Genomic DNA, 57,671 nt, shown 5'->3' with positions numbered 1-57,671 from the left:
CCCCCTGGCTGACGCAGTACACCGGACGGGCGACGGGATGGCTCTACGGGCTACTGCCGGCCGCCATCACGGGAACGCTGGCGACCCTCGTAGGGCGGGTGGCGGCGGGAGAGACGCTTCGGGTGTCCTACGCCTGGGTGCCGGGCCTGAACGTCAACCTATCGTTCTATGTTGACGGACTCAGCCTCTTTTTTGCCCTCCTGATCACCGGCATCGGCACGCTGATCTACGTCTACGCCGGGGGCTACCTGAAGGGACACCACCATCTGGGGCGTTTCTTCAGCTACCTGTCGATGTTCATGGCCGCCATGGTGGGTCTCGTTCTGGCGGACAACCTGATCACGTTTTACATCTTCTTCGAGCTGACGAGCTTTGCCTCGTTCGTCCTGATCGGGTTCAACCACGACGAGGCGCCCTCGCGGCGGGCGGCCTGGCAGGCGCTGCTGGTGACCAAGGCGGGCGGCCTGGCGCTGCTCGTCGGGTTCATCCTGATGCAGCAGGCGACGGGGACCTTTCAGATCTCCGCCATTCTGGAGTCCGGCGACGTGATCCGGCAGCACAGCTTCTACCTGCCCATCGTCCTGCTGGTGCTCGCCGGGGCGTTCACGAAGTCGGCCCAGTTTCCCTTCTACTTCTGGCTCCCCAACGCGATGGAGGCGCCCACGCCGGTGAGCGCCTACCTCCACTCCGCCACCATGGTGAAGGCCGGCATCTACGTGATGGCCCGCTTTCACCCCGTGCTGTCGGGGACGGACCTCTGGATGTGGATCGTGGGGGGCGTCGGGGCGCTCACGATGGTGCTGAGCGCCTGGCTCGCCCTGCAGTACACCGACATGAAGGCGATCCTGGCCTACACCACGATCATGGCCCTCGGGCTCCTGACGATGCTGCTGGGGCTGGGGACCGAGGTCGCCGTGGAGGCCTGTATGGTGTTCATCCTGGTGCACGCCTTCTACAAGGCGGCCCTCTTCATGGTGGCGGGGGCGATCGACCACGAGGTACACGTCCGCGACATTACGAAGCTGGGCGGCCTGCGGCATCGGATGCCCGTAACGGGCGTGGCGGCGGGCCTGGCGGCCCTCTCGATGGCGGGCATCCCGCCGTTCTTCGGATTTGTGGGAAAGGAGCTGATCTATGAGGCCGCCACCCACTTCGACCCGGCCACGGTGGCGGTCACCACCGTTTCGGTGCTGGCGAATGTGGCGCTGGTCGCGTCCGCCGGCCTGTTGGTGATCCGGCCCTTCTTTGGGGAGCTGAACGACGTGACGGAACACGCCCATCGTCCCGAGGCCGGCCTCTGGTTTGGCCCGGTCGTCTTGAGCGTCTTTAGCGTGGGGCTTGGCCTCGCGCCGTGGCTGCTCGATGCCGCGTTCCTCGGCCCGTCGGCCGGGGCGGTCTTGGGCGCGTCGATCGAGCCGCACCTGGCCCTCTGGCACGGGTTCACGTTGGAGCTGGGGCTCAGTGCCGTGACCGTGGCGGCGGGCGTGGGGACCTACCTCGCCTGGACCGTCCTCCGCACCAACGCGGGCTTCCAACAGCTCGAACGCTGGCTCGGCACGGGGCTCGACCACGGATACGACCACGTCGTCGATGGGCTCTTGGGAATGGGACGGTGGCAGACAAATGTGCTTCAGAGCGGGGTGCTGCGTCGCTACCTCTCGACCGTTCTGGTGACGACCATCGGCCTCGTGGGGGCTGCCTTCTACCACTACGGGTTCTTTGGGGGGGCCATTTCGGTGGCCGATGTGAGGTCCCACGAGTGGGTGCTGGCGGCCTTGTCAGTGGTCGGGGCGTTCGGAACGCTGTTCTTCCGGTCCCGCATCGCCCTCATCACCTCGCTCGGGGTTTCCGGCTTCAGCATTGCGCTGCTCTTTCTCGCCTTCGGCGCGCCGGACCTCGCCAAGACGCAGTTCCTCATCGAGACGCTGACGGTCATCCTCGTCGTGCTCATCCTGACCGCGGTTTCGGACGTCCAGGGGACGCTCACGGCAGGGCAAAAGGTGACGAACGGGGCCGTGGCGGTTGGGATGGGGGCTGTGGTGTCGGGGCTGATCCTGGCCGTGCTCAAGCTGCCTTTCGAGAATCCGATGGGCGACTACTACGCGCAGAATACGTACGTGGAGGGGGAGGGGCACAACATTGTCAATACCATCCTGGTCGATTTCCGGGCGCTTGACACCCTCGGAGAGATCACCGTGTTGTTGGTCGCAGGCTTCGGCATCTACGCGCTGCTGCGCACGGGCACCGCCCCCAATCCCAATGCCGAAAATGACCCCCCGCCCGAAGACGCATCCGCGCCCGTTGAACAGGCCGAACAGACCCAACAGCTATCGTGAGGTTTTCTGTTATTCTGCGTACCGCGGCGCGCCTCCTCGTGCCGCTAACATTGTTGTTTTCGGTGTTCCTGCTCCTTCGCGGGCACAACGAGACCGGGGGCGGCTTCATTGGGGGGCTCGTGGCCGGCATTTCGTTTGCCCTCTATGCGATCGCGTACGGAACGGCATCCTCCCGGGAGGCGCTGCGGGCCACGCCCCAGCAGCTGATGGCCGTGGGGCTGGGCATCGCGGTGCTGAGCGGAGTGCTCCCTCTGTTCGGGGGCGGGACCCTGCTCGAAGGGCTTTGGGTCAAGTGGGGCGCGCTGAAGGTGGGGACCCCGGTCTTGTTCGACGTGGGGGTGTACCTCCTGGTCATTGGCCTGGCCCTCGTGATCGTCTACGAACTGGAGGAGCACAACCCGGGCCTGTTTCCACAGTCGGCTGCCTCTGAGTAGGCGCTCCGTTCGACTGGTCGTCTCACGAATCGTACACGGTGTAATGGAAACCCTCCTTGCCCTTGTCACCGGCGCGATGGTCGCCATCAGCGTCTATCTGCTGCTGCAGCGCGACCTGGTGCGAAAGATCATTGGCGTGGTCATCTTGTCGAACGGGATTCACCTCCTGATCTTTGCGATGGGCCGGATGACGCGGGGCGCATCGCCCCTCATTCCCTCGGGGGAGAAGTATCCGCCCGAGGTCATTGCAAATCCGCTCTCCCAGGCCCTCATCCTGACGGCCATCGTGATTGGGTTTGGGCTGCTGGCGTTCTCGCTGGTGCTGGTCTATCGGCTGCACGAGTCCTACCAGTCGGCCGATGCCGACGCGCTCATTGAGGCGACGCTCGGCGACGAGTAGCCCCCCGACCATCCCGGCCTGTTGAACTGACCGCCCTGGTTCATGTCCGCCCATCTCCTGATCATCCTGCCGCTCCTCATCCCGTTCGTGGCGGCGGTGGCGGCGCTCTTGTTTGCCCGATGGCCCACGGTGCAGAAGGGCATCAACATCGTCAGCATGGGGGGCATCCTGGCGGCGTCGCTGGGGCTCTTGGCCCGCATCACGGAGCAGGGCATCCAGGTGACCACGATCGGGGACTGGCCCGTTCCGTTCGGGATCGTGTTCGTGGTGGATTACCTGAGTGTCCTCATGCTCATTGTGTCCGCCATCATCGGGGTGGCCGTGGCCGTATACGCCGTGCCGGACGTGGACGACGCGCGGGTGCGGTTCGGGTTCTACCCGTTCTTCAACCTGCTCATGATCGGCATCAACGGGGCGTTTTTGACGGGGGACCTCTTCAACCTCTACGTGTGGTTTGAGGTGATGCTGATCTCCTCGTTCGTGCTGATCGTGCTGGGCAACACGGACGAGCAGCTTGCCGGGGCGGTCAAGTATGTCGTCATCAACCTGGTGTCGTCGCTGCTCTTCCTGGCGGGCGTCGGGCTGGTGTACGGGATGACGGGCACGCTCAACATGGCCGAGCTCTCGCTGGCCCTCTCCGAGGTCGGCCAGCCGGGCCTGGTGACGGTGGTGGCGATGCTGTTTCTCATTTCCTTCGGCATCAAGGCGGCCCTGTTTCCGCTCTTTTTCTGGCTGCCGGCGTCCTACCACACCCCGCCGGCCTCCGTCTCTGCCTTCTTTGCGGGCCTGCTGACCAAGGTGGGGGTCTACGCCCTCTTTCGCGTCTTCACGCTGCTGTTTACCCAGGACGTGGGCTACACCCACACGCTTCTGCTGTGGGGCGCCGGGCTCACCATGGTGACGGGCGTCCTCGGCGCCGCCGTCCAAAACGACTTTCGGCGCGTGCTGTCCTTCCACATCATCAGCCAGATCGGCTACATGATCATGGGGCTCGCGCTGTATACGCCGCTGGCCATTTTGGGAGGTGTGTTCTACATCGTCCACCACATCATCGTGAAGGCGAACCTGTTTCTCGTGAGCGGGGTGGCGAAGCGGCTGCGGGGCTCCTTTAGCCTGAAGTCGCTCGACGGGCTTTACGCGTATCACCCCTGGCTCGCGGCGCTCTTCATCATTCCGGCGTTCTCGCTGGCCGGCTTTCCGCCGCTCTCTGGCTTCTGGGCGAAGCTCATTTTGACGATTGCCGGCATCGAGGCGGGCGCGTACTGGATTGTGGCCGTGGCCGTGGCCGTGGGGCTCTTCACCATGTTCTCGATGACGAAGATTTGGGTGAAGGCCTTTCTCCCAGGGGGCGGGGGCGACCTGCCGGACGCGGTGTCGTCGATGGGCCTGGGCACGCGCGTCATGTACGTGCCGATCGCCGGGCTGGCGGCCCTCACCATCCTGATTAGTGTCTTTGCCGGGCCGGTATACGACCTCGCCGAGCGGTCGGCGGATGAGCTCTACAATTCCTCTCAATACGTCGAAGCGGTGCTCAACCATGAAAAATCTGCTGCTGACGCTGGTCCTCGCCCTGGTGTGGACGGCCGTGCAGGGCGCGTTCACGCTCGCTAACTTTGCCGTCGGCTTTGTGCTGGGATACCTGGTGCTGCGCCTGCTTCGGCCCCTGCTGGGCGAGGCCAGCTACGACCGGCGCATTTGGTACAAGGTGTCCCTGGTGGGCTTCTTTCTGAAGGAGCTCATCAGTTCGAGCGTCCGGGTGGCCATAGAGGTCATCACGCCGGGCTATCGCATGCGGGCGGGCATCCTTGCCGTCCCGCTCTCCGTGCGGTCGGACCTGGGCATCACGCTCTTTGCAAACCTCATCTCGCTGACGCCGGGCACGCTGAGCCTTGACGTGTCGGAGGACCGCGAGTACCTCTACATCCACGCGATGTACATCGATCAGGGGGAGGAGGAGGACATCCTGCACCTGAAACGCACGCTGGAGCGGCGCATCATCCTCGCACTGGGGGCGGAATCGACCGAGACGCCGCCCGTCTCTGACGCGGCGCCTGCCTCGTAGTCCTGGAGCGATCCGGGCGCCCGCAGGGGGAGCGCCTGAAGAGGCTACGAGGTCCACCATCGGCGGAGGAGCCAAGCCCCTAGGGCCGTGCCGCCCAGTCCCACCAGCAGGGGCGTGAGGGTGGGCGTGGAGACGGCGTCCGGGTCGACGAGTCCACTTGTGCGCCCCATGTCCTCGATCTGAGGCACGGTGAGAATGCCGTCCATCGTGGAGGTGACGGCGGCCTGCACGGCGGCGGCCGCGACAAACTCGACGGGCAGCGGACGCCCCTCGGTCGACGCGTACGGGTGGAGACGGAGCTCTTGACCCTGGTTGAAGACGGCGGCGAGCGTTGGGGTCCCCGTCTTGCGGTCTCCGTAGACGAGATTGGGACGGAGCGTCACGGTTCGAAGAGATGGGTAGTCCTCCCGAAGGCCACGTTCGGCCCGGCGCTTGGCCGACAGGAAGGCGTAGGGGACGAGGGGGGGCTTGTCGCGCACCGAGAGAAACACGAAGGCGTCAACATCGGCCGCGACTGCCGCCTCAGCCGCGAGAAGCGCCGACTCCGCATTCACGCGATCGAACGTGACATCGTCTCTGGGGCGCTCGCGGAGGGTAGCGATGGTATGCACCACCGCGTCGGCGCCGTCGAGCAGGTCGCGCCAGGTGTCGGGGGCGAACACGTCGGCCGCGCGCCACTCCACGTCCTGAGTCCAGGGATGCCGGGCGGGCGTGAGGGCGGGGCGGCCGGTGCGCCCGAAGGCGGCCACCTCGTGCCCGTTCTGGACGGCGACGCGGCAAATCTCGGTGCCGATGAACCCATTGCCACCGAGAACGACGAGTTTGGCCATGGGACGGAGATACGGCTGGTCGAAAGAGCGGGTGTACGAGGCCGGCCCTGCCTCCGGCGACTCGTTGCACGGACGGTACAGGAGGCGAAGGGGTTCCCGAAGACGAAGGGACGGGCCCCCGCACGATTGGCCTCCGTGTCCCGGAATGGGGGCTGCGGATAAGAGTCCGGCGGGCATTTTATGCAACGTGTCTGCACAGTGCCCGTAAATCTTTACGGAAGCGCTTTCTGTTCTCCGTCCACGCACCTTTCTCATAACTCTTTTGCTCCCATGGACGTCGACCGCTATCAGCCCGCCCACCCGGTCCGGTTTGTGACCGCCACGAGCCTGTTCGACGGGCACGACGCGGCGATCAACATCATGCGTCGCATCCTGCAGCAGACGGGGGCGGAGGTGATTCACCTTGGCCATAACCGCTCGGTCCAGGAGATCGTGGACACGGCCATCGAGGAAGACGCCCAGGGCATCGCCGTGTCGAGCTATCAGGGCGGCCACATGGAATACTTCAAGTACATGCACGACCTGCTGGAGGAACGAGGGGCGGGGCACATTCGCGTCTACGGCGGGGGCGGGGGCGTCATTGTGGCGGAGGAGAAGGCGGAACTGGAGGCCTACGGCATCGCGCACATCTACTCGCCGGACGAGGGGATGGACCTGGGGCTCCAGGGCATGATCAACGACATGGTGGAAGAGTGTGACTTCCCGGTCGTGGACGCCGACTTCCACGTGCCGGACGACGTTCCCCGGCAGGACCCTCGAGTCGTGGCCCGCAACCTGACCCGCGTGGAGGCGCCGGAGCCGGAGCCCGCGGCGGTGGTCGTGGGGGCGGCTGGTGAGGTGGATGAGGCCGAGCCCTCACCGACCGATGGGGAGCCGAGGGGAGATGGGAGTCCAGAGGAGTTAAATGTTGAAAGGTTGAAGGGGGAAGGTTCTCAGGGACCGATACTTGGGATTACTGGGACTGGGGGGGCTGGAAAGTCGACGCTGACGGACGAACTCGTGCGGCGCTTCCTGAACGACCACGACGACCTGGAGCTGGCGGTGCTGTCGGTCGACCCCACGCGGCGACGCACCGGGGGCGCGCTGCTGGGCGACCGCATCCGGATGAACGCGATCTACGGGGCCCACGCCGATCGGGTCTACATGCGCTCCTTCGCTACGCGGGCGGCGAACCGCACCACCACGGAGGCCTTGAAGGAGGCGATCGGGGTGTGCCAGGCCGCGGACTACGACCTGATTCTCGTGGAGACGGCGGGCATCGGGCAGAGCGACACGGAGATCGTGGACCTCACGGACCTGACGCTCTACGTGATGACCCACGACTTCGGCGCGCCAACGCAGCTGGAGAAGATTGGAATGCTGGACCTCGCTGACTTCGTGGCCATCAACAAGTACGAAAAGCGGGGCTCGAAGGACGCCCTCCGCGATGTGCGCAAGCAGGTGCAGCGCAACCGCCTGCGGTTCGACGAGGCCCCCGAGGACATGCCGGTCTACCCGACGATGGCCTCCCACTTCGGCGACCCGGGTGTGACACGCCTCTACAAGGCCGTGCTCGGTCGCCTGAACGAGGACTTTGCGTTCGACCGCGAGACGCAGACCTACGACGACGAGATCCCGGAGCCCGATCCCTCGGAGGTCGCCATCATCCCGCCGGACCGGCAGCGCTACCTTGGTGAAATTGTGGAGACCTGCGACGAGTACCACGACTGGGTCGAGCAACAGGTGGAGGTCGCCCGGAAGTGGGGCGAGGCGAGGGGCGCGCGCCAGCAGGTGGAGGACTGGGCGCCGGAGGACCAGGACCAGATCGCCGGGCGGCTCGACGAGATGGAGGCGCACTGGTGGGACAAGCTCGACAAGCGCTGCAAGGACATCCTCGACAACTGGGACGACCTGGCCGACGAGTACCGGCAGGAGGAGTTCACCTACACGGTCCGCGGGCGCGACTTTACGGTCCCCCTCTACCGCGAGAGCCTCAGCGGCACGGAGATTCCACGGGTGGCCCTGCCCACGACCGAGGACCCGGGCGAGCGCCTGGCGTTTGCCCTCACCGAGAACCTGCCGGGCTACTTCCCCTACACGGCGGGCGTCTTTCCGTTTAAGCGGGAGGGGGAGATGCCGACGCGGCAGTTTGCGGGGGAGGGCTCCCCCGAGCGCACCAACCGGCGCTTCCACCTCGTCTCGCAGGGGGACGAGGCGAACCGCCTCTCCACGGCCTTCGACAGCGTCACGCTCTACGGCCGCGACCCCGCCGAGCGACCCGACATTTACGGCAAGGTCGGTAACGCGGGCGTCTCCATCTGCACGCTCGACGACATGAAGAAGCTCTTCTCGGGCTTCGACCTCTGCGCCCGGAAGACGAGCGTGTCGATGACGATCAACGGGCCGGCGCCGATGCTGATGGCCATGTTCTTCAACGCGGCCATCGACCAGCAGGTCGAGAAGCACCTGCGCGAGGAGGGCCGCTGGGACGAGGCGGAGGCGGTGATCGACGAGAAGCTGGGCGACGATCGCCCTGAGTATGTGCCGTACGGGCCGGACGGTCAGGAGGAGGAGCTGCCGGAGACCCACGATGGCAGCGGCCTCGGCCTGCTTGGGACGAGCGGCGAAGAGCTCGTGGAGTGGGGCGTGCTCGACCGCGAGACGTACGAGGAGATCAAGGCCGAGACGCTCCACACGGTCCGGGGCACGGTGCAGGCCGACATCCTGAAGGAGGACCAGGCCCAAAACACCTGCATCTTCTCCACGGACTTCGCCCTGCGGCTGATGGGCGACATCCAGCAGTACTTCATCGACCACGACGTCCGCAACTACTACTCGGTCTCGATCAGCGGCTACCACATCGCCGAGGCCGGCGCCAACCCGATCACGCAGCTGGCCTTTACCCTGGCCAACGGCTTCACGTACGTGGAGTACTACCTGAGCCGGGGCATGGACATCGACGACTTCGCCCAAAACCTCTCGTTCTTCTTCTCGAACGGGATGGACCCGGAGTACAGCGTCATCGGGCGGGTGGCGCGGCGCATCTGGGCGGTGGCGATGAAAGAGCTCTACGGCGCCAACGAGCGGAGCCAGAAGCTCAAGTACCACATCCAGACCTCCGGCCGCAGCCTGCACGCGGAGGAGATTCAGTTCAACGACATCCGCACCACGCTGCAGGCGCTTATGGCCGTCTACGACAACTGCAACTCCCTCCACACCAACGCCTACGACGAGGCCATCACCACGCCGACGGAGGAGAGCGTGCGGCGGGCCATCGCCATCCAGCTCATCATCAACAAGGAGCTGGGCATGACGAAGAACGAAAACCCGCTCCAGGGCTCGTACATCATCGAGGAGCTGACGGACCTGGTGGAGGAGGCCGTGCTGCACGAGTTTGAGCGCCTCAACAACCGCGGCGGCGTGCTCGGGGCGATGGAGTCGATGTACCAGCGGGGCAAGATTCAGCAGGAGTCGATGAAGCTGGAGGAGTCGAAGCACTCCGGCGACCGCCCGGTCGTGGGCGTCAACACCTTCCTGCGCGACGAGGAGGACGACGGCTCGGGCACGGAGGAGGTGGACCTCATGCGCTCGTCCAACGACGAGAAGCAGCACCAGCTCCACAACATGAAGGCGTTTCAGGAGCGCTACGCTGGCAAGAACGAGGCTGCCCTCGTGGAGCTCAAGGAGGCGGCCCGCGAGGACGAAAACACGTTCGGGGTGCTCATGGAGGCGGTCAAGTACTGCTCCCTCGGCCAGATCACCGAGGCGCTCTTCGAGGTCGGCGGCGAGTACCGACGGAATATGTAGGGCTCCGTTGCTGTTTTGCTTCCCGGCCCCCTGAGAGGCACTCCACGGCCTGGCGAGAGGCGCACCCGCTGCTCGAGCCATTCAGACGCGGCCCATCGAGATGGACGATCCCGTCGTCTTCGCGTGCATGAACGTCCTCGGCTGCGTGCTCCTGTACTTCGGGGGCGACTACTTCCGGCGTGGGATCGCGGGACGGTCACACACGAACGAGGAAGGGGTCTGGATGACCCACGTGCCGGACCTGGTGTCGGGGGCCATGTTGCTGTTCGCGGGCGCCTGCGTCTGGCTTGGGTCCTTCCACTGGCTCTGATGCGCGTCTCCCGCACTCCCGTGACGAGCAGGGCCCGAAGGCACGTGGTGTAGGGCCCCTCTGGGGTCCGCTGGAGTCCGGGACGGGCGTTTGCGTTCGGTGAGCGCCCTGCGGTCGCGGGGCACTTTCTGGGCGAAAGGCGGGCTCAGGGCCCCTAGCTTACGTCCAGAGGAGGGGCACGTCCATGCCCAGATCGAAGAGGAGCGCTTCGGTTTCCGCGCTGAAGTCAAAGGTTAACGTCCCGGTGTCGGTGATGCCGGCGCCGTCGCCGCTCTGTAGAGTGACGCCCGCCACGTCCACCTCGCCCTTGACGACCTGGATCCACGCCCCCCGCCCGTCGGCCAGCGCGTGCTCCGTCCGATCGCCCGCGCCGAACAGCCCGGCGTAGATGTAGGCGTCGGTGTCCACGGGCATCGGGCCGTCGGGGCCGGCCTCCTCGGCGGTGTAGGGGGCCACGTAGCACCGAAACTGTCCCTCTCGCGCCTCGGGCGAGAACCCGCGCTCGTGGTAGGCAAAGTCGGTCCCGGCCCGGTCGGGGATGAGCCACATCTGGTAGTTGTGCTCCACCACGTCGTGGTGGTTCTCCTCGGAGTGCACCATTCCCTCGCTCCCCGCGCTGATGAGCTGCATCTCTCCGGCCGAGATGCCGGCCTCGTGCCCCTGGTTGTCCCCGTGGGTGAGCGTGCCCGAGGCAACGTACGTGACGATTTCCGCGTCGCGGTGCGGGTGTGCGGAGAACCCCTCATGGGGCTGGATGTGGTTCTCCACCATCACGCGGAGCGGCCCGAAGTGCATCCAGTCCGGGTCGTGGTAGTCCGCAAACGAGAAGGTCATCCAGTTGTCGGTCCAGCCCATATTCTCGTAGCCGCGCTCGTCTCTGCGGCGGAGGCGGACGGTGGGCGTGTCGGAGTCGGCTAGGGATGTGGGCATTGCAGAACCGGGTCGGGGGTGTGGGCAGGGAAGACGCTATCCGCGGGCTTCGAGTTCGGCGAGGGAGTCGAGCGTGTCGAAGGCCGTGCCATTTTGCAGCTCCTCCCACGTCGGGTAGTCCGTGTAGCCGTGCTCGTCGCCGTTGTAGAAGGTGTCCTCGTCCGGCACGTTGATCGGCAGCCCTTCCTTGAGTCGGCGGGGCAGGTCGGGGTTGGCCAGGAAGGCACGTCCGAAGGCAACCAGCTGGGCGTATCCCCGCTCAATGGCGTCGGTGGCCGTCTCCGTGTCGTAGTTTCCATTGGCGACCAGCGCGCCGTCGAACGCTTCCCGGATGCCGGAGAAGACCGCGGCCGTCTCGCCGTCCCCGGCCACGGGCGGCTTTGGCTCCGCCGGCTCCACGAGGTGGACGTACGAAAGCTCAAAATCGTCGGCGGTTGACGCAGCCGCGCGAAAGGTCTCCGCCGGCGTAGCATCCTCCATGTCGTTGAATGGGCTCAGCGGCGAGAGGCGAACGCCGACCCGCCCGGACTCCCATTCGTCGGTGACTGCGGCCATCACCTCTCGCAAGAAGCGCAGCCGGTTGTTGAGCGAGCCGCCGTAGCGATCCGTGCGCTCGTTGGTGCGGGACCGCAGAAACTGGTCGATGAGGTAGCCATTGGCCGCGTGGATCTCCACCCCGTCGAACCCGGCCCGCCGAGCGTTCTTTGCCCCGGTGCGATACTGCTCCACCACCTCCGGCACCTCCTCTGTGCCGAGGGCGCGTGGCGTCTCGAAGGGGACCATCTCCAGGTCCGGCGTCAAAACCTGTCCGTCCGGCGCGATCGGGGATGGAGCGACGGGCGTTTCCCCATCGTGGTACAGGGGGTGCGAGATGCGCCCCACGTGCCAGAGTTGCAGGAAGATGCGCCCGCCGGCCTCGTGGACCGCATCCGTGACTTTCTTCCAGCCCTCGACCTGTTCGTCCGAGTGGATCCCGGGGGTCCGGGGATAGCCCTGTCCCTTGGGGGCCACCTGGGTCGCCTCGCTCACGATGAGGGCGGCGCTGGCACGCTGACGGTAGTACGCGGCGTTCAGTTCGGTGGGCACGTTCCCCTCCGCGGCCCGGTTGCGGGTGAGCGGCGCCATTGCCGCGCGGTGCGGGAGCGTGTGGGGACCAAGATCGAGCTCGTCGAAAAGTGGAGATGCCACGGGGGAATCATGGATGAGTGCACAAGAACGATGAACCGAACCCCCATACATTAATTTGAAATGGTCGTTCCAGAACCGGCCGTCAATTTCGCAGGGTTTCCGCACAGGCAAAGATGCAGTCAATCTGAAACGATCATTCTAGGCATTGCGCTCAATGCACACGACATCTAGAATTGGCTCGTGCAATAGGGCAAGCATACGAGGCCCCCGTAAATGCACTTCATTGCCCAGCACGCGCACCGTTGTCGCACCACTAAACACGATTCGGAGCCCATGCCCGAATCAGGAGGGTGAAATTGTCGGCTGGAAGGGCTCCAGATCAGGTCTGGAGCGGTGCACGTCTGGAGCGACGATGCTGGTCGTTTCTGTCGATCCGAAACGGGCACGCACGCTGCCCACAGGCAGCGCAACGCGTTTTTGGAAACAGCCCCTCCGTCCAGCCTGGACCTCCGGCACGCTTTCAGGTTACGAGGTCCGCCGTCTCCCGGTGAACACTGCTTCCTCAACAAATACTCCCCCTGCCATGAATGCCATCGAGTTCGATCCCAGTGGCAACACCTTCGAGGCCCTGCGGCACACCGAGCGTCCCCGCCCGGATCCCGGCCCAGGGCAAGTGCGCGTACGGATGCGGGCCGCGTCTATCAACTACCGCGACCTGTCGATTGCATGGGGCACGTACCCGTCCCAACAAGATGCCCCCTTCATTCCGCTCTCGGACGGCGCCGGGCACGTGGAGGCGGTGGGGGAGGGCGTGACGGGATTTGAGAAGGGGGACCGTGTGGTGAATACCTTTTCACAGGTGCCGCCGGACGGTCCGCCGTCCGCTGCCCGGCAGCCCCTCGGCGCACCCCTCGACGGCACGCTGGCGGAGTATCAGGTCTTCCACGAGAGTGGGCTCCTTCATGTCCCAGACACCCTCTCGATGGAAGAGGCCGCGACGCTTCCCTGCGCCGCCCAGACGGCCTGGCATACCCTCTTCGGGGCGGGCCGCCCCGTGCTCCCCGGTCAAACGGTCTTGATGTTGGGGACCGGGGGCGTCTCAATCTTTGCGCTGCAATTTGCGACAGCCGCCGGGGCCCGCACGCTCATTACCTCGTCCAGTGACGAGAAGCGGGAGCGGGCCCGCGCCCTCGGGGCCGACGAAACAATCAACTACGAGCGCACGCCCGACTGGCACGAGCCGATTCTGGACCGGACCGACGGTCGAGGGGTGGACTGCGTGGTTGAGGTGGGGGGCACAGGCACCTTGGGCCGGTCCTTCCAGGCCGTGGCGCCGGAGGGCAAGATCGGACTGATCGGGGTGCTCACCGACGCGGACCAGAACCCGAACCCGCAGATGCTCATGCAACGGCGGGGGCATCTGCACGGCATTTACGTCGGATCAATCGACCACCCGCGCGACTCCTTTGCGGCCATGAACGCGGCGATCGAGGCCAACGACATCAGGCCGGTCGTCGATCGTACCTTCGCACTGGAGGAGGCCCAAGCGGCATACCAGTACCAGGCCGATCAGGCCCACTTCGGGAAGGTCGTGATTTCGATCTAACCCAGCAGGCCAGCAGGTTCGGAGGCACCACCAGTCGGGGCTTTTTTAGTGGGTTGGCTCTGTTATTGCAAAAAAAAGTGCCATAGCAAGGGTTGCGACGGCCCCCGTCGTTTGGGGGCCTGCCGTCGGTCGCTCGGGGGGAGCCCAACCGTTGTCTAGAGAGCAATCCCGCCCTCGGAGGTGAGCCCGCCGACCGGTTGGGGGCGACACCAGGTCGATCCCGTAGATGCCACCGACATCCTAGACGAGGGGAAATTGCAGGAACATGGGTGGTGGACCGCCAACCAATAGAGAAATATACGGTACAGAAGATACTCCGCTGTACTCCAGACTCTCGCGTCTTGCTGCCGTGCTTGACCCGAAGATTCTGACCCGCCCCGGGACCATTCTGCTCGACTCGGCACGGCCCGATGCCGAAAACCGATGGAGCTGGGCCTTCACGGCGCCGAAGCGCGTACACACCGCGTCGACCGCGGCGGACGTGCAAACACTGATCGAGACGCTCCAGGCAGAAACGACCCGTGGCCACTACGTTGCGGGGCATCTTTCGTACGAGGCTGGGTACCCCTTCGTGGACCTCGACAGTTCGGAGCGGGCCGACCACCCGCTCGCCTGGTTTGGGGTTTACGAAGCGCCCCACCGCCTTGCGCCGGCGGACGTGGCGGCCGGGCTGAACACCCTCGACGCACATCCGGCCGTCGAGGACGTTCGGCTGGGGGTTTCGGAGTCGGACTACATCGATGACGTGCGGGCCGTCCGCCGTCACATCGGTCGGGGCAACGTCTATCAAATCAACTACACGGCTCCGCTTCGCTTCCGCGTGGCGGGCGACCCACGAGGCCTGTATCGTCGTCTCCGGGCCCGCCAGCGCGTCCCGTATGCTGCCTACCTGCACTGTGGCGACCGACAGATTCTGTCTCTGTCGCCCGAGCTGTTTTTTCGGCGCGACGGCGACCGGTTGGTGACCCGGCCCATGAAGGGGACCATCCGCCGCGGCCGAACGCGGGCCGAAGACCGGGCCCTGCGAGACGAACTTGCCGCGGATCCGAAGAACCGGGCGGAAAACCTCATGATTGTCGACCTTCTGCGCAATGACCTGTCGGTTTGTTGTCGTCCCGGCTCGGTGACGGTGCCGTCGCTCTACGAGACGGAGCCGTACCAGAGCGTCACGCAGATGACCTCGACCGTCGAAGGGCGCCTTCGAGAAGACGCGGGGCTGGCCGCGGTGCTCCGCGCACTCTTTCCGTGTGGCTCCATCACCGGAGCCCCCAAGCGCCGCGCCATGCGGATCATCCGCGAGCTGGAGGCTGCCCCGCGGGGCGTCTACTGCGGTGCCATCGGGATGGCCGGGCCGGACGACACGGCGGTGTTCAATGTGGCCATTCGCACCGCCGTCCTGGACGGGGCGAAGGGCACTATGGGCATTGGCAGCGGCATCGTGTGGGACTCCGACCCGGCGGCCGAGTACGCGGAGTGTGCGCTCAAGGGCAACTTCCTGACGCAGGCTCGAACGGCACCGTCGGATTCCACTGCGCCTCCCGACGAAGACGTGAAGCTCATCGAAACGATGCGGTCCGACGGTCGGCAGATCCTGCTTCTCGACCGGCACGTGGCCCGTCTCGCCCGGTCGGCGGACTACTTTGCGTTCCCGTTCAATGAGGCACGGTTTCGGCGACGAGTGGATCGGGCTGTGGCCCAGGCGGGAGAAGAGGACGCTTTGAAAGTCCGAGCCACGTTGGACCGCTGGGGAGGGGTTGACGTGGAAACCACGCCGCTGCAGGGATCGATCGATGAGCCCTGGCGGGTGACCGTCGCCGACGAGCAGGTCGATGCCGCCGACCCGTTCTTCTACCACAAAACCACCCGGCGTGGCACGTACGAACGCGCCCTGTCGGCGGCTCGAGACGGCGGCTTCGACGAGGCGATTTTGCTAAATCAGGATGGCGCGGTAACAGAGGGCACGTATACCAACGTGTTCGTCCGGCGGGGCGATGCGCTGCTCACCCCGCCGGTGGAGGCGGGACTGCTGCCGGGTGTATATCGGGATCACGTACTGGAGACCCACCCGGAGGCCACTGAGCGACTGCTGGACCTCGAGGATGTCAAAGAGGCAGACGCCCTGTACTGCTGCAATGCGGTTCGCGGGTGGTGCACCGCAGAGCTGACGGTGGGGCCCGGCGTTCCGACGCCGAGTTGAAATTGCCCCCCCAAGTTCCTAACGTAGCCCCCAAGCCCAACCTTACGGAACCAGGGCACAAGATAGAAGCCCTTCCAAGCCCGCTGATTCACCCCGTTCCTCCCCGCAGACGAACCGATTGCACGTCATGGCCGACGCAGATGCCCGCCTTGAAGCCCGTCTTTCTGACCAGGACTACCTGCGGCCCCCACCGGCGTTCGTGGGACAGGCCAACGTCTCGGACCCGGCGGTGTATGACCGGTTCGACAACTTTCCGGAGGGGTTCGAAGAGTACGCCGATCTGTTGGACTGGGACACCCGCTGGGACCAGGTCTTCGACGGGTCGGACCCGCCCTTCTTCGAGTGGTTTGCAGGGGGAGAGCTCAACGCCTGCTACAACTGCGTGGACCGTCACCTCGACGACCGGCCCAATCAGGCGGCTTTCATCTGGGAGGGTGAAGGCGGCACCCGGCGCACGATCACCTACCGGGACCTCTACCGAGAGGTCAACAAGATGGCGGCCTCGCTCCGTGACGTCGGCGTGGAGGCGGACGACGTGGTGACGCTCCACCTGCCCATGGTGCCCGCGCTGCCCATCACCATGCTGGCCTGTGCGCGGATCGGCGCGCCCCACTCGGTCGTCTTTGGGGGCTTCTCGGCCAGTGCCCTCGCCCAGCGAGCGACCGACGCCGACTCGGACGTCATCGTCACCATCGACGGCTACTACCGGCGGGGCGAGTTTCTGCACCACAAGGAGAAGGCCGATACCGCCGTGGAGGAGGCGGACACCGACATCGACACGGTGCTGGTGTGGGAGCGTCACGAGGGAACTCTTCATCCCGATGCCGACCTGGAGGAGGGACGTGATATTCTCGTGTCCGAACTCCTCGCCAACAACGAGCGGGCGCGGGTCGAGCCGGTGTCGCGCGACGCGGAGGACATTCTCTTCCTGATGTACACGTCCGGCACCACCGGCAAGCCGAAGGGGGCGCAGCACCGGACCGGCGGATATCTCAGTTACGTGGCGGGGACATCGAAGTACGTGCTCGACATCAAGCCGGAAGACACCTACTGGTGCGCCGCCGATATTGGGTGGATCACGGGCCATTCCTATATCGTCTACGGGCCGCTCGCCCTGGGGACGACGAGTGTTATGCGCGAGGGGGCCCCAGACCACCCGCACAAGGGGATCACCTGGGAGATTGCTGAGCGACACGACGTGGACATCTTCCACACCTCCCCTACGGCGGTCCGCATGTACATGAAGTGGGGAAAAGAGCACCCGGCAGCCTACGATTTCGACTTCCGCCACATGACGACGGTCGGGGAGCCCATCCAGCCGGAGGCGTGGCTTTGGTACTATACGCACATCGGAAACGAGGACGCCGTCATCGTCGACACGTGGTGGCAGACGGAGACGGGGGGGCACCTTATCACCAATCTGCCGGCGCTGCAAGACATGAAGCCCGGCTCGGCGGGACACGCGTGCCCGGGCATCCAGCCGGCGATCTACGACAACAACGGCACGCCGGTGGAGGCCGCCAGCGGGCGGGCGGGCAACCTGGTGATCGAACGCCCCTGGCCCGGCATGCTGCAGACCGTATACGGCGACGACCAACGCTTCATCAACGAGTACTGGCGGCGCTTCTCGGACGTCGACTCCGACGACTGGCGCGACTGGGTGTACGAGGCCGGCGACGGGGCTGTGCACGCCCAAGACGGCTACTTCCGCGTCCTGGGGCGGCTCGACGACGTGATGAATGTGGCCGGGCACCGCCTCGGGACCATGGAGCTCGAATCGGCTGTGGCCCAGGTGTCCGAGGTGGCCGAGGCGGCGGTGGCGGCCCGGCAGGACGACCGGAAGGGGCATGTGCCCGATGTGTACATCACGCCCCGCGATGGCGCAGAGGCGTCCGACGAGCTCCGGCAAGACATCATCGCCGCCGTGGAGAAGGAGATCGGCCCCTTTGCCCGCCCGGCAAACGTCATCTTCGTCGGCGACCTGCCGAAGACGCGCTCCGGCAAGATCATGCGGCGCCTCTTGGAAAGCATTTCTAACGGTCAGGACCTTGGCGACACCACGACCCTGCGCGACCCAAGCGTGCCCGAAGAGATCCGACGGCAGGTGCAGGAGGCGTGAAGCGTAGGCGGGGCCCGGAGGCATTGCCTCGGCCATCACGCCTCACGTCTTGGGTCAATCTTCTGCGGGCATGAGCGTGGTCGTTTGCTCGACGGAGGCGTCGGGGACGGACACAGGGGCCGGCGGTTCGCGGGAGAGCAGAGATCGGGCGAAAAAGACCGAGGGGGTGAAGCGCAGGCGGCGCACTGTCAGGTCGCCCGTGGCGCCTCGCATCCATCCGTCCCAGTGCGTAGGGGCCGGTCCGAGGGGCGGCGGGGCCACCCGACTGGGACCGCCCGAGAGGCTGGAGGCGTGCCCTCGCCCGGGGCGGTCGAGCGGCGCAAACTGAGTGGTGCTCATCCCGGACAGGTCCTGTGCGACCAGGCTGTCGGCTGCCCATACAGGAAAGTAGCGGCGGTCTGGTGCCGCGCGTTCCCACCGCCATCGACGAACGTCGGGGCCGAAGCGACGAGCAAGCGAGTCGACGGCCCGCCGAAACGTCCGGCGCCGGCGCGGGGCCGAGAAAAACGTGGAATCGGTGGGAGATGGGAGGCGTCCGGTCTCTCGCTGGTGGGCCCGCATCCATTCTTCAAACACCACTGCCCCGATGCTGGCCGGGTCGTAGACGGCGTCCCAGTTGCGCAGGTACGACCGCGCGTCGACGGCTGTGGAGTCCGCCCCGTCGAGGGGGGCTAGGTCGGGCACGAGGGCTGGGAGCAGGGCGGCCGCCCAGGTGCTGGAGTCGCTTGCGCTCCACTGTCCCGGGGTGAACGGAAGAGATCGTACGTGGGCCTGGAGCGCGTCGGCCTGGTGGAAGGCCCAGTCGGACCGGCCGACGAGAATTGATGCGGGACCGCGTTGCACGATGGGCGGCTGGCCCTGGACCGACCAGACGCTCGCCGAGTCTATCCTCAGCCCATTGCCCTCAGTCAAATGGAAATCGGGGGGGGCGGGGCCTTGGCGTGCGCCCAAGCCGGCGGTGGCGAGCCACCGTGGAAGATCGGTCTGGGGACGGAGGCCGGGCCACTCCAGTGCCCAGACCGAGTCGGCACCGATCGTGCCTATGCGGGCCCTCGGGCCGTACTGTTGAATTTCGACCAGTTGCTCATCGCCCTGGGCGGGAGCGATGCGTTCGTGGCGCACCCGGGCCTGCGCCGAGTCGACGTGCACGGTGTCGAGCCGGGCCGTGCTGTGGAGCAGGTAGGTCCATCGGTGCGCCCCGGCGCGGCCGGTGGGAAAGAGGGGGGTGCCTGGAATGGAGGCCACGGTCGCAGGGGGCGTGTCGGGCCGGCGGAGGACGACCTCTTGGATCACGGGATCGGCCGTGGTCCCCAGCACGTGCCGGGCGAAGAGGGCCGTCTGGGTGGTATCGTTCGGGGAGTGGGCGGCCCAGGCCACGCTACGCGACCGACCATGCAGGTGGAGCCAGCGCCGGAGGTGCCGATCGGCGGTGCGAAAGGGGGATAGGGCGGGGGCGGCGGCCGCCTGCGCAACGGGGCGGGTGCCCGTCCACGCCACCAGTCGCTCGATGGCCAGCGCGTGCCATGGGGCCCAGCGGTCCGGCGTAAGTTCAAAATACAGGAACGGCTCCCGCTGACGTACGCGGTCGGACTGGAGGGCCGCGCTCAGGCCGCGCGCATACGCGTCGAGGCGCTCTTGCGTCGCAGGCGCGAGGCGGCGATAGGCCCGCCGGGCGTGATGCGCAAAGCCCAGTCGACGCGCGTGGCGGTCGATGGGGATGAGGGCGTCGCCGAACGTGGCGGAGAGGGTGCCCAGGGCGGTGTGACGCCACACCGTGAGGGTCCAGGCGCGGGTCATGCCGTGCAGGTAGCCCAGCGCCGTCAGGGCATCGCTCGCGCCGTCGGCCTCGATCGTTGCGGTGTGACGATTTGTCCAGCCCACCGTCGCGGTGTCCTGGAGGCCGTTGATGGAGTCGTGGGGAGGCGGGGAGGTCGTGGGCCCACGGAGCGTCCACCACAGGAGCGCTGCGCCGGCACCGAGGAGGGCACACGCCAGCCCCACGTAAAGGCGTCGGGACACGGGCTTAGAAGCGAGCAATTGGGAGTGAGCAACAGGCCCTACGAGGTGCCATCATCGAGCCATCGGACGAAGGCCGACAGCGACTTTGCATTCAGACACTGGTCCGGGGTTAGCCAGCCTTTTCGCCCCACCGCTACGCCCCATTTCACATAGTCGAGCTCCGAGACTGCGTGGGCGTCCGGGTTGATGGAGAGGAGAACGCCTGCGTCGGTGGCGCGGCGCACCCAACGCCAGTCGAGGTCGAGACGATACGGGTTGGCGTTCAGCTCCAGGGCCACGTTGTGCTCGGCGCAGGCCTCAATCACGCGCTCGTGGTCGATGGGATACCCCTCTCGGCGAAGCAGGAGACGGCCGGTGGGGTGGCCGAGAATGCGGGTGGGCGGGGTCTTAACGGCGCGGACAAGGCGTTCGGTCGCTTCGTCCTCCGTCATGCTGAAGCCGGTGTGGATGCTTCCCACCACGAAGTCGAAGGCATCGAGGAGGTCTTTCTCGTAGTCGAGCGACCCGTCTCGGAGAATGTCGCTCTCAATTCCGTGGAAGATGCGAACCGGCGTCTCGTGGCCGGCAAGCTCCTCGTTCAGGCGGTCCACCTCTTCGCGCTGGGCGCGCACTTCTTCGGGCGACAGGCCATCGGCGATGCGGAGCGACTGGCTGTGGTCGCAGATGCCGAAGTACGAGTAGCCGCGGTCTCCGGCTGCCACGGCCATCTCGCGGAGCGTGTGCGAGCCGTCGCTGTACGTGGAATGGTTGTGGAGGCAGCCGTCGAGGTCCTCTGTCGTGAGGAGCTCTGGCAGCGCGCCGTCGGCCGCCGCCTGCACTTCCCCCTGGCCCTCGCGAAGGGCCGGCGGCACGGATGAGAGCCCGGCGGCCTGATAGACGGCAGCCTCGTCGGCGTGGTCGGCGGGCGAAGAGGCGTGTTTGGTCAGCGCGGCACAGTGGTCGGGGGTCCCGGTGGTGCGCCACCAGGCCGTCCCAAACCGGGCTGGCGATGTGAAATGCACTGCGACCGGCAGTCCCTCGTCGAGGCGGCCCGTGGCCACCGCGTCCTCCTGTGCAGGGTCGTCGAGGCGCGTGTCGAGCCAGTCCAGGACCGGTTCAGGAGCCGCGGTGGACACGAGGACGTCGGCCTGCTCTACCGTTTCGATGCGGCGCCGCAGGGGCCCCGTGGGCACGGCCCGCTCTACGGCGTCCAAAGCCCGGAGGGCTTGGAGGAACGAATGGGCCGCCGTCCAGGCGTCGGCCAGGCGCCACTTCGCTTCGTACCGCCGCAGCTGGCGCACATTTTCTAGGATGTTCTGTTGCGTCTTGGCGCCGAAGCCGTCGAGGCTCATGATTCGGTCCTCGTTCGCGGCCCGCTCCAGTTCATCGAGGGAGGTAACGTCGAGCTCCACCCAGAGGCGACGGGTCCGTTTCGTGCCAAGCCCGTTGACCTGCAGGATATCCATGAGGCCGGGCGGGACGGCACTTTGCAATTCGTCTCGGAGTGCGAAGGAGCCGCCGTGAACAATGTCGCCGATATGATCCGCCATGCCCTCCCCAATTCCCGAGACGTCGACGAGCGTATTTTGACGGAGACGATCGGCGACGGGCTCCTCGAGGTCCTGAAGCGAGCGCGCGGCCCGGGAGAAGGCGCGGGCACGGTGTGGATTTCCATCCGTGAGGTCAATCAGGTCGGCCGTTTCTTGCAAAAGCTGGGCAACCTCGTCGTTGCTCATAAGTGGGGAGGCGGGAGAAAACGAGAAGCACGGATGACGCGCAAAGACGCTTTCGCAACATACCGGCCCGCGGTGTTGATTCCAATGAAGGCCCAGGGGAATTTTGCCGGGGACGAAGCGCTCGGCCCGACAGGTTCATGCGGGGGTTCATGCTCAGGAAGGACCGTAGGATCCCCGAGAAGCCACCGATGCATGCGGAGCTGGGCGGGAGGGAACCCTGAGCAGTTGGCTCATTTCAGGGCTAGCACGGAGCTCCGGCAGGGTGCATCCGTCAACAGGGCATTGCCTTCACAGCCTCGGTCTTCCCCGTTCGTTCACGAAAAGCGAAAACGAAAACCCCCGGGCCGCCCGGATTCGTCGATTCCGTTCTTTGACACCCTCTACCCGGCTCTGTATACTAGGTACGTGTGAAGCCAAAATCACAACTCCGTGTTGCCGTGCCGTGACCTGTGTTCACGCGAACCTGATGGTGTCGGCCTTCCAGATGCGTCTCCAAAATGCAATGTGCAGCATTACGGAGCTGTGTCCCGGCTGGTGCACAAGGCCGGGTGCGCTCTCCCGTTCCGGACTCACCCCCTCGAATTTTCACCCTCCAATAGACTCGACTGAGCACTAGCCACTTATGGTCATTCTGGATAAGCTGTCGGTTCACCTCCTGCTTCTGCTGCCTCAACAGTCCGGCGGAGGTGGGGCCATCAATGCCCTCGTGGAGCGCTTCAATGAGGGAGGAGAGTGGATGTGGCCCGTTCTTATTTGCCTTATTATCGGGCTCGCGATCTCGTTTGAGCGCATCATCTCACTGAACCGCGCGGACATCAACACGCAGGCATTTCTGCAGCGCGTGAAAGAGGCCCTCGACGAGGGCGGCATTCCGGCGGCCGAGGAGGAATGTGCCAGCACGCGAGGCCCCGTTGCGTCTGTGTTTCAGGCTGGGCTGCTGCGGGCCGATGAAGGCATCGACGCCGTGGAGGAAGCGGTTGTCTCCTACGGGTCCATCGAAATGAGCTTTCTCGAGCGCGGGCTTGTCTGGCTCTCGCTCTTCATTAGCGTCGCCCCCATGCTCGGCTTTCTCGGAACCGTCATTGGCATGATTGAAGCCTTCGACTCAATCGAGCAGGCCGGCGACATTTCGCCGCGGCTCGTGGCCGGAGGCATTAAGATTGCCCTCCTGACGACCGCCTTCGGACTGATCGTCGCGGTCATTCTCCAGTTTTTCTACAATTACGCCGTGTCGAAAATCGACCGTCTGGTGGCCGAGATGGAGGATGCGTCCATCGAGTTGGTAGATGCGCTCGTGGCGCTGGAACGGGGCGAGTCCGCCACGGCCGAGAAGTCGATTCCGGAGAGTGTTGGCGAACGAGAAGAGTAGGAAGGAGGGGTCTCTGCGCGCCACTGACCTGGAGGGCGCAGGGCTCTGCTCTCGTGGATCTCTTCTCTCTTTTTCCAACGATAGACTGACCTCCCTCTTATGAGTCAGAACGCCATTCTTCCCATCGCCATCTGGGCTGCCATTGCCCTTGCCGGGCTCAGCCTCTTGGGAATGGGCATCTTCGGCCTTCGCAGTCTCGTGTACGGCAAGGTGCAGCCCCTCAGCATCGCCATCATCGCCATTCCCGGCGTCTTGATGGCCGTCCTCGGCTCCACCATGGAAACGTGGGTCCAGGCCGGCATATATACCCTCGTCGTCATGTTTGGCCTGGCCGCCCTCGCACTCCTCTTAACAGGCTTGCGCAAGCTCTTCATGATGTAGCCCGCCCCCTCCCGACGACGCACTAAATTGTCTACTGGTAGCGATCCCAAACTATGCCTGGACTGCTGGAGAAGCGGCGCAGTGACCGAGATGAAGGGACCATCCCGACCGCGGGAATGGCGGACATTGCCTTCCTGCTGCTTATTTTCTTCCTGGTGACCACGACAATCAACGTCGACACCGGGATCGGCATGACCCTGCCGCCCAAGCTGAAGCCGGAGCAAACGCCCCCGCCGGTAAAGGAGCGAAACCTCATGAACGTGCTGGTGAACGCCAGTGGGGACGTTCTGATTGACGAGGAAGAGGCTCGGGTGGCCGAAATTCGCGACCGCGTGAAAAGCCACGTGCTGAACTTCGGACAAGACCCGAGCCTGTCCGCGAGCCCGGACGACGCGGTGATCTCTATCAAGACCGGCGCGCAGACGCCCTACAACACCTACATTGAGGTCCTGGACGAGGTGTGGATGGCGTACCGCGAGATCTGGGACCAAATTGCCCGAACCAACCAGCTCCCGGGTCCAGACGGCGGGTCGGCGGGGCTTGACCAGACCTACTCCAGCTATCGAGAATACTACAACCAGCTCGGCCCGGACGAGGACAACCAGATTCGAGACACCTTCGGCGCTCAAATCTCGATTGCTGAGCCCGACACTGGCGAGTAGGGGGAGTGCCTCCTGCACGGAGAGCTCACGCCCACATGCTTTTCATCACTGACAATTTCTTCTCATGGCGTCGCAGAAGTTTCAACGGGGAAGCTCGAGCACGGAGCCGGAGTTTACGACGGCCTCGCTTCCGGACATTGTCTTCATGCTGCTCATCTTCTTCATGGTGGCGACGGTGCTGCGAGAGACGGACATCAAGGTCCGCACCCAGCTTCCGCAGGCGGAGGCGTTGACGAAGATTGATCAGAAGCGGCTCATCTCGAAGCTTCACATCGGCCCGCTCAAGCGGGGAGAGAACAAGGGGGAGACCGCCATACAGATTGACGATGCCTTGATTGAGAACCGCCGCACCATTCGGCAGATCATGTACCGAAAACTGCAGGAGCAGCCCAAGCTGATTGTGTCTCTGAAGGTGGACCAGGAATCCGAAATGGGGATCGTCAACGAGGTGCAACAGGAACTCCGAGAGGCCAACGCCCTTCGCATCAACTATTCGTCGAACCGCGAGGGCCCACCCCCCTCCTAAAGATTCACGCTCCTGACCCAAAAAGGCTCTGCTTTCCGGCAGGGCTTTTTTGTTTGGCCCGTTCTGTTTCGGCCTTCCTTGGCGTTGCCGAGACGAGCCCCCTCGAATTCGTTCTGCGCTTTCCGTACTGATTCCCAACAACACCTCCATCTATGGCTCATCAATTGACTCTGCTCCCCGGCGACGGCATTGGCCCGGAGGTCACCGAGGCCACCGTCCAGGTCATCGAGGCGGCCGGCGTAGATGTTGACTGGGATCGCCACCGCGTCATCGGCGCAACGGCGGTGGAACGAGGGCGCCCGGCCCTGCCCCCCGACATTATTGATTCCATCCAGGAGCGCGGCACGGCCCTCAAGGGACCCGTGACCACGCCGGTCGGGCAGGGGTTTACGAGCGTCAACGTCCAGCTTCGCCAGCGCCTCGATCTGTACTCGAACGTCCGGCCCGCCAGGAGTCTGGCGGGGCTGGACACGCCCTTCGACGACGTGGATCTGATCATCTTCCGCGAAAACACGGAGGGCCTGTATTCCGGCATCGAGTACTTCGACGAGCGACTCGAGATCGCGGACTCGATTGCCCGCGTCACCAAGCGGGGCGCCGAGCGGATTATCCGATTTTGCTTCGAGTACGCCCAGGCCCACGGCCGCGACCACGTCACGCTCGCTCACAAAGCCAACATTCTCAAGAAAACGTCGGGGCTCTTCCTCGACATCGGCCGCGACCTGGCGGCAGAGTACCCGCAGATTGCGTTCGATGACCGCATCATCGACAACCTCTGCATGCAACTCGTAACGAACCCCCAAGAGTACGACTGCATCGTATCGACGAATCTCTTCGGGGACATTCTGAGTGACCTGACGGCCGGGCTGGTAGGGGGGCTCGGTGTGACGCCCGGGGCCAACATCGGAGACGACCTGGCGGTCTTCGAGGCGGTGCACGGAAGCGCGCCCGACATTGCGGGCCAGAACGTGGCAAACCCCACGGCGATGATCCGGACGGCCGCGATGATGCTCCGCCACATTGAGGAGGAGACGGCGGCCGCAGCGATCGAGCGGGCTGTCTTTTCCCTGTACCGGGACGGCGACGTGCTGACACCGGACGTGGGCGGAGATGCCTCGACCTCCGAGTTTGCCGACGCTGTCTCGACCCGAGTGGCGAGCGAAGTGGACGCGTAGCCGATTGCTTGACCCCCTTTATGATTCAACGCATTCAAACCGTATACCTGGTCCTTGGCGCCCTCGCCCTCGGGGCCATGGGCCTGTTTGAGGTCCCCTGGAGCGACCCCGCCGCACAGCAGTACGCCTGGTTCGTGCCGTCGGTCGTCGGGCTGCTCATGGTCAGTGCCGGGACGGCCCTCGGCGCTGTGTTTCTTTACGAGCGGCGAAAGACGCAGCGGACGGTCGTCTACGGCCTTCAACTGCTCACCATCGTGCTCGCAGGGGTCCTGTATGGCGGGCTGTACACGACCGGCACGCTCACCTTCACCGCCCCGACGGGGATTCTGTGGGGGCGGACGGTTGTGCTGCTGCTTCCGATCGTCGCGTACGTCCTGTTTCGGCTGGCGCGACGAGGGATCGAAAACGACATCGAGCTTGTGGAGTCGGTGGATCGGATCCGGTAGCCCCGACGCCTCTGCGTTCCCATCATGTCCGACTGGCCCCGTCGCATCTATGTTGTTCTGAGCCTCGGCGTCCTCAGCTTCGCGTTCGCGCCCATCCTGGTGCGCTGGGCCGGAGACGCGCCGGGCTTGGCGATTGCGGTGTGGCGGACCGTCACCGCGGCGGCGGTGCTGCTGCCGGCGGCGGCGTTCCGGAGCCGGGCGGAAATGCGCCGGTTTTCGAGCCGGGACGTTCTACTGATTGGGGCGGCGGGTGTGTTCTTGGGCCTCCACTTCATCGCGTGGATTGAGTCGTTGTACCACACGACGGTGGCCAGCGCATCGGTGCTGGTGACAACGAGCCCCATTATCCTGGCCGCCCTCGGCTACATGTTTTTGGGGGAGCGGTTGCGGCGAGGAACGGTGCTCGCCATCGGGGCGGCGGTGGGAGGGGCCGGACTGATCGGCTGGGCCGACGCGGGGACGGTCGTTCTGGGCCAGGGGGCACTGCTGGGCAACGCACTGGCGCTGAGCGGAGCGGTCCTGGTGAGCGTGTATCTGCTGATTGGACGGGTCGTGCGGCAGAAGGTCTCTTGGCTGGCGTACGTGACGCCCCTTTACACGGTGGCGGCGCTGACGGCCCTGGCGGCCGCTGCTCTCCGAGACGTGGCTCTGTTGGGCTACTCCTGGCGCTTCTATGGGCTCTGTGCCGGGCTTGCCCTTGGGCCGCAGGTGCTGGGACACGGATCATTCAACTATGCCCTCCAGCACGTGCCGGCCGCCCTCGTGGGCATGCTGGCGCTCCTGGAGCCGGTGGGGGCGTCGCTCCTGGCGTACGGACTGTTTGGCGAGGTCCCGCCGCCGGCTTCCATCGTGGGAATGGTGGTGGTCCTGGTCGCGGTGGCGGGCGTCGTCTGGCGTCGCAATGCGCCGCCCGACGCCGAGCCGAACCGCTCAGGCGCGGCCGTTCGGGAGAAGGAAGCGTGACTCTGGAAGGTCTGCGAAGACGCGCCGGCCCCGAAGAAAATAGTCGGCAGGCACGAGGCCCCGGTAGAAGGGCAGCACCGTCGAGTCGAGAGAGGGAGGACGGGTGTCGTGGTAGTGCCGACGCATACGAAATGCATCCCGGTAGGCCCGGAGAATGGCCGTGGCTTCCTGTCCCCGTCCCCGCACAAGCACGCGTCCCAGGGCCGCCATGTCGCAGGCCAGCCGGAGCGGCAGCGTCCTGCGCCACGCCGCTGGGGGCAGGTTCTTGTAGAGCATGAGCAGGCTGTTCCGGTAGTTGTAATAGGTCTTTTGGGGGGAGGACTGCGGAAGCGATGCGCCGCCAATGTGGTACACCGTACTCTCGGGGGCCACGCGGACCCGGTAGCCGTGCCGCCAGAGCCGCCAGCAGAGGTCAATCTCCTCCATGTGCATCTCGAACCGTTCGTCGAGGGGGCCGACCTCGTCCAGCGCCGAGCGCCGAAGCAGAAGGGCCGCGCCGGTGGCCCAAAAGATGTCGCGCGGATCGTCGTACTGCCCCCGATCGCGCTCCATGGTGTCGAACAGCCGGCCCCGGGTGAACGGGTAGCCCGCGCGGTCGAGAAAGCCGCCGGCGGCCCCGGCGTACTCGAACCGGTCCCGGTCGTCGTACTGAAGCATTTTGGGCTGCACGGCGGCGACATCGGGCTGCTCCGCGGCTGCGTTTACGAGGGGGTGCAGCCACCCCGGCGGCACCTCTACGTCATTGTTCAGCAGCACCACGAACCGGCCGGAGGCGTGGGGCAGGGCGGCGTTGTTGCCCCGGCAGAACCGCCAGTTCTCGGGGTGGCGGACGATTTTCACCTCCGGGTATTCGCGGGCGACCCAGGCCGCCGTGCCGTCTGTGGAGGCGTTGTCGGCGAGGATAATTTCGAAGTTGGGGTAGTCGGTGGCCACGACGGAGGGGAGACACGCTTGCACGAGCTCTCTTCCGTTCCACGTGACGATAATCACGGACACCGGCGGGGCGGTCATGAGGCAAAGGACCTGCTAATGGGCGGATGAAAGGCATCGTGGGAGAACGAACGTACGATCCGGCCAAACATAACATCTGACCGCGGAAAATGGAATCCCCACTGACATCGCACTTCGCACATGGCCGATCTGACGTCGTATTCGGTTGAGGAGGCCCGCCGGGCGATGCAGCGCCGATGGGGCCACGAGACGTTTCGGCCGGGGCAGCAGGCGGTGTTGGCCCCCTTGCTCGAGGGCCGAGACGTGCTGGGTGTCATGCCGACGGGCGGCGGAAAGTCCCTGTGCTACCAGCTTCCCGCTGTTCTGGCCGACGGGTTCGTGCTCGTCGTCTCGCCGCTGATCGCGCTCATGCAGGATCAGGTGGAGGGGCTGCAGGCGCAGGGCGTGGCTGCCACATTCATCAACAGCACCTTGCCCGGCCATGAGGTCGAACAGCGGTGGACGAACGCGGAGTTTGGGCAGTACGACCTCCTTTACATGGCCCCGGAGCGCTTTTCTACAGAGGTCTTTCAGGCGCGGGCGGAGCGGCTCGACGTGTCGCTCGTGGCGGTCGACGAGGCGCATTGTGTGAGTGAGTGGGGCCACCACTTTCGCCCCGATTATCTCGAGATCCCCGCCGCTCGGGAGCACCTGGGGACGCCCCCGACCGTGGCCCTCACCGCCACGGCCACCCCGGCGGTGCGCCAGGACATCCGCGACCTGCTCGACCTGTCGGACGCCGTCGAGGTGGTTCGCGGGTTCGACCGTCCCAACATCACGTGGTCCGTATTCCGCACCGACAAGAAGTGGGATCGGCTCCGTGCAGTGGTCGACGCGGTGCCCGGTACGGGCATCGTATACGTCCCCACGCGCCGGGACGTCACCCGGTGGCGAAAGCGGCTCGACGCCCACGGAGTGGCCGGGGCCGGGTATCACGGCGGGCTGGATTCGGAGGAGCGCGAACGTCGTCAGCAGGCCTGGGTCAACGACGACGTGCGGGTCATGGTGGCGACCAACGCCTTCGGCATGGGCATCGACAAGCCAGACGTGCGCTTCGTGGTGCACATGGCGCCGCCCTCATCTTTGGAAAGCTACTACCAAGAGGCGGGGCGGGCCGGGCGCGACGGGGCGCAGGCCCATGCAGTGCTCTTGTACCAGCCCACCGACGCGGACACGCAGGCCGCACTCATTGAGGCCTCCCATCCCACCGCCCGAGAGGTCCGGGCGGTGTACGACGCGGTCTGTAGTGTGGGCCAGGTCCCGGTGGGAAGCGAGCCGGAAGGGCCGCTAGCCGTTCGGCTCGATGCTGTGTTGAAAACGACCGGCTTTTCACGGACGAAGGTCCGCACGGCCGTCGATTTGATCGATCGGCAGGGGGCGTGGACCCTCTTGCCCCGACGCCGACACTTCGGGCTGTTGCAGTTCTCGACGACGGTCCGCGAGCTGCGAGACTACGCCGACACGGTGGACAACCGGGCCCTGGCAGCCTTCGTGCGGGCCCTGTTGCGGACCGTTCATGCAGACGCCTTTCGGGAATGGTGGCCGCTCGATCTTCGCGCCACTGCGCGCCGGACAGAGGTGTCGCGGGATCGCCTCCGGCGCGGGCTGGGCTACTTGGAAGGGCAGGGACTGCTCCGCTGGAAGCCCCCGGGGGTGGCCCTTCAGGTCGAGCTCTCGTTTCCGCGCGCGTCGAAGCTACCCGTGGACGATCAGGCCGTGCAGAACGCGCGCCAGCGGGCCGAAACGCGGCTTCAGCACATGATTCGCTACGCCCGCTCGGTCGCGTGTCGGCGCTGGACCCTGCTCACCTACTTCGGCGAAGAGACCAGCGAGGAGTGCGGGGCGTGCGACGTCTGTCTCGGGCGGCATCAACCACCGGCCATTACCCCCGACGACGAACCAGTTCTCCGTCGCATTTTAGAACAGGTGGCAGCGTCGGTCCCGCGGGAAGAATGGGTTGACGATTTGCCGGCGCCTCCCCGACGGATCGAAGAGCTCGTGGAGTGGCTTGTCGACGAGGACTATCTGGCCGTCCGGAATCCCCTGGAGGGATCGGTTCGCCTCACAGAGAAAGCTGAGGATTGGCTATGAGGCACAGCCGAGTTGGCTACGGGGCGTCCCGAACACGATCCTGAAGGGAATCGGGAGCACTTTGAGTGTCAGCGCGGCTTCGGGTCGGGCGTCGGAGGGCCTGGAGTGTATCGATCACGGTCGTGTACACCGCCTCGAACTGAGCCGGATGACGGGTGTAGTGCCGCAGGGTGGTTTCGAACTCAGGCGGATCCACATTATACCGTGCAAAAATCGAATCTCGGAGTCCCAGGGGCGTCGACATGTCCCTCGATTGCCGGGAGGAGGCCATGTGAAGCTCCGTTAGCACGCGCGCAAACGTGCTGTCCGGGAGCCTTTCGTCGTTGGGAGAGAACCCCGAGCATCCCATCAGCAGGCCGACGGCCAAGAGGGCCCCGAGGACGCCGGAGCGGAGAGGGGGGGGGATCGATCGGAGGAAGACAGAAGGCATTATTACCTGTCGGCCGTCGAAGAAACGTCCGGAGAGCGTTCGTCCTCCGCGGTACGGAAGGTGCGCGCCATGACCTCCATCTGTCGGAGGAGGTCGAGCTTATCGTTGTCGGGGGCGAAGATCGATCCGTCCAGCATGTACACCCGATCCGTGGCCTGATCGTAAAACGTGTAATTCACGAAGGGGCCCCCGCCTCCGATGGCTTGTAGATCGTTGTTCCCGTCGAGCGGTGCGACCATGTACCACAGGCCGCGCGAGTCGTAGGCGTACCGGTCTAGGAAGGAGCGCTGTTCGGTTTTCAAGGGACGGCGGTAATCAATCTTCGCGAACCCCTGCACGTTGCCCCGGAGGTGGCGGCGTGTGAGCGAGTCGCGGGTGTTATAAATCCACTCGGGCGTAATCTGATCGGGACTGACGTCCTCAGCGTAGTAGACAAGGAATTCGCGTCGTGTCTGAGCCAGGAGGCGCCGGAGCCATACGAACCCCTCTGATCCGGTGGTCGTGTCGACGGCAATCTGAAAATCCGATTGCACGTTGACGGCAAAGTCGTGGCGCTGCAGGAGGGTGTCCTCGAGGGCCGAGCGGCGCGCATCCTCGTACATGTTCTGATTCATGCGCTGGAGTGTCGCCTCCGTAAACGTGTCCTGGATCTCTGTGCCTCGAGCCTGAAAGGTTTCGGCCAGGGCCTCCGGATTGGAGGCCGCGATATAATAGATGCGCTGACTGCGGCGCCAGAGGTTCGGCTTGGGCACCACGGCGGTCTGTCCCTTCAAGATCGCCTGCTCAGCCTCGCCCGAGAGGCGCCGTCGCAGAAACGACGTCTCGTTCGTCGAGTCACTGAGGGGGGCCGCGATAATGACGTTCTTCAGGTCCTGGATGCGTTCGTAGGTGCGCTCGTCGGTCAGCTCCAGGTGGCGCAGTTGAAAGGAGCGTTCCGAGACCGGAAGGGTCTCGACCCAGGGCGCCACGTTGGCCCGCAGCGCCTCGCCCGGAGCGCTCGTCCAGTACGAGCTGTCCATGACGACTGTAATCTCGCCCTCGGGCCCCACGGCGCGCGGCCGATAGTCGCCCTCACACCCGGCGAGGAGCGGCAGACCTACGAGCAGCATCCCCACCCAAAGCCAGGATGGAACGGCGACAGAGCGACACATGGGACGGGGAGGTTGAGACCTGAAGCAGAGAAGTCGTCACCTCACACGTCTGGGTGAACGAATTGCTCCGGCCCCCACAGGGCTCCGATGCCGGCGTTTTGTTCGTTCACGCCTTCAAAGAAGGCACGTGTCCCCACGTCCAAAATTACGCCGGATCGAGATCGAGTGCAGGGGCCGGAGTGCCAGACTTGAGGTGACGAGCGAACGACTCGACTGCGTCCAGACGCTCCGGCATCGGCCGCTCGGGGGCGTCCCAGAGGGCCGACACGCGGTTGATGAGGGCTGAACCGACGATAAAGCCATCCGTGTGCCGGCTGAGGCGCATTGCGTCGTCGTGTGACTTGATCCCAAAGCCGACAAGCAGGGGATTCTGGTCCACGAGCTCGCGGGTATGCTCGAGGTAGTCGTCCACGGTGGGCGCGTCGGCAAGGTCGCTGCCCGTGAGCCCAGTCACGCTTACGGCATAGACGAACCCGGTGGCCCGCTCGTCGACGGTGCGCATGCGCTCGTCGGAGGTATTGGGGGCGACCAGGAACACGAGGTCCAGGTCGTGGGCGGCGGCCGCATCACAGAGGGCGTCACTCTCTTCAGGGGGGAGGTCCGGAAGGATGAGGCCGTCCACCCCGGCCGCTGCGGCGTTCTGGCAGAACGCCTGGACCCCATATTTGAGCACCGGATTTACGTACCCCATCAGGAGCAGGGGCGTTTCGCTCTCTGTCCGAAACGCCTCGGCGGTCCGGAAGGTATCGGCGAGCGTGACGTCGTGGGAGAGGGCCTGGGCGCTGGCCCGCTGGATTGGGCGTCCTTCGGCCAATGGGTCGCTGAAGGGCATGCCCAGCTCAATGAAGTCGGCGCCTCCACGATCGATCGCGCGGAGAAGAGGGACGGTCGCGTCCGGGGCCGGGAATCCGTCCGTGAGGAAGAGCCCCAAGGCCTTCTCGTCGCGGTCGCGCAGGGGCCCAAACGTCTGGTCGAGTCGGGACATTGTCGGGTCGAGAAAGGAAAAAAGAGAAACGCGTCGGGCCGTGTGTTTACCGGTGTGCGGCAATGGTTTCCATGTCTTTGTCGCCGCGGCCGGAGCAATTGAAGACGAGCACGGCGTCCTTGCCTCGTTCTTCGGCGAGAGTCCGCGCCAGCTCGGGCAGGAGGGCCACGGCGTGGGCCGTCTCGAGGGCGGGAATGATGCCCTCCGTCTGAGACAACAACTCGACGCCGTTCAGCGCTTCTGTGTCGGTCACCGGGTGGTACGAGACGCGCCCTTCGTCGCGCAGGTGGGCGTGCTCAGGCCCCACCCCGGGATAGTCGAGGCCGGCGGAGAGTGAGTGGGCGAGGCTCACCTGGCCGGCGTCGTCCTGCAGAAGGTAGCTCATCGCTCCGTGCAGGACGCCCGGGGAGCCCTCGGCAAGGGTGGCGGCATGGTCGCCGTTGAGGCCGCCGCCCGCCGCTTCCGTCCCGTGTAGTTGCACCTCGGGGTCGTCGAGGAACGGGTGGAAGATGCCGATCGCGTTGGAGCCACCTCCCACGCAGGCGGCGATGGCGTCCGGCGTCTCCCGGCCGGTCTCTTCGCGGAGTTGGTGGCGCGTTTCGGTTCCGATTACCCGGTGAAAGTTGCGCACCATCATGGGATACGGGTGCGGGCCGACCACGGAGCCGATGATGTAAAACGTGTCGTCCGGGTTGGAGACCCAGTCCCGAATCGCTTCGTTGGTGGCCTCCTTCAAGGTTTGGCTGCCCGAGGTGGCGGCCCGGACCTCCGCGCCCAGCAGCTCCATCCGCTCCACATTCAGGCGCTGGCGCTTCATGTCCTCCGCGCCCATGTAGATCACGCAGTCGACCCCAAACTTGGCACAGACCGTAGCGGTGGCCACGCCGTGCTGCCCGGCCCCGGTCTCGGCAATGATGCGCTCCTTGCCCATGCGGGTCGCCAGCAAGATCTGGCCGAGCGTGTTGTTAATCTTGTGGGCCCCAGTGTGGCAGAGGTCCTCCCGCTTTGCATAGATGCGGGCCCCGCCGACCTGGTCGGTCAGACGGTCGCAGTAGGTGAGGGGCGTCGGGCGACCGGCATAGTCGTTGAGAAGGGCCTGGAGGTCGGCCTGAAAATCCGGATCGTCCTTGTAGGTCTTGTAGGCGGCCTTGAGTTCTTCGAGCACGGGGGTAAGGATTTCGGGCACGTAGGCCCCGCCGTACGGCCCAAAGTGGCCGTCGGCGTCGGGAAGCGTGTCGGGACGAGACTCGGTGGCGGAGCGGGGCATAGGAGGCAGGCCGTGCGGAGCAATAATGACGATCGGTAACGGGGTCTTCTCTTACGCGAGACAGGCGCGGCGGTCCGGGTCAAGCGTCATGCGTTTCGGTTTCTTCCAACTCGGCCGCCGCGGCCTGGAAGGCGTCCATGAACGCATCGATTTTCTCGAAGCTCTTCTGTCCGGGGGCGGACTCCAGGCTGCTTGAGAGGTCGATGGCGAAGGGGCGCATGGTTTCGAGCGCCCGGGCCACGTTGTCGGCGTCGAGGCCGCCGGCCAAGAAGACCGGATACTCCTGGGCCAGGTCCCGGGCGAGGCGCCAGTTAAACGACTCCCCGGTGCCGCCCCACACGCTCGAGTCGTGGGTGTCCAGCAGAAAGTACTCAACCTCGTCTTCGTAGCGCTCGAAGAGGGTGTGCAGTTGGTTGGGGGCCGCGTCGTGACGCACGTGGACCGCCTTGATGACGGGACAGTCGACGCGCTCCACGACGTGCGCCGGCTCCTGGCCGTGAAGCTGGGCGAACTCAAACCCGGCGGCCTCGACGGCCTCGTTGATGGCGGGGGCGTCGTCGTTCACGAAGACCCCGACCGGGGCGGGGCCGTGCACCCACTCGATAATGTCGCTGGCGAGGGAGGGCGGGGCATAGCGCGGGCTCTCCTCATGCTGGATAAAGCCGAGGTAGTCGGCCCCGGCGCCGGCCAGATAGCGTGCGTCCTCAAGTTCTGTGATGCCGCAAACTTTGAGCTCAACTCCCATGGGGCGGTACTGGATGGTGGGACATACGGAGGGAACAACGGTCATCGTCGCTGGGCCAACACGTCGGGCTCAGCCGGCCTGCCGGGCAGCGATTTTTTTGCCTTGGGCGCGGAGCTCGGAGAGGGCCTGGCCGGGATGCTCCGCGCGCATGAGGTGCTCCCCGATGAGGACACCGTTCACGCCGGCCTGTCGGAGGCGCACAAGCGTCTCGGGATCGCTTAGCCCACTCTCGGCCACGCGGCCCACGCCCTTTGGCGCTTGCTCAAAGATGCGGAGCGAGTTTTGGATGTCGACCTCGAAGGTATGGAGGTCTCGATTGTTGACACCGAGGACTGTTACCTGGTCCCAGTCGATCTTGTTGAGGTCCTCTTCCGTGTACACCTCCACGAGGCAGGAGAGCCCCAGCTCGGTGGCGGCGGCGTGCAGGTCGGAGAGGCGGCCCGCGTCGAGGGCCGTCGCGATGAGCAAGACCGCATCGGCCCCCACCGCTCGCGCCTCCACGAGCTGGTAGGGATCGATGATGAAGTCCTTTCGCAGGAGCGGCGTCTCGGGCACGTGAGCCCGGATCCAGGCCATGTGCTCCAGGGCGCCCTGAAAGTGGAGGGGCTCGGTCAGTACGCTGATCGCCGCCGCGTCGTGCTCGGTGTACTGCTGGGCGATGGCGGCGGGGTCGAACGCGTCCCGAATGAGGCCTTTGGAGGGGGAGGCCTTCTTGACCTCCGCAATGAACGAGAGGCCGCGCTCTTTCAGGGCCGTCGCGAGCGAGAGGGGCTCCCGCTCGTCGTAGAACGGACGCCCCTTGAGCTCCGAAACTGGCGTCTCTTTTTTTCGCTGCTCGACGAGCTCGCGGGTGTCGTCGATGATGTCGTCAAGAATGCTCACGGTGAGAATGGGTCGGTACTGAGAGAGACCGAGGGGTGCCGTCGCGGGCCATCCCGTGCCTTACTCCGACTTGGCCTTTTTCGACACGCTTGCGAGGGTCTTGAGGGTTTCGAGGGCGGCGCCCGCGTCGATGCTCTCCGTGGCGGCCTCCAGGCACGCGTCGAGGTCGGCGTACTGGTCGCTCACGTAAAGCGCATAGGCGGCATTCAGGACCGCAACGTCACGCCGGGGCCCCTGATCCTCACCGGACAGGATGTCGTGGAGAATGGAGGCGTTTTGCTGGGCGGTTCCGCCTTCCAGGGCAGATATTGAAGACCGCTCCATGCCGTGGGCCTCCGGGCCCACCTCGTGACTCCGTGGGACGGGATTTTGGTCCGTGGCGTCGTATTCGAAGAGCGTCGTGGCGGCGGACACGCTGAGCTCATCCAGCCCATCGTCGGCGTGCAGCGTGATGACGTGGTCGGTGTCCAGCTCGGCGAGGATGCGCACCATCGTCTGCGCGGTGCTCGTGTCGAAGGCGCCCACGATCTGGCGGGTGACGCCGGCCGGGTTGCAGAGGGGACCCAGGATGTTGAAAAAGGTGCGGACGCCGAGCGCCTTGCGCACCGGCATCACGTGCCGCATGGCGGGATGAAAGAAGGGGGCGAAGAGGAAGGCAATGCCGGCCTCGTGGAGGCAGTGCTCCACGCCCTCCTTCTCGAGGTCGATCTGTACCCCAAGCGCCTCCAGCACGTCCGCGGAGCCGGACTGGGAGGAGACCGAGCGGTTGCCGTGCTTGGCCACCGTGGCGCCGGCGCCCGCCGCGATCAAGGAGGCCGTGGTGGAAATGTTGAACGTGCTCGCGCCGTCGCCCCCGGTGCCACAGAGGTCGATGGCGTGGGGGTCGTCGGTCTCTACCGAGACGGCAAACTCACGCATGGTCTTCGTGAAGCCGACCAGCTCGTCCAGCGTCTCGCCGCGGGTGCGCAGGCCCATCAAGAGCGCGGCGATGTGCTCGTCGCGGGCGGAGCCGTTCATCATCGAGGCCATGACCTCTTCGGCGTCCGCTCGGGAGAGGGGGTCGCCATCGGCGATGGTGTCGAGGTAGGTGTTCACGGGCAAAAAGTAGTTGAGGGGAAGGGGGAAAGGCTACGGGGTTTGGGCACGGGGCTGCTCGTCCAGCGCGATCGAAAGCCAGTTGCCAATAAGAGTGGGCCCGGCCCGCGTCATCACGCTCTCGGGGTGAAACTGGATTCCGTACAGCGGATGGGTGCGGTGGCGGAGGGCCATGATCGTGTCCTGCTCCTCTGTCGTGGCCGTCACCTCCAAGTCGTCGTGCGGGAACGTGTCCGGGTCGATAACGAGGGAGTGATACCGGGTCGCCTCGAAAGACGTGTCGAGGCCCTCGAAGAGAGGGGTGCCCTCGTGGTAGACCGGGCTCGTTTTGCCGTGCATCAGCTCGTCGGCCTGGGTGATGGTCCCGCCGAAGACCTCCCCGATGGCCTGGTGCCCGAGGCAGACGCCCAGGATGGGGGTTGTGGCGCCCAGCTCCCGAATGACCGGTTCCGTGATGCCGGCCTCCGACGGATGCCCCGGCCCGGGAGAGATGAGAATGCCGTCCGGGGTCAGGTCCGCCACTTCGGCGACCGTGAGGTCGTCGTTGCGCACGACCTCCAGGTCGTCCGTGTGGCGCCCCACGAGGTGGACGAGGTTGTAGGTAAACGAGTCGTAATTGTCGATGACCAGAATCATCGGTGTGGAGAGCGTGGAGCGAGAAACTGAGCGAGTCTTTGCGTGGGGACCAGCAGTCGGGCCTGGTTGCTGAGCAGAACGAATCGAGGGCGGGCATACCTTGGCCGGGGAGGCCCCGTGGTTGCCCCCGTCAGCGAGTGCGGATCAGTCCGACCCGGTCGCGCACCTGCTCCAGAATCGGCTTGGCTTGGGCGCGGGCCGCGTCTGCTCCCGCCCGCAGAACGTCGCGGACGTAATCGGGCCGCTGCTCGAGGTCTTTGCGTCGGGCACGGGCGTCGGCGAAGTGGTCTTCGATCAATTCGTGGAGTTCCTGCTTGGCGTGGCCGTAGCCGTACCCGCCGGCCCGGTACTTGTCCGCGATCTCCTGCTGCGTCTCCTCATCGGCGAACAGGGTGATGAGGGCAAAGACGTTGCACGACTCGGGGTCCTTCGGCTCCGCGAGGGGCGTCGAGTCGGTGACGATGTTCATCACCTTTCCCTCCAGCGTATCCCCCTCATCGAAGATGCCGATCGTGTTGTCGTAGCTTTTCGACATCTTGCGCCCATCGGTGCCGGGAATGACGGCCACGTCGTCGAGAATGTGGGGCTCCGGGACCGGAAGGAGCGGGTCGTCGTCGGGACAGAAGCGGTGGTTGAAGCGGCGCGCCAGGTCGCGGGCAATCTCGAGGTTCTGCTTCTGGTCCGCCCCCACGGGCACCAGAGACCCGCCGTACGCGAGGATGTCGGCGGCCTGGAGCACCGGGTAGTTGAAGAGCCCGGCGTTTGGCGTAAGGCCGGCGTCGACCTTCTCCTTGTACGAGACCCCCTTCTCAAGCGTGCTCGTGGGGAGGAGGTTGAAGAAGATCCACATGAGCTCGGTCACCTCCGGCACGTCGCTCTGCACGAAGAGGGCTGCCTCGTCCGGGTCGAAGCCGAGCGCGAGGTAGTCGAGGGCGACGTTGAAGGTGTGTTCGCGGAGCTGTTCTGCGTCCTGCACCGTCGTCATCGCGTGGTAGTTCACGATGAAGTAGTAGGCGTCGTGCTGCCGGTGCAGGGTGATGTGCTGGCGGAGGGCCCCAAAGTAGTTGCCAAGGTGGAGGCGTCCGGACGGTTGGATGCCAGAGACCACCACCGGGTCAGTTGTTGCATCGGTGTCCGGGGCCGGGGCGGATTCAGTAGCGTCCATCAGGGCAAGGGATTGGTAGGAGAGAGGGGAGCGTGCTCAGCGTCGCTATGCCGACTCACCAATGCGGCGCTGAAGGGCTTTGAGGGCGGTGAGGCGGTCTTCGCTGTTGCTCTTGATCGCCTGGAGCACGCCGCGGGTGCGCATCTGATGTTCGAGGTCGAGCTCGTCGGCGAGGGCGTCGTTGAACGCGGTTTCGAGGCCGTGCAGCTCCCCAAAGAGGTCGCCGAGCGACCCTTCGAGCGCAAAGTCTTCGGGGGACAGGTCCGTGCCGTTGTACGGTGTGCCGCCGCAGCTCAACACGGTCTCGGAGAGCTTGCCCACGTCGGTCCGGGCGGTCTTTTGGAGCCGCTCCAGCACGTCCACGACACGCGCATCGTCACAGTACCGGACGGCGGCGCCGTAGTGGTGGTTCAGCTCGATGTGCTGGTGGATCAGCGGGTTGATTCGGTCAACCGTCTCGGACCGGCTGAGGGTCTGGCCGGCCCAACCGCGGTTCAGCAGGGCCTCTTTGATGGGGTTCGGCATGGCCGGGAGGGGGAATTCAGAAAGAAAAGCGTTAGTGATACCGGCATTCAGGGGGGAAGTTTGGAGCACGCACCGCTGGAGCGGAGTGCTCCTCAGTCGCAACTGAGCGAGGACAAGGGGTTACAGAAGGCCGTTCGAGGCCACGCGGAGGGCCTGCCGCAGCGCGGCGGCCTTGTCTCGGGTTTCGTCGTATTCGTGGGCCGGGTCGCTGTCCGCAACGATGCCGGCCCCGGCCTGTACGTACGCCGTTTCGTCGGTCACGACCATGGTGCGGATGGCGATGCAGGTGTCGAGGGTGCCCGAGAAGTCGACGTAGCCGACGGCCCCGGCGTAGACCCCGCGCCGGGACGGCTCCAGCTCGTCGATGATTTCCATCGCTCGTACCTTGGGGGCACCGCTCACCGTTCCGGCCGGGAAACAGGCCGCGAGGGCGTCCATCGAGCTCTGGTCGGGCGCGAGCGTGCCGGTCACCGACGAGACGATGTGCATGACGTGCGAGTACCGTTCGATGTAGGCGTAGCGGTCCACCTCCACGGTGTCGTACTGGCAGACACGCCCGAGATCATTCCGGCCCAGGTCGACCAGCATCAAGTGCTCGGCGCGCTCCTTGGCGTCGCTCAGCAGCTCGTCGGCGAGGGCTTCGTCTTCGGCCGGGTCGTCCCCCCGCGGTCGGGTGCCCGCGATCGGGAGCACCTCGGCCGTGCCCGCCTCCGCCCGCACCAGCACCTCCGGCGAGGAGCCCACGAGCGCCAGGTCGTCGAGGTCGAGGTAAAAGAGGTACGGCGACGGGTTGACCTGCCGCAGGGCCCGGTACAGGTTGAAGCGGTCCCCGTCGAACGGCGTCGCAAAGCGCTGCGACAGCACGACCTGGAAGATGTCGCCCTTCTGGATGTACTCCTTGGCGGTACGGACGGCATCTTCAAAGGCCGGCCGCTCCACGTTGGAGGTGAGCTCTGCTTGCGTCCACTCGACAGACGTGGGCGGATCAGCGGACTGCTTGAGGTCCGACTCCAGCGTGCCAAGGCGGGACTGGGCGTGGTCGTATGCGGCCCGGAGGTCCGTGTCCTCGTCGACGAAGACGTTTGCCATCAGCACCAGCTGGTGACGAACGTGGTCGAACGCCGCGACGGTGTCGTAGAAGCACCACACCGCGTCGGGGAGGGAGAGATCGTCTGGGGGGGCGTCCGGCAGGTCTTCGACGAGGCGGACGGCGTCGTAGCCGAGGTAGCCCACCGCGCCTCCACGCAGCCGGGGAAGGTCCGGCAGTTCGACCTCCTCGTACCGGTCCAGGTAGGCGTCCAGCACCTCAAAGATGGAGCCGGAAGGGGCTGGAAGGTTGGCTTCGGGGGCGGGGGTGCGGCGCTCGTCCACTTCGACGGTTGCGCCAAACTCCCGGCCCGTCACGATGCGGTAGGGATCGCGTCCCAGAAAGGAGTAGCGCGCCAGCTTTTCCCCGCCCTCTACGCTTTCGAAGAGAAAGCTGTACGAGGAATTCTCTCGCAGGGTGAGGTAGGCCGAAACTGGGGTGAGGAGGTCGGCGCTGCGCCGGGCGTGCACCGGCACCACGAGGCGAGACAGGCCGTCCGCCCGAGCCGTGTTTACGTGCGTCCGAAACTCGTCGTACGTCATGTATGAGAAGTGGAACAGGGGGCAAAACAAAAACCCGCTACCAGTCGGCAGCGGGTCGAGAGCCATTCAAAACGAGAGGCAGGCCACAGCGTCAGGCGTACCAGGGGCTCTCGACCCGAGAGAAGGGCCGCCAGAGCCACCAACGCATGGACGTGACGCTGTCTTTGTCAATCATACCAGTATTAGGGTATTGCCCAGTACCGTGACCTGCAACTGGATTGGTTTGAAATTCGATTGGAGGCGATTTGAGGCCATGGCATCCGCCATTCTTGAGGGTCCGCCCGAGCCCGGGTCGCGCAGTCGAGTGTGGCAATGGGAGGAACCAGCAGAAGGCTCAGGGTTTTGGGGTTGTGACGCGACTCCCCGATCCAAACCGGCACGTGGACATGTCCCTGGCGCAAACCCTCATTGGGCGGGCGCGGGCATACCATCCGCCCCTGGAGTCTGTTCTGTTTGGGCTCTCGATGCTGGGGATTCTCGACGTCGCGCATCTGCTCATCCAGCAGGGACGGGTCTTCGGGGGCGGCTGCCTTGGGGGCGAAGCGCTTGACTCCGGCGCGTCCGTCTTCGACTGTGTGGCGGTCGCCGCCGGGGCTGAAAATGCGCTCCTGGGCGTGGCAAACACGACCTGGGGCCTCGGGTTTTATGCAGGGGTCGCCGGGCTTACCGGGATCATATTGTGGGGCGGTCCTCGTCTCCGCACATGGATGCACGGGGTCCGAACCGGGGTGCTCACGGGCGGACTGCTGTATTCGGGATATCTTACGTACCTTCAGGTCGGTCCGCTGGAGACCCTGTGCCTCCTGTGTTTGGGGGCGGCCCTCATTACGACATTCCTGTTTGCAGGACAGGTTGCCGTGTTTTCCTTTTCACCAACATCCACCCTCGGCTCCATGTCGACACCTCTCGCAAAACGGCAAATTGCGCTCTTTGTTTATTTCACCGCTGTTGCGGTCGTCCTGATTGGGGCAGATCTTGTCTACGTCGATGGCATGAGCGCCCGAGCACAGCAGTCCGGCTCGGCCTCTGCTTCGTCCGGTGCGGCGCCGTCGGCCCAGTGTGAACTGGACGACTCGAAGACGCCGGTAGAGAACCAGGGGGCGTCACTGGTGAACTTCCAAGACATCACCGAAGGCAGCACCGAGGCCGGCGTGACGGTCGTTGAGTACTTTGACCCGAACTGCCCCCACTGCAAGGACTTCCACCAAGTCATGAAGCAAGTGGTGGAGGCCCACCGCGACGAGGTGCGGTTCGTGTACAAGCCGTTCCCGCTCCGCCGGTCGTCCCTTCCGGAGATTCAAGCCCTGTACGTGGCGGCGCAGTCCGACAAGTTTTCTGAGATGCTGGAGGCGCAGTACGCCCGACAGGGACCGAACGGCATTTCGAAGAAGGACCTCCGTGCCATCGCCGACGAGATTGGCCTGAACCCGGACGTGTTGGACAAGCGTGTCGAGCAGAACGAATACCGTGATCAGGTCCTCCGGCAGAGAAAACGGGCCGTAAAGATCGGGGTCGACAGCACCCCGACGGTTCTCGTCAATGGCCACTTTCTGGAGTCCCGATCACAAGAATGCCTGAATACGTTCATTGAGCAGGCGAAGTCGGGGACCCTCGGGGGGACGGCCTCCGGATGATGCGGGCTCGGGCGCTGCCGACGTGACACTGGTCCTGGCGTATGTACCTGAGGGCAGGTTCCGTCGGGGAGGGAAGGGAGGAGGGGCCGTTGGCATGAGAACCAGGCGGGCGTGTGGATCTATGCCCCGCCCTTTCTGTCGTGGCCTCTGGAGGATGGCTTTCCCGTAGATCTCACGTCGTCGTGTCGCTCTTCATCCGCAAGCTTCTGAGCCTCCTCGTCCATCCCTTGTCCCTCGGCCTATTGCTCGTGGGCGTGGGGGGACTGGTTGCCCTCGGGTGGCGCCGAATCGGGCTGTCGCTGGTGCTCGGGGGCGCGGTGGTGCTGTGGGGGTTCTCGACGCCCCTCGTCTCGGACAGGCTTCGCGGCAGCCTGGAAGCGCGCCACCCGCCGACCCCCATCGACTCCCTTTCTTCGGCGGAGGCCATCGTGGTACTGGGAGGGGGAATCAGTTCTCCGCGTCCGCCTCGCATCCATCCGGACCTCAACGACGCGGCGGACCGGGTGTGGCACGCGGCCCGATTGTACCGGGCCGGCAAGGCGCCCCTCGTCATTGCCAGTGGAGGCGATCAGCCCTGGCAGAATCCGCGCGTCCAGGAGGCGTCCGCCATGGAAGTGCTTCTTCGAGACTGGGGGGTGCCCCAAGACTCGATCCTTCGTGAACCGCGGAGCGCCAATACGTACCAGAATGCCACTCGCACGGCGCGCTTGATGGACCGCCGCGGCCTCAATTGCGTGCTCCTCGTAACCTCGGCCCTGCACATGCGACGCGCCTTGGCGGTGTTTCGGAGTGAGGGGATCGAGGCGGTGCCGGCAGCGACGGATTTTCAGGTGGACAATCGGAATCGAACCCTGCTTGACGTGCTCCCAGACGCGGGTGCCCTCGCCGGGTCTACTGCTGCCGTTCGCGAATACGTTGGCTATCTCGTGTACGCTTGGCGAGGATGGATCGATCGTCCTGCCCCGGTCGCTGAAACCACGGAGGGCCGTTGCGTGGCTACAGTGCCGGTCTCCAATCGTTGACGGCACGGGGTGGGACCTCGTAGGCATTTCCTCACACTCCGAAGCGGACCATGCCCCCCGACACCCTGACCCTTTTCTACCGCTTCGGGGTCGCGCTCATCTTGGGGCTGTTCATGGGACTCCAGCGCGAACACGCGTACCGCGAGCGGGTCGATGCGAAGGGGGAGCTTCTCGCCGGGGCGCGGACCTTTCCCATTATCGCCCTGCTGGGGGCTGCGTCTGCGCTGGGGACGAGTGAGCTGGGGAGTGCCGTGCCGTTTGCAGTAACCGTTATTGTCGTCGGACTGCTGTTGGCGGTTGGGCACTATCTTCAGGCCCGAGCCCGAGACACTGGTCTGACGACCGAGATGGCAGCGCTGGTGGCCTTCTTCACCGGCGGGCTCTGTGTTTGGGGATACCTCCGGCTGGGGGCCGCGTTGAGCGTCGGGACGGCCGTGCTTCTGTCGTTGAAGGTGCAGACCCACGCCCTGGCCCGTACGCTCGACCAAGAAGATGTCATCGCGACGCTCAAGTTTGCGGTCATCACGGTGGTCGTCTTGCCCTTGCTGCCCCGCCAGGGCTACGGCCCGTCGCCGTTTGACGTGCTGGTCCCGTACAACGTCTGGCTCATGGTCGTGCTGATTTCTGGGATCAGCTTCCTAGGGTACGTGCTCATCAAGGTCGTGGGGCCGCGGCGTGGGGTGGGGCTGACGGGCATCCTGGGGGGGCTCGCATCGAGCACGGCCGTCACCCTGAGCGTCGCGGAGCGGAGCCGGGACTCGGAAGGGCTGGACCGGCCCTTCGCCCTGGCCGTGCTCCTGGCCTGGGCCATCATGTTTGTGCGGGTCATTGTAGAGGTGGCGGTCATCAATCCGTCCCTGCTCCTGACCGTCTGGGCGCCCATCGTGGGGGTGTTCGTTGTGATCCTCGCCTACTGCGGGTATCTATATGGTGTGCAGCCGGCCGAGGAGCAGGACGAGCCCCAGACCGTCGAGAATCCGTTTCGCCTCGTCCCAGCAATTACGTTTGGAGTGCTGTACGCCATTATCCTCGTCCTCTCAAACGGGGCTCAGACCTATTTTGGTGACACTGGGGTGTACCTATCGAGCGTCGTTGCCGGACTGGCGGACGTGGACGCCATCACCCTCTCGATGGCGCGCCTCCACGAGAGTGGAGACGTGGGGGCGGTCCCTGCCACGCGGGCGATCGTGATTGCGGCGGCCGCCAACACGGTGCTCAAGGGGGGCATCGTGGCGCTCACCGGCACGGCGGGGCTGCGTCGGGCGGTGGTGCCGGGGCTGCTCCTGATCGTCGGCGCGTCCGGAATCGCGCTCCTCTTCGTGTAAATGATGGAGCCGCGGCGGGCTAATCTGGCTCCGTCGTCGGGTCCCCGTTGCATCCACGGGCACATGTGCATCGTTCATCGTCGCTTCCTTTTTGGGCTTCTGGTCTTGGGACTGCTTTCGCCCTCCATGAGTCTGGGACAAGCCCCCCTGCCGTCCTCGGATACGAGCAGGGCCTGGCACGACGATGCCTGGACGCCCATCGTCGAACAGGAGGGCCTTCAAGTCTCGTACATCTACTACCCCGAGGCCGACACTGAGCACGACGGGGTCGTGCTGCGTCTCATCAACGAGAATGAGAGCCCCGTGCGATACAGCTTTACGCTCATTTTCCGGGCCCCTACGGCGGACACCACAGCCACGGTTGATGGGCGGCTGGGGCCGGGCGAGATGAAAACGGGCGACGCCGCCGGGCTCTTCTGGGTGCCGTTCCGGAACGAGGACCGGAGCCTAGGGGAAATTGGACTCCGGGGCCTGTCCGTGGCTCGACTTCGCCCGGACGGATCTGACTGACGCCTGTGCGACGAGTGGGTGAATGCTTTTTGGAGACGGTCTCGGGGCCGCTCGCGTCCAAAACCGTTTGGGCCCTACTCCGTAGCCCTACAAGATGGCTTCCCAGGCCTGTATTCCCTGATCGTCACCGACCGAATCAACCGTTCTCTTGTCGTGAGCACCACCGATGCCCTATCCCCGGAGGAGACCGCTGCTCCTCCAACGGACGACGTGGACCCGGTCCTTAGGGAGGAAATCGAGAAGCGGCGCACGTTTGCCATCATCAGCCACCCGGACGCGGGCAAGACGACCCTCACCGAAAAGCTTCTGCTGAAGGGGGGCGCCATCCACGAGGCGGGCGAAATTAAGGCCCGGAAGGCCGACCGCTTCGCCATGAGCGACTGGATGACGATGGAGAAGGAGCGTGGCATCAGCGTCACGTCGTCGGTGATGAAGTTCCCCTACCGAGGGTACGAGCTAAACCTGCTCGACACCCCGGGTCACCGCGACTTTTCGGAGGACACGTACCGCGTCCTTACGGCGGTCGACAGCGTCATCATGGTGCTCGACAACGCGAGTGGCGTGGAGCAGCAGACGGAGAAGCTGATGGAGGTGTGCCGCATGCAGGACACCCCCATCATCACGTTCGTGAACAAGATGGACCGGCACGGGCTGCCGCCGCTCGACATTCTGGAAGACATCGAGGAGACGCTCGACCTAGACACCGTGCCGCTGTCCTGGCCCATCGGGATGGGCAATCGCTTCCGTGGGACCTACAACCTGTACCGCGACGAACTGCACCTCTTCTCCCACGCAGACATGGAGGGGGAGCATGAACGTCTGCCCATCGATGACCTCAGTGACCCGCAACTCGACGACGTCCTCGGCGATCAGGCCGACGACCTCCGCTTCGACGTGGAGCTCGTCCGCGAGGCCGGCGACGAGCTGGACCTGGAGGCCTACCTCGACGGCCGGCAGACGCCCGTCTTCTTCGGCAGCGCCCTCAGCAACTTCGGGGTGGGGGACATGTTCGATACGTTCGTTGAGGTTGCCCCGCCGCCCCAGCCGCGGCCCACGGTGACCCGCGAGGTCTCGCCGTACGAAGAGGAGTTTACGGGCGTCGCCTTCAAGATTCAGGCGAACATGGACCCGAAGCACCATGACCGCATGGCGTTCGTCCGCGTCTGCTCTGGCACCTTCGAGAAGGGCATGGAGGTGATCCACCACCGCACGGGGCAAACGATGCGCCTGAACAACGCCACCACGTTCATGGCGCAGGACCGCGAGGGGGTGGACACGGCCTACCCGGGCGACATCATTGGCATCATGAGCCACGGGCGCGTCAAGATTGGGGACAGCTTCTCGCAGGACGAGCCGCTGCACTTCACGGGCGTGCCCAGCTTCGCGCCGGAGCACTTCCGCAAGGTGCGCCTCGACGACCCGTTCCGGTCGAAGCACCTGGGGAAGGGCCTGCAGCAGCTGAGTGAGGAAGGGGCCATTCAGGCATTTCGGCCGCAGCGCGGCAACGACTACATCCTCGGGGCCGTCGGCGAGCTTCAGTTTGACGTGACCCTGGATCGGTTGGAGGACGAGTACAACGTGGAGGCCCACCTGACGGGCGTCCGATATGCCTGTTGCCGCTGGATCGACGGGCCGGCGGAGGACCTGGAAGACTTTGAGGCGGAAAACATGGACCGCCTCTTCCGCGACGCCGATGGCGACCTGGCGTATCTGGCGCTCAGTGACTTTCGGCTGGAGCGCACCATGGAAAACTGGCCCCGCATCAGCTTCGCGTCGACGAAGCAGCACACGGCGGAGGAGCGCGGCTAAACTTCTCGCAGGACTGGAAGCTCCGGGCGATCTGGCCCCGAAACGGTTCTTTTGATGACGTGGATGCCTCCTTGTATGAGGATCTTCCGCCCAAACAGGCTCGTTGTAACACGAGTCTGAGATTTTAGGACCCCACGTCCTTCACCCCGACGGTGACCGACCCTCTGCTCATCGGTGGCGTCCTCATCGCGTGTTTCGTCGCGTTCAACATCGGCGGCGCGACGACCGGGCCGGCGTTTGGGCCGGCCGTGGGGGCGAACGTGCTGTCGAAGACCGCTGCGGGGGCCCTCATGGCGGTGGCATTTTTCGGTGGGGCCTACACCATTGGGCGGCGCGTCGTCGACACCCTGGGACAAGAGCTGGTCCACGACCCGTCCATCTTTACGTTGGAGGCGAGCATCGTTGTCCTGTTCTTCATTGGTGGGGCGCTGCTCGTGGGCAATCTCTCAGGGGCCCCGGCCTCCACGTCCATGACGGCGGTGGGGGCCATCATCGGCCTCGGCCTGGCCCACGGCGAGCTCAACTTTGCCATCGTCGGCGAGATTCTTGCCTGGTGGATTCTGTCCCCGATCATCGGCTTTTGGCTGGCCGTCATGGTAGGGCGCTACGGGTACGAGTCGCTCGATCGGCTCGTCGCCATTGAGCAGAGCGACGGGCCGCTCCTGGTGTTTGAACAGGTTGAGGCGAACGTGTGGCCGGTCTTCCGCCCCGACGAGACGCGGCTGGTGACGCTCGAGCCCGCTGGGGTGCCGCTCCGTCCCGCGCTCGGGCCCAACACGTCCCGGCGCGAGGTCGTGGGCACGGCCGTCCTGGTGAGCATCGGGGTCCTGATGGCGTTTAGCTCCGGCACTAGCAACATTGCCAATGCCATCGCGCCGCTGGTGGGCAGCGGCGCCCTCGCCATGGATGTGGGTATTCTCATTGGGTGTGGGGCCGTGGCGGTCGGCGCCCTCACCATTGCCCGCCGCACCATGGAGACGCTCGGCAACGACATCACGGACCTGCCGCTGACGGCCGCCATCGTGGTGGCGCTTCTTAGCTCCACGATCATCATCATCCTGTCGACCCTCGGCATCCCGGCAAGCTTTGTCGTGGTCGCCACCCTCTGCATCATCGGGCTCGGCTGGGGGCGCTCCACGCAGGCGGTCTCGGTGGCCGAGGCCGTGCGCGGAGACGTGTCTCCACAGGTGTCGGTGGGGGCCCTGGCACAAGGGGAGGAGGCCACAGTCGGCACCGTCCGTTCGCAGTCTTCGCCCCGAGAGACCTCGCGGCAGTCTGCACCGGTCCGGTCGGACCTGTTTGACCCCGGAACCAGCGTGCGGGTCGTGCTCATGCAGAACGTGGTCCCCCTGCTGGCGACGGGCGGGTCGTACCTCACCTTTTGGCTGCTTCCCGTGGGGGGGTAAGCCCTTCGTCCACCCAAAATTTTGCAACGAGACGCGCGAACGTTCTATGCAGCTCCGTGGTCGTCAAACGCAGTTTTACATCGATCTTATCTACGGCCTCGGGTTCGCCGTGGGCTTTGGCTACTTGCTGTTCGTTGGCATGAACCCGCTGGTGGCCGCCTTTCAGAGTGGTCTCGTGCTGGGCTACTTTCTGCGGGTCTGGGAGAACATGAGTGTCTACGAGCGCATCCTCCACGAAGAGGTGGCGGCGGAGGCCGAAGCGGTGGTGGCCGACGAGATTGAAGACACGATGCCGGGCGAGGTGGAGGAGGCCGTGGCCGAGGAATTGGAGACCACGATGCCGGAAGAAGTTGAAGAGGCCGTGGCCGAAACGGTTGAGGGCGCCGTAGCGGAAGAGGCCGAAGATGCGGTCCCCGAAGAGGTGACCGCGGAGGTCGAGAAGCAAGTGGCCGAAGAGATGGCCGATGAGATCAAGCAGCGAGTGGGAGAAGAGATGGAGGAACAGCTGCAGGATGTGGGGGAGGGGGTGCCCGAACACGTGAAAAGAAAGCGCGGTGATCAATCGTCGAGAACGGACGACGGAGCGGCGGACGAGTCGCGGTCGATGCAAGGGCGGGGGGATCGGGCGTCTCCCGAGCAGTCGTGAGGAGGATGTGACAGGCCTCCCCGGCCCCTCCACCGGAATCGCCGCGCGCATTTAGGCAACAGCGAACGCGGCCATCGCCGTGCACGATTGCGTGCTTGCTCTCCATCAGGGCCTTCGGCTCAATTTTTCGACAGGACAACACTGGGGCTCCTCGGCCGGGGGGCGGAGGGGCGCTTGCGAAACTGGGCTCCACAATCGGCCCGGATGGAGATTGGGGGCGCGTGTGGTTAGTCTGAGAGAGCCGATCCGGTTGATCCTTCAAGCTTCTGCTCCGCCCGCCGTCCCGACTTCAGTGTGAACGAGAAACGGACACGCCCCTTGAATCAATCGATGAAGGCCGGGGGCAGGCAGGACGACACCATGAGGGCGGGCTCGAACGAGCACCACTGGTGTTGGCCGGACCGGACGAGCATCGCTCACGATCTGTTTTCTGCGTTGAACGTACCATGTCTATTGATCGACGCCAGTTTTTAGACGCCTGCTCTGCGGTCGGGCTGAGCGGCCTCTTCCCCGGGGCCCTCTATGCTCAGGTGTCCGAGGAGAACGACGAGCCGTCCATCACGACCGACCACGTCGCGGCCGCCGCGTCCATCGCCGGGCTCACTCTCACCGACGAGGAGCGGGAGCTGCTGGTGGAAAACTTGAACGAGAACCTCGAGCAGTTCGAGTCGATGCGGGAACAAGAGCTTCCCAACAGCCGGGCCCCGGCCACGATGTTTGACCCGCGTCGCGGGGGGGCGGTCATTCCGGAGGGGGAGGCGTCCGACGAGGGGGCGGAAGTCTCTCTTCCGTCGGTCGACCGGCCCTCCGCCGACGAGGACCTGGCCTTTGCCTCCATTCCGGAGTTGGCCCACCTGCTCCGGGCCCGGAAGGTCACCAGTGTGGAGCTTACTGAACTGGCCCTGCGGCGCCTGCGCCGGTACGACGACCGGCTGCACGCGGTCATCTCGTACACCGAGGACCGCGCCCTGGAGGCGGCGCGGCGGGCCGACACCGAGCTGGACGCGGGCACGTGGCGCGGCCCCCTTCACGGCGTGCCGTACGGGGCGAAGGACCTGTTGGCCGTGCAGGGCACCCAGACGACCTGGGGCGCGGAGCCGTTCAAGGATCAAACGATCGACAAGACGGCAACCGTCGTTGAGCGCCTCGACGAGGCGGGCGCCGTGCTCGTGGCCAAGCTGTCGCTGGGCGCGCTGGCGTGGGGGGACGTGTGGTACGACGCCACCACCAAGAACCCTTGGAACCTCGACCAGGGGTCCAGCGGGTCCTCTGCGGGCCCGGCGGCGGCGGTCTCGGCAGGCTGTGTGCCGTTCGCGATCGGGTCGGAGACGCTGGGCTCCATCGTGTCGCCGTCCACCCGCTGCGGCGTCACGGGGCACCGGCCCACCTTCGGCACCGTGGGGCGGGGCGGTGCCATGGCGCTCTCGTGGACGATGGACAAGCTCGGCCCCATCGCACGGTCGGCGCTTGACTGTGCACACGTCTACGACGCAATCCGGGGGGCGGACCCCGACGACCCCGCCTCGGTGGACGTCCCGTTTCCGTTCGACGCGGAGCGGTCCGCTGCGTCCCTCCGCGTGGGATACCTGCAGGAGGCGTTTGGGGAGGACTACGACAACCAGACGGCCGACCAGAACACGCTCGACGTTCTTCGCGGGCTCGGCGTGGACCTGGAGCCGGTGTCGTGGGAGGTGGACGTGCCGGTGGGCGCGCTGCTGAATACGCTCGACGTGGAGGCGGCAGCGGCGTTCGACGAGCTGACGCGCTCGGGCGGCATCGACGAGATGGTGCGCCAGGGCGAAAACACGTGGCCAAACGTCTTCCGCACCGCTCGCTTCGTCCCGGCCGTGGAGCATGTGCAGATGGATCGGCTGCGGGGGGTCCTCATGGAGCAGGCCCACGCGGTCATGCAGGACCTCGACGTCCTGGTGAGCCCCAGCTTTGGCGGGGGCACGCTGGGCATTACGAACCTCACAGGGCATCCCTGCGTGTGCCTCCCCAACGCCCTGCGGCCTGTGGAGGACGGCCCGGATGCGCGGCGACAACCGGGCAGCATCAGCTTCGTCGCGCCGTTGTACCGAGACCAGACGGCCCTCACGCTCGCCCACGCCGTGCAACAGGAAACGGACATCCACCGCCGCCGTCCGCCGATCCAGTAGGGCGTAGGGGCCGATGGCCCGGAACCGCCGCCTGTCTTCTGACAATTGTCCCGCTCCGCCATGCGCATCGTCTCGTTGTTGCCGGCCGCGACCGAATGGATTTGCGTCTTCGGGGCCGAAGACCAGCTCGTTGGGCGGTCCCACGAGTGCGAATACCCGGAGAGCGTGCAGGACGTGCCGGCCGTGACGGCCCCCACCTACGCGTCCGACGGGGACTCCGCCGCCATCGACGAGGCGGTACAGGGGCAGCTGCAGGACGGGCTCAGTCTCTATGAGGTGGACCTGGAGCGGCTGCGCGCCCTGGAGCCCGACCTGATTGTGACACAGGACCAGTGCGAGGTGTGTGCGGTGAGCCTGCCGGAACTGGAGGCGCAGCTCGGGGAGTGGACCGGTGGTGGCCCCGAGGTCGTCTCGATGCGGCCGCAGACGCTGAAGGAGGTGCTCGACGAGGCCCTCCGACTGGCCCGCGCCATGGAGACGCTCGACGCGGCGATGGAGACGATCGCCAATCTCGAAACGGGCCTTCGGGTCCTCCGCGACCAGATTGGTGTGGACCGTTCTACCAATCCGCAATCGCTTCCGTCCGTGGCCTGTGTCGAGTGGCTGGAGCCGCTCATGGTGGCGGGCCACTGGATGCCCGACGTGGTGGAGATGGCCGGCGGGCGCCCCCTCCTTGGGACCGCCGGAGAGCCCACCACGCCAGCCGAGTGGGGCGAGCTTCAGGAGGCGGACCCGGACGCCCTCGCCCTCATGCCCTGCGGCTTCACCATCGATGAGACGCGGCGAGACCTACACTACCTGACCGACCGGCCCGGCTGGGAAACACTGACGGCGGTCGAGGAGCAGCGTGTGGCCCTGCTCGACGGCAACGCATACTTCAACCGCCCCGGCCCGCGCCTCTACCGGGCCATCGAGGTGCTCGCGTCCGTGCTCCATCCAGACGCCTTTCGCCCGGAGCCTCCGGTGGCGGCCTGGGAGCGTCAATGGCTTCATACCTCCGATCCCACCCCCGCATAGCCACCCCCGCAGAGAAAGCCTGGGTGGAGCGGGATCAACTCGCCCTAAATCGGAGTGTAGTACAGTCGGCATTTTAATTGCGTCTGTCTGTGGAGGCCCACAAGCGGCCTGCAGGCCCTCGCGTCTGTCCTGTTCACCCGTTGCCCGATCGACGACTGTATATGAAACGCTCGGAATTCAGCTACGATGTCCCCGAAGAACTCGTTGCAGAATACCCGGCCGATCCGCCCGATTCGTGCCGGATGATGGTCCTCGATCGCGAGTCCCACGAGATCGACCACGACAAACGGTTCCACGACCTTCCGGAATACTTCTCGGAGGGAGATGTGCTGGTCGTTAACAACACGAAGGTCTACCCGGCGCGCCTCTACGGCCAAAAGAAAAAGACCGGGGCTGACATCCAGGTCTTTCTGCTTCGCGAGTTGAACCCCGAGAGCCGGCTCTGGGACGTGGTGGTCGACCCCGCCCGAAAGATCCGCATTGGCAACAAGCTCTATTTCGACGACGACCTGATCGCGGAGGTGATCGACAACACCACCTCCCGCGGCCGAACGATCCGCTTCTCCTTCGACGACGTGAACGAGGCACTGTACCAGAAAATTCGGGACATCGGCGAGACGCCGCTTCCGCCGTACATCGACCGGGAGGTGGAGGAGGAAGATCGGGACCGATACCAGACCATCTTCGCCGAGGAACGTGGAGCGGTGGCCGCGCCGAAGTCGACGCTCCACTTCACCGAAGACCTTCTGAAGCGTTTGAAGGAGAAGGGTGTGAAGGTCGTCCCCATTACCCTGCACATCGGTCGCGGCAAGTCCGAGCCGGTGGGGGTCGAGGATCTATCCAAGCACCGCACGGACTCGGAGGAATACTACATCCCTGAAGAGACTGCGGAGGCTGTAAACCGGGTCCTGGCGTCCGACGAAAACACCGTCACGGCCTGCGGCACGACCGTCGTACGGGCCCTCGAGTCGAGCCTCTCGGCCGACGCGACCCTGAAGCCTGATCACAGCTGGACGGATCTCTTTGTGTTTCCGGAGTACGAATTCAAGATCGTGGACCGGATGATCACGAACTTTCACCGTCCTGAGAGCATGCTGATGATGATGGGCGCGGCGTTTGCGGGGTATGATTTTCTCTTCGAGGCCTACGAAGAAGCCTTTGACGACGAGTACCAGCTCTTCGCGTTCGGCGACGCGATCTTTATCAAGTAGTCGCATAGAAGCTGAACGCGTCATCTGCCCCTCGCACGCGGTCCCCAGGTTGCATGGACGCCGCTGATGCCCGTGCCCGTTCGGACGAAGTGGCTGTCTTGATCCCCGCTGCGGGGCGCGGGCGCCGGCTGGGGGGACGGCCCAAGCAGTTTCGGGTTCTCGGCGAGCACCCGGTGTTGGTACAGGTGCTCCTCTCGTTTGAGCGGCACCCGGCTGTGGGCCACGCCGTGGTGGCGGCCCCCAAGGATCGCGTCGCGGAGGTCACCGATCGGGTACGGGCGGAGGGACTCGGGGTGCTGACGGCCGTCGTGGGTGGGGGCGACAGCCGGCAGGCGTCTGTGCGGCACGCCCTTCGTGCGGTCCCCGATCCTGTGAACAGGGTTCTCGTGCACGATGCGGCCCGTCCCTTTGTGGCGGCGGCGCAGGTGACAGCTGTGCTTCAAGCCGTCCGGACCGACGGGGCGGCATCACTGGCCGTTCCGGTGGCCGACACACTCCGCCGTGGTGACGGCGATCGGTTTGGCGATACGGTCTCGCGAGAGGACCTCCACCGGATGCAAACCCCGCAGGGCTTTCGCCGCCAATGGCTCGAACAGGCGCATCGCCACGCATCGTCCGCGGACGTGACGGCGACCGACGACGTAGCGCTCGTCCAGCGAATGGATCACGACGTGGTTCCGGTGGCGGGAAGTCGGCGCAACTTCAAGATCACGACCCCTGACGACTGGATGCTTGCCCAACAGTTGTGGCCGGCGTGGAAAGACGCCCCTGAACGGTTTCGGTTGTCGTCGTCGGCGTCAACGTAGTCCTGCTCCCCGCAGTTGAGTCCCCTATGCGCATTGGTTTCGGGTACGACGTGCACCGCTTGGTCGAGGGACGTTCCCTTGTTTTGGGGGGCACGGAGATCCCGTACGATCAAGGCCTCGCCGGTCACTCGGACGCGGACGTCCTCCTGCACGCGGTGGCCGATGCTCTGCTTGGGGCGGCCGCGCTTGGAGACCTTGGGGCCCACTTCCCGGACACGGATGCCGACTGGGAGGGGGCCGACAGCCAGGTGCTGCTCCAGCAGGTGACACAGAAGGTCCGTGACGCCGGGTACACGCCGCACAACGTGGACATCACGGTCCTCCTGGAGCGTCCCAAGCTGCGTCCCCACGTCGGCGAGATGCGAACGAACGTCGCTACTGCGCTTTCTTGCCCCCGCGACCGAGTGTCTGTGAAGGCGACCACGACGGAAGAGCTGGGCTTCGTGGGGCGAGAAGAAGGCGTGGCCGCGCAGGCGGTCTGTACGATCCAGCCTGCGTGATGAGGGACGCAACTGGAGGCTTTTGGCACCGATTTGGCCGCATCCCCTTCGCGTATGCTCGACGGATTCTCCAACTTTTTTGCCTGGATGGAGGCGCTCTCGCCGATCTGGGCGTACGTCACCCTGCTCGTCATCGCCTACGGCGAGAACGTGTTGCCCCCCATCCCGGGCGATATGGTCGTGGTCTTCGGCGGGTACATGGCCGGGCTCGGGCAACTGCACCTCGGCATCGTGATCCTCCTCTCCACGGTCGGGGGCGCACTGGGCTTTATGACGATGTACGCCGTGGGGTATAAGCTCGGGCGTTCGGCCCTGAACCCCGACCGCCTGCAGTGGCTGCCCCGAGAGGGCTTCGACCGCGCGCAGCGCTGGATTCACCAGTACGGCTACGGCGTCATCGCGGCCAACCGATTTCTCAGCGGCGCCCGGTCGGTGATTTCCCTGACAGCCGGCATGTTTCGGATGGACGTGGGCCGGACGGCCGGGTGGTGCACGGTCAGCGCGCTGGTGTGGACGGGGCTCATCAGCTACGCAGGCTACGCCGTCGGAGAAAATTGGGACTTGGTGGTGACGTACCTCCGGGCCTATGGGCGCGTCGTACTGACCATACTGGTCCTGGGTGCGGCCGGGCTGGGGGCCCGGTGGTATTGGCGGCGGCCGCAGGACCCGGCGGCGACGGGAACCGACGAGGATGGCGACCCTTCTGAGGCTCGCTGATGGGTCGAAACTCGGCCCGATACGAACTGTTGAGGCCGACAGTCAGAAGTCCTGTGGCTACCCTGCTGACGTAGCTCAACTGGTAGAGCAGCGCACTTGTAATGCGCAGGCTGGCGGTTCGAGTCCGCCCGTCAGCTCCGTATCGATTCGTCCTTCGGACATCGGGGACCTCCGGCGGGGGTTCTCCGTCCCCAGGGCCGTGCCCCTGTCGAACGGCGCGGCCGTCCTTCCCGACCGCCCGGCGCCAGGCCCCGCTCGCCCATGGCTTCCGACTCCACACCGCTCCGGAAACCGCTGGGCCTCGCCGGTGGTGCGCTTCTGTGTGCCGTCCTGTTGTCTATGCCGGCCCCGGAAGGGCTCGATCCGGCCGGATGGCGCACCGCTGCCGTCGGGCTCCTGATGGCTGTCTGGTGGATCACAGAGGCACTGCCCATCTCGGCGACGGCGCTGGCGCCCCTCGTCCTGTTCCCGCCGCTGGGCATCACGGACATTGAGGGCGCCGCCAGCCCGTACGCCAATCCCTTGATCTTTCTCTTCCTGGGGGGCTTCCTGCTCGCCCAAGCGATGCAACGGTGGCGGCTGCACCGTCGCGTGGCGCTCGGCATCGTGCAGGGGATTGGGACAAAGCCCCGGTCAATCATCATCGGGTTTCTCCTCGCATCAGCCTTTCTGAGCATGTGGGTGAGCAACACGGCCACGGCGCTGATGATGCTGCCGATCGCCCTTTCGATCATCGACTTCGTGCGAGACCACCTAGAGGCCCGGGACGAGACGATGCCCCCGCATTTTCCCCTCGTCCTTCTGCTGGGGGTTGCCTACGCCTGTAACGTGGGGGGCATGGGAACCCTCATCGGGACGCCCCCAAATGCCTTGCTCGCTGGCTTCTTCTCCGAGACATACGGCGTGGAGATCGGCTTTGCGCAGTGGATGATCGTTGGCCTGCCGCTCGTGGCGGTGGCGCTGCCGCTCGTGTACACCGTGCTCACGTGGGTGTACCCCATTGAGCTGGACCGACTTCCGGGCGGCGCCCAGATTATTGACGCCGAGCAGGAGGCATTGGGGCGCATAACGAGCGCCGAAGGGCGGGTGGCCGTGGTCTTTGTGCTTACCGCGGCCCTGTGGATGACGCGCCCTGTTCTCGCTGACCTGCTTCCGGGGCTTTCCGATGCCGGAATTGCGATTGGGGCGGGGCTCCTGCTCTTTGCCCTGCCGGCCGGCACCGAAACCCGGGCACTCCTCGTCTGGGAGGACGCCGAGGAGCTTCCCTGGGGAGTGCTCCTGCTGTTTGGTGGGGGGCTCAGCCTCGCGTCCGCCATCAGCGACACTGGGCTGGCGGCCTGGATCGGGGAGGGGGTGAGTGCCCTCCGCGGATGGCCCACATTCCTCGTGGTGCTGGGCGCAGTGGCCCTGATTGTGCTCCTCACCGAAATGACGAGCAACACGGCCACGACGGCGGCGTTTCTGCCCATCCTGGGGGCGGTGGCGGTGGGGTTCGGAGAGAATCCCTTCCTGCTGACGGTGCCCGCCGCCCTCGGTGCAAGCAGTGCGTTCATGCTTCCGGTGGCCACCCCGCCCAACGCCATCGTCTACGGGAGTGGGCTCCTCTCCATCCCCCAAATGAGCCGGGCGGGCGTCTGGCTCAACCTCACGTTTGTTGTTCTGGTGACCCTGATCGCGTACGGACTGCTCGGGGTGGCCTTCGGGGTCGAGTTTGGAACGGTTCCGCCGTGGGCCCCGACCGGCGGGTAGGACTGCAGGAGGCACATTCAGTGCTCGCCCAGCAGCGAGACCTCGTCGCCCAGCACATCCTCCACGTAGAGCGTCTGCACGAGGACGATGCCGACGATGGCAAGAGGGGTGGCCAGAAGCACGCCTCCGGCCCCCGCACTCACCCCGCCGATAAACTGTGCCGTAATGACCGTGG

General features: G+C 65.4%; 49 protein-coding genes and 1 tRNA gene (1 of these 50 running past the window's edge). 33 read left to right on the top strand and 17 right to left on the bottom strand.

Features of this window, described 5'->3' with window-relative positions; translation table 11 throughout:
• The 5 genes in view from V5A20_RS00800 to V5A20_RS00780 are tightly spaced (at most 43 nt apart) and all read left to right on the top strand, a layout consistent with a single transcriptional unit that may run on beyond the window.
• On the top strand, nucleotides 1-2,336 hold the 3' portion of the coding sequence (locus tag V5A20_RS00800; RefSeq protein ID WP_332326541.1) for a putative monovalent cation/H+ antiporter subunit A. It extends 49 nt beyond the left edge of the window; only the last 2,336 of its 2,385 coding nucleotides appear in the window; its start codon lies beyond the left edge, outside the window; it ends in the stop codon at nucleotides 2,334-2,336.
• Nucleotides 2,333-2,770, top strand: coding sequence for a Na+/H+ antiporter subunit B (locus V5A20_RS00795; RefSeq protein ID WP_332314525.1), 438 nt, complete (start codon nucleotides 2,333-2,335; stop codon nucleotides 2,768-2,770). Before V5A20_RS00800 ends, V5A20_RS00795 begins: the two co-directional genes overlap by 4 nt.
• Before the next feature lie 43 nt (nucleotides 2,771-2,813).
• On the top strand, nucleotides 2,814-3,170 hold the full coding sequence (locus tag V5A20_RS00790) for a sodium:proton antiporter (protein WP_332314524.1): 357 nt from the start codon (nucleotides 2,814-2,816) through the stop codon (nucleotides 3,168-3,170).
• A gap of 42 nt (nucleotides 3,171-3,212) precedes the next feature.
• Nucleotides 3,213-4,781, top strand: a complete 1,569-nt coding sequence (locus V5A20_RS00785; RefSeq protein WP_332314523.1) for a Na+/H+ antiporter subunit D — start codon at nucleotides 3,213-3,215, stop codon at nucleotides 4,779-4,781.
• A complete protein-coding gene (locus V5A20_RS00780; protein WP_332314522.1) occupies nucleotides 4,708-5,232 on the top strand; it encodes a Na+/H+ antiporter subunit E in 525 nt (174 codons plus the stop codon). Before V5A20_RS00785 ends, V5A20_RS00780 begins: the two co-directional genes overlap by 74 nt.
• Before the next feature lie 44 nt (nucleotides 5,233-5,276).
• On the opposite strand, the gene V5A20_RS00775 is transcribed toward V5A20_RS00780, so the two are convergent.
• Nucleotides 5,277-6,062 carry an NAD-dependent epimerase/dehydratase family protein gene (locus V5A20_RS00775; RefSeq protein ID WP_332326540.1) on the bottom strand — a complete coding sequence of 262 codons (786 nt, stop codon included), beginning with the start codon at nucleotides 6,060-6,062 and terminating at the stop codon, nucleotides 5,277-5,279.
• A 270-nt stretch (nucleotides 6,063-6,332) separates the two neighbouring features.
• Between V5A20_RS00775 and V5A20_RS00770 the strand changes: the two genes are divergently transcribed.
• Both V5A20_RS00770 and V5A20_RS00765 read left to right on the top strand, forming a co-directional pair.
• A complete protein-coding gene (locus tag V5A20_RS00770) occupies nucleotides 6,333-9,848 on the top strand; it encodes a methylmalonyl-CoA mutase family protein (protein ID WP_332326539.1) in 3,516 nt (1,171 codons plus the stop codon).
• A 100-nt stretch (nucleotides 9,849-9,948) separates the two neighbouring features.
• On the top strand, nucleotides 9,949-10,158 hold the full coding sequence (locus V5A20_RS00765; protein WP_332314519.1) for a hypothetical protein: 210 nt from the start codon (nucleotides 9,949-9,951) through the stop codon (nucleotides 10,156-10,158).
• A gap of 159 nt (nucleotides 10,159-10,317) precedes the next feature.
• Here the strand turns inward: V5A20_RS00765 and V5A20_RS00760 are convergent, their stop codons facing one another.
• Nucleotides 10,318-11,088 (bottom strand): pirin family protein, encoded by a 771-nt coding sequence (locus V5A20_RS00760; protein ID WP_332314518.1) that lies wholly within the window; start codon nucleotides 11,086-11,088, stop codon nucleotides 10,318-10,320.
• Nucleotides 11,089-11,124: 36 nt separating this feature from the next.
• Nucleotides 11,125-12,276, bottom strand: coding sequence for an alkene reductase (locus V5A20_RS00755; RefSeq protein ID WP_332326538.1), 1,152 nt, complete (start codon nucleotides 12,274-12,276; stop codon nucleotides 11,125-11,127).
• 523 nt (nucleotides 12,277-12,799) lie between these two features.
• On the opposite strand from V5A20_RS00755, the gene V5A20_RS00750 reads away from it, so the two are divergent.
• From V5A20_RS00750 to acs, 3 genes are all read left to right on the top strand, one after another.
• Nucleotides 12,800-13,822, top strand: coding sequence for a zinc-dependent alcohol dehydrogenase family protein (locus V5A20_RS00750; RefSeq protein WP_332314516.1), 1,023 nt, complete (start codon nucleotides 12,800-12,802; stop codon nucleotides 13,820-13,822).
• A 349-nt stretch (nucleotides 13,823-14,171) separates the two neighbouring features.
• Nucleotides 14,172-16,019 carry an aminodeoxychorismate synthase component I gene (gene pabB / locus V5A20_RS00745; RefSeq protein WP_332326537.1) on the top strand — a complete coding sequence of 616 codons (1,848 nt, stop codon included), beginning with the start codon at nucleotides 14,172-14,174 and terminating at the stop codon, nucleotides 16,017-16,019.
• A gap of 127 nt (nucleotides 16,020-16,146) precedes the next feature.
• The gene (acs, locus tag V5A20_RS00740; protein ID WP_332314514.1) at nucleotides 16,147-18,138 is read left to right on the top strand and encodes an acetate--CoA ligase; all 1,992 of its coding nucleotides are present in this window, start codon (nucleotides 16,147-16,149) and stop codon (nucleotides 18,136-18,138) included.
• A 54-nt stretch (nucleotides 18,139-18,192) separates the two neighbouring features.
• On the opposite strand, the gene V5A20_RS00735 is transcribed toward acs, so the two are convergent.
• Together V5A20_RS00735 and V5A20_RS00730 are read right to left on the bottom strand one after the other, a co-directional pair.
• Nucleotides 18,193-20,157 (bottom strand): penicillin acylase family protein, encoded by a 1,965-nt coding sequence (locus tag V5A20_RS00735; RefSeq protein WP_332326536.1) that lies wholly within the window; start codon nucleotides 20,155-20,157, stop codon nucleotides 18,193-18,195.
• Between the two features lie 38 nt (nucleotides 20,158-20,195).
• A complete protein-coding gene (locus V5A20_RS00730; RefSeq protein WP_332326535.1) occupies nucleotides 20,196-21,872 on the bottom strand; it encodes a helix-hairpin-helix domain-containing protein in 1,677 nt (558 codons plus the stop codon).
• Between the two features lie 622 nt (nucleotides 21,873-22,494).
• Between V5A20_RS00730 and V5A20_RS00725 the strand changes: the two genes are divergently transcribed.
• The 7 genes from V5A20_RS00725 (at nucleotide 22,495) to V5A20_RS00695 (ending at nucleotide 27,394) form a co-directional block, all read left to right on the top strand.
• Nucleotides 22,495-23,241, top strand: coding sequence for a MotA/TolQ/ExbB proton channel family protein (locus V5A20_RS00725; RefSeq protein WP_332314511.1), 747 nt, complete (start codon nucleotides 22,495-22,497; stop codon nucleotides 23,239-23,241).
• Nucleotides 23,242-23,340: 99 nt separating this feature from the next.
• A complete protein-coding gene (locus V5A20_RS00720) occupies nucleotides 23,341-23,622 on the top strand; it encodes a hypothetical protein (protein ID WP_332314510.1) in 282 nt (93 codons plus the stop codon).
• A gap of 53 nt (nucleotides 23,623-23,675) precedes the next feature.
• Nucleotides 23,676-24,284: an ExbD/TolR family protein gene (locus V5A20_RS00715; protein WP_332314509.1), complete on the top strand. Its 609-nt coding sequence runs from the start codon at nucleotides 23,676-23,678 to the stop codon at nucleotides 24,282-24,284.
• A gap of 64 nt (nucleotides 24,285-24,348) precedes the next feature.
• Nucleotides 24,349-24,810 carry an ExbD/TolR family protein gene (locus tag V5A20_RS00710; protein WP_332314508.1) on the top strand — a complete coding sequence of 154 codons (462 nt, stop codon included), beginning with the start codon at nucleotides 24,349-24,351 and terminating at the stop codon, nucleotides 24,808-24,810.
• A 152-nt stretch (nucleotides 24,811-24,962) separates the two neighbouring features.
• Nucleotides 24,963-25,985 carry an isocitrate/isopropylmalate dehydrogenase family protein gene (locus V5A20_RS00705; protein ID WP_332314507.1) on the top strand — a complete coding sequence of 341 codons (1,023 nt, stop codon included), beginning with the start codon at nucleotides 24,963-24,965 and terminating at the stop codon, nucleotides 25,983-25,985.
• A gap of 20 nt (nucleotides 25,986-26,005) precedes the next feature.
• Complete coding sequence (locus V5A20_RS00700) at nucleotides 26,006-26,431, top strand: DUF4293 family protein (protein ID WP_332326534.1); 426 nt, start codon at nucleotides 26,006-26,008, stop codon at nucleotides 26,429-26,431.
• A gap of 24 nt (nucleotides 26,432-26,455) precedes the next feature.
• On the top strand, nucleotides 26,456-27,394 hold the full coding sequence (locus V5A20_RS00695; RefSeq protein ID WP_332326533.1) for a DMT family transporter: 939 nt from the start codon (nucleotides 26,456-26,458) through the stop codon (nucleotides 27,392-27,394).
• Here V5A20_RS00695 and V5A20_RS00690 read toward each other — a convergent pair.
• The gene (locus V5A20_RS00690) at nucleotides 27,362-28,405 is read right to left on the bottom strand and encodes a glycosyltransferase family 2 protein (protein ID WP_332314504.1); all 1,044 of its coding nucleotides are present in this window, start codon (nucleotides 28,403-28,405) and stop codon (nucleotides 27,362-27,364) included. The genes V5A20_RS00695 and V5A20_RS00690 overlap by 33 nt on opposite strands.
• A gap of 120 nt (nucleotides 28,406-28,525) precedes the next feature.
• Between V5A20_RS00690 and V5A20_RS00685 the strand changes: the two genes are divergently transcribed.
• A complete protein-coding gene (locus tag V5A20_RS00685) occupies nucleotides 28,526-30,475 on the top strand; it encodes a RecQ family ATP-dependent DNA helicase (protein WP_332314503.1) in 1,950 nt (649 codons plus the stop codon).
• Nucleotides 30,476-30,491: 16 nt separating this feature from the next.
• On the opposite strand, the gene V5A20_RS00680 is transcribed toward V5A20_RS00685, so the two are convergent.
• The 11 genes from V5A20_RS00680 to trpE form a co-directional block, all read right to left on the bottom strand.
• Nucleotides 30,492-30,905 carry a DUF4296 domain-containing protein gene (locus tag V5A20_RS00680; protein WP_332314502.1) on the bottom strand — a complete coding sequence of 138 codons (414 nt, stop codon included), beginning with the start codon at nucleotides 30,903-30,905 and terminating at the stop codon, nucleotides 30,492-30,494.
• Between the two features lie 2 nt (nucleotides 30,906-30,907).
• On the bottom strand, nucleotides 30,908-32,014 hold the full coding sequence (locus V5A20_RS00675) for a DUF4837 family protein (protein ID WP_332326532.1): 1,107 nt from the start codon (nucleotides 32,012-32,014) through the stop codon (nucleotides 30,908-30,910).
• A 187-nt stretch (nucleotides 32,015-32,201) separates the two neighbouring features.
• The gene (trpA, locus tag V5A20_RS00670; protein WP_332314500.1) at nucleotides 32,202-33,041 is read right to left on the bottom strand and encodes a tryptophan synthase subunit alpha; all 840 of its coding nucleotides are present in this window, start codon (nucleotides 33,039-33,041) and stop codon (nucleotides 32,202-32,204) included.
• Between the two features lie 46 nt (nucleotides 33,042-33,087).
• Nucleotides 33,088-34,308: a tryptophan synthase subunit beta gene (trpB, locus tag V5A20_RS00665; RefSeq protein ID WP_332314499.1), complete on the bottom strand. Its 1,221-nt coding sequence runs from the start codon at nucleotides 34,306-34,308 to the stop codon at nucleotides 33,088-33,090.
• A gap of 79 nt (nucleotides 34,309-34,387) precedes the next feature.
• Nucleotides 34,388-35,053: a phosphoribosylanthranilate isomerase gene (locus tag V5A20_RS00660; RefSeq protein ID WP_332314498.1), complete on the bottom strand. Its 666-nt coding sequence runs from the start codon at nucleotides 35,051-35,053 to the stop codon at nucleotides 34,388-34,390.
• Between the two features lie 69 nt (nucleotides 35,054-35,122).
• The gene (gene trpC, locus V5A20_RS00655) at nucleotides 35,123-35,935 is read right to left on the bottom strand and encodes an indole-3-glycerol phosphate synthase TrpC (protein ID WP_332314497.1); all 813 of its coding nucleotides are present in this window, start codon (nucleotides 35,933-35,935) and stop codon (nucleotides 35,123-35,125) included.
• A 60-nt stretch (nucleotides 35,936-35,995) separates the two neighbouring features.
• A complete protein-coding gene (trpD, locus tag V5A20_RS00650; RefSeq protein ID WP_332314496.1) occupies nucleotides 35,996-37,030 on the bottom strand; it encodes an anthranilate phosphoribosyltransferase in 1,035 nt (344 codons plus the stop codon).
• A gap of 33 nt (nucleotides 37,031-37,063) precedes the next feature.
• Entirely contained in the window at nucleotides 37,064-37,666 is a 603-nt protein-coding gene (locus V5A20_RS00645) for an anthranilate synthase component II (protein WP_332314495.1), read from the bottom strand.
• Nucleotides 37,667-37,796: 130 nt separating this feature from the next.
• Nucleotides 37,797-38,831: a tryptophan--tRNA ligase gene (gene trpS, locus V5A20_RS00640; protein WP_332314494.1), complete on the bottom strand. Its 1,035-nt coding sequence runs from the start codon at nucleotides 38,829-38,831 to the stop codon at nucleotides 37,797-37,799.
• Between the two features lie 45 nt (nucleotides 38,832-38,876).
• Nucleotides 38,877-39,356: a hypothetical protein gene (locus V5A20_RS00635; RefSeq protein ID WP_332314493.1), complete on the bottom strand. Its 480-nt coding sequence runs from the start codon at nucleotides 39,354-39,356 to the stop codon at nucleotides 38,877-38,879.
• A gap of 120 nt (nucleotides 39,357-39,476) precedes the next feature.
• Nucleotides 39,477-40,985, bottom strand: coding sequence for an anthranilate synthase component I (gene trpE / locus V5A20_RS00630; protein WP_332314492.1), 1,509 nt, complete (start codon nucleotides 40,983-40,985; stop codon nucleotides 39,477-39,479).
• Between the two features lie 386 nt (nucleotides 40,986-41,371).
• Between trpE and V5A20_RS00625 the strand changes: the two genes are divergently transcribed.
• The 15 genes from V5A20_RS00625 (at nucleotide 41,372) to V5A20_RS00555 (ending at nucleotide 57,496) form a co-directional block, all read left to right on the top strand.
• A complete protein-coding gene (locus V5A20_RS00625) occupies nucleotides 41,372-42,619 on the top strand; it encodes a thioredoxin domain-containing protein (protein ID WP_332314491.1) in 1,248 nt (415 codons plus the stop codon).
• Nucleotides 42,620-42,801: 182 nt separating this feature from the next.
• Entirely contained in the window at nucleotides 42,802-43,641 is an 840-nt protein-coding gene (locus V5A20_RS00620) for a YdcF family protein (RefSeq protein WP_332326531.1), read from the top strand.
• Between the two features lie 50 nt (nucleotides 43,642-43,691).
• Nucleotides 43,692-44,966, top strand: a complete 1,275-nt coding sequence (locus tag V5A20_RS00615) for an MgtC/SapB family protein (RefSeq protein WP_332326530.1) — start codon at nucleotides 43,692-43,694, stop codon at nucleotides 44,964-44,966.
• A gap of 126 nt (nucleotides 44,967-45,092) precedes the next feature.
• Nucleotides 45,093-45,476, top strand: a complete 384-nt coding sequence (locus V5A20_RS00610) for a hypothetical protein (RefSeq protein WP_332314488.1) — start codon at nucleotides 45,093-45,095, stop codon at nucleotides 45,474-45,476.
• Between the two features lie 210 nt (nucleotides 45,477-45,686).
• Nucleotides 45,687-47,285, top strand: coding sequence for a peptide chain release factor 3 (locus V5A20_RS00605; RefSeq protein ID WP_442978420.1), 1,599 nt, complete (start codon nucleotides 45,687-45,689; stop codon nucleotides 47,283-47,285).
• Nucleotides 47,286-47,437: 152 nt separating this feature from the next.
• Nucleotides 47,438-48,691 (top strand): inorganic phosphate transporter, encoded by a 1,254-nt coding sequence (locus V5A20_RS00600; RefSeq protein WP_332316517.1) that lies wholly within the window; start codon nucleotides 47,438-47,440, stop codon nucleotides 48,689-48,691.
• Nucleotides 48,692-48,737: 46 nt separating this feature from the next.
• Entirely contained in the window at nucleotides 48,738-49,337 is a 600-nt protein-coding gene (locus tag V5A20_RS00595) for a hypothetical protein (protein WP_332316516.1), read from the top strand.
• A gap of 446 nt (nucleotides 49,338-49,783) precedes the next feature.
• Nucleotides 49,784-51,496, top strand: coding sequence for an amidase (locus V5A20_RS00590; protein WP_332326528.1), 1,713 nt, complete (start codon nucleotides 49,784-49,786; stop codon nucleotides 51,494-51,496).
• Between the two features lie 60 nt (nucleotides 51,497-51,556).
• Nucleotides 51,557-52,513: an ABC transporter substrate-binding protein gene (locus V5A20_RS00585; RefSeq protein ID WP_332316514.1), complete on the top strand. Its 957-nt coding sequence runs from the start codon at nucleotides 51,557-51,559 to the stop codon at nucleotides 52,511-52,513.
• A gap of 161 nt (nucleotides 52,514-52,674) precedes the next feature.
• Nucleotides 52,675-53,724 (top strand): tRNA preQ1(34) S-adenosylmethionine ribosyltransferase-isomerase QueA, encoded by a 1,050-nt coding sequence (queA, locus tag V5A20_RS00580; protein WP_332316513.1) that lies wholly within the window; start codon nucleotides 52,675-52,677, stop codon nucleotides 53,722-53,724.
• Between the two features lie 53 nt (nucleotides 53,725-53,777).
• Nucleotides 53,778-54,530, top strand: a complete 753-nt coding sequence (gene ispD / locus V5A20_RS00575; protein WP_332326527.1) for a 2-C-methyl-D-erythritol 4-phosphate cytidylyltransferase — start codon at nucleotides 53,778-53,780, stop codon at nucleotides 54,528-54,530.
• Between the two features lie 26 nt (nucleotides 54,531-54,556).
• Nucleotides 54,557-55,030, top strand: a complete 474-nt coding sequence (ispF, locus tag V5A20_RS00570; protein WP_332326526.1) for a 2-C-methyl-D-erythritol 2,4-cyclodiphosphate synthase — start codon at nucleotides 54,557-54,559, stop codon at nucleotides 55,028-55,030.
• 54 nt (nucleotides 55,031-55,084) lie between these two features.
• Nucleotides 55,085-55,747 carry a DedA family protein gene (locus V5A20_RS00565; protein WP_332326525.1) on the top strand — a complete coding sequence of 221 codons (663 nt, stop codon included), beginning with the start codon at nucleotides 55,085-55,087 and terminating at the stop codon, nucleotides 55,745-55,747.
• A 64-nt stretch (nucleotides 55,748-55,811) separates the two neighbouring features.
• Nucleotides 55,812-55,884: transfer RNA gene (locus V5A20_RS00560), tRNA-Thr, on the top strand.
• Between the two features lie 124 nt (nucleotides 55,885-56,008).
• Entirely contained in the window at nucleotides 56,009-57,496 is a 1,488-nt protein-coding gene (locus V5A20_RS00555; RefSeq protein ID WP_332326524.1) for an SLC13 family permease, read from the top strand.
• Nucleotides 57,497-57,671: the final 175 nt, after the last annotated feature.

The organism is Salinibacter sp. (genome assembly GCF_036626415.1).
In the GTDB taxonomy this organism is placed as follows: Bacteria; Bacteroidota; Rhodothermia; order Rhodothermales; family Salinibacteraceae; genus Salinibacter.
The sequence above is the reverse complement of the archived record's forward strand: the minus strand, read 5'-3'. Positions and strand labels throughout refer to the sequence as shown.

Bases quoted from the DNA above. Each gene is read 5' to 3' on its own strand.
- V5A20_RS00790 (WP_332314524.1), top strand. From the start codon at position 2,814: ATGGAAACCCTCCTTGCCCTTGTCACCGGCGCGATGGTCGCCATCAGC.
- V5A20_RS00785 (WP_332314523.1), top strand. From the start codon at position 3,213: ATGTCCGCCCATCTCCTGATCATCCTGCCGCTCCTCATCCCGTTCGTG.
- V5A20_RS00780 (WP_332314522.1), top strand. From the start codon at position 4,708: ATGAAAAATCTGCTGCTGACGCTGGTCCTCGCCCTGGTGTGGACGGCC.
- V5A20_RS00775 (WP_332326540.1), bottom strand. From the start codon at position 6,062: ATGGCCAAACTCGTCGTTCTCGGTGGCAATGGGTTCATCGGCACCGAG.
- V5A20_RS00770 (WP_332326539.1), top strand. From the start codon at position 6,333: ATGGACGTCGACCGCTATCAGCCCGCCCACCCGGTCCGGTTTGTGACC.
- V5A20_RS00765 (WP_332314519.1), top strand. From the start codon at position 9,949: ATGGACGATCCCGTCGTCTTCGCGTGCATGAACGTCCTCGGCTGCGTG.
- V5A20_RS00760 (WP_332314518.1), bottom strand. From the start codon at position 11,088: ATGCCCACATCCCTAGCCGACTCCGACACGCCCACCGTCCGCCTCCGC.
- V5A20_RS00750 (WP_332314516.1), top strand. From the start codon at position 12,800: ATGAATGCCATCGAGTTCGATCCCAGTGGCAACACCTTCGAGGCCCTG.
- acs (WP_332314514.1), top strand. From the start codon at position 16,147: ATGGCCGACGCAGATGCCCGCCTTGAAGCCCGTCTTTCTGACCAGGAC.
- V5A20_RS00730 (WP_332326535.1), bottom strand. From the start codon at position 21,872: ATGAGCAACGACGAGGTTGCCCAGCTTTTGCAAGAAACGGCCGACCTG.
- V5A20_RS00725 (WP_332314511.1), top strand. From the start codon at position 22,495: ATGGTCATTCTGGATAAGCTGTCGGTTCACCTCCTGCTTCTGCTGCCT.
- V5A20_RS00720 (WP_332314510.1), top strand. From the start codon at position 23,341: ATGAGTCAGAACGCCATTCTTCCCATCGCCATCTGGGCTGCCATTGCC.
- V5A20_RS00715 (WP_332314509.1), top strand. From the start codon at position 23,676: ATGCCTGGACTGCTGGAGAAGCGGCGCAGTGACCGAGATGAAGGGACC.
- V5A20_RS00710 (WP_332314508.1), top strand. From the start codon at position 24,349: ATGGCGTCGCAGAAGTTTCAACGGGGAAGCTCGAGCACGGAGCCGGAG.
- V5A20_RS00705 (WP_332314507.1), top strand. From the start codon at position 24,963: ATGGCTCATCAATTGACTCTGCTCCCCGGCGACGGCATTGGCCCGGAG.
- V5A20_RS00700 (WP_332326534.1), top strand. From the start codon at position 26,006: ATGATTCAACGCATTCAAACCGTATACCTGGTCCTTGGCGCCCTCGCC.
- V5A20_RS00695 (WP_332326533.1), top strand. From the start codon at position 26,456: ATGTCCGACTGGCCCCGTCGCATCTATGTTGTTCTGAGCCTCGGCGTC.
- V5A20_RS00690 (WP_332314504.1), bottom strand. From the start codon at position 28,405: ATGACCGCCCCGCCGGTGTCCGTGATTATCGTCACGTGGAACGGAAGA.
- V5A20_RS00685 (WP_332314503.1), top strand. From the start codon at position 28,526: ATGGCCGATCTGACGTCGTATTCGGTTGAGGAGGCCCGCCGGGCGATG.
- V5A20_RS00680 (WP_332314502.1), bottom strand. From the start codon at position 30,905: ATGCCTTCTGTCTTCCTCCGATCGATCCCCCCCCCTCTCCGCTCCGGC.
- V5A20_RS00675 (WP_332326532.1), bottom strand. From the start codon at position 32,014: ATGCTGCTCGTAGGTCTGCCGCTCCTCGCCGGGTGTGAGGGCGACTAT.
- trpA (WP_332314500.1), bottom strand. From the start codon at position 33,041: ATGTCCCGACTCGACCAGACGTTTGGGCCCCTGCGCGACCGCGACGAG.
- trpB (WP_332314499.1), bottom strand. From the start codon at position 34,308: ATGCCCCGCTCCGCCACCGAGTCTCGTCCCGACACGCTTCCCGACGCC.
- V5A20_RS00660 (WP_332314498.1), bottom strand. From the start codon at position 35,053: ATGGGAGTTGAGCTCAAAGTTTGCGGCATCACAGAACTTGAGGACGCA.
- V5A20_RS00645 (WP_332314495.1), bottom strand. From the start codon at position 37,666: ATGATTCTGGTCATCGACAATTACGACTCGTTTACCTACAACCTCGTC.
- trpS (WP_332314494.1), bottom strand. From the start codon at position 38,831: ATGGACGCTACTGAATCCGCCCCGGCCCCGGACACCGATGCAACAACT.
- V5A20_RS00635 (WP_332314493.1), bottom strand. From the start codon at position 39,356: ATGCCGAACCCCATCAAAGAGGCCCTGCTGAACCGCGGTTGGGCCGGC.
- trpE (WP_332314492.1), bottom strand. From the start codon at position 40,985: ATGACGTACGACGAGTTTCGGACGCACGTAAACACGGCTCGGGCGGAC.
- V5A20_RS00625 (WP_332314491.1), top strand. From the start codon at position 41,372: ATGTCCCTGGCGCAAACCCTCATTGGGCGGGCGCGGGCATACCATCCG.
- V5A20_RS00615 (WP_332326530.1), top strand. From the start codon at position 43,692: ATGCCCCCCGACACCCTGACCCTTTTCTACCGCTTCGGGGTCGCGCTC.
- V5A20_RS00610 (WP_332314488.1), top strand. From the start codon at position 45,093: ATGAGTCTGGGACAAGCCCCCCTGCCGTCCTCGGATACGAGCAGGGCC.
- V5A20_RS00595 (WP_332316516.1), top strand. From the start codon at position 48,738: ATGCAGCTCCGTGGTCGTCAAACGCAGTTTTACATCGATCTTATCTAC.
- V5A20_RS00590 (WP_332326528.1), top strand. From the start codon at position 49,784: ATGTCTATTGATCGACGCCAGTTTTTAGACGCCTGCTCTGCGGTCGGG.
- V5A20_RS00585 (WP_332316514.1), top strand. From the start codon at position 51,557: ATGCGCATCGTCTCGTTGTTGCCGGCCGCGACCGAATGGATTTGCGTC.
- queA (WP_332316513.1), top strand. From the start codon at position 52,675: ATGAAACGCTCGGAATTCAGCTACGATGTCCCCGAAGAACTCGTTGCA.
- ispD (WP_332326527.1), top strand. From the start codon at position 53,778: ATGGACGCCGCTGATGCCCGTGCCCGTTCGGACGAAGTGGCTGTCTTG.
- ispF (WP_332326526.1), top strand. From the start codon at position 54,557: ATGCGCATTGGTTTCGGGTACGACGTGCACCGCTTGGTCGAGGGACGT.
- V5A20_RS00565 (WP_332326525.1), top strand. From the start codon at position 55,085: ATGCTCGACGGATTCTCCAACTTTTTTGCCTGGATGGAGGCGCTCTCG.
- V5A20_RS00555 (WP_332326524.1), top strand. From the start codon at position 56,009: ATGGCTTCCGACTCCACACCGCTCCGGAAACCGCTGGGCCTCGCCGGT.